Consider the following 56,403-nt stretch of genomic DNA (forward strand, 5'->3'; position numbering starts at 1 on the left):
CCCCCGGTGCGGGGCGTTCCTCCTCGGGTGGCAGCGGGAAGTCGCGTTCGCCGCTCAGCGCCTCGCCCCGGGGGCCGCGGACCTGGTAATAGACCTGGTCGGAATCGTCGGCACGCAGCATCTCGCGCGCGGGCTGTGGCAGGTAGAACACGAGGCGCTGTTCCTGCACCGTGACCTGCTGCGCCAGGGCCTGCACGTTGTACTCGAGCGCGCGATCGAACGGCTTGCCGGCGATGCTTTGCGCGACCAGCCAGGTGAGCGCCAGGCTCACGGGCCACAGCAGCAGCAGCGGCGTGAGCATCCAGTCGAGGATCTCGCCGAACAGCGAGCGCTGCTCACGCTGGAAGATCTTCATGGGAGTGGTTCGGCCTCGAGCGTTGCGTCAAGCGATGAACGATCCTTGCGGCATGCTGCGCGACGTGGGACGCTCAACCCGGAATCTTCTCGAGGCAGTAGCCGAGCCCGCGCACGGTGGCGATCCGGATCGGTCCCTTCTCGATCTTCTTGCGCAGCCGGTGGATATACACCTCGATGGCGTTGTTGCTCACCTCCTCGCCCCATTCGCACAGGCGTTCCACCAGCTGGTCCTTGCTGACCAGGCGGCCGGCACGCTGCAACAGCACCTCCAGCAGGCCCAGTTCGCGAGCGGAGAGTTCGACCATCCGGCCGTCGATCGTCGCCACGCGCCCGGCCTGGTCGTAGACCAGCGGGCCGTGCTTGATGGTGCTGGTGGTGCCGCCCATGCCGCGCCGCGTGAGTGCCCGCACGCGGGCTTCCAGTTCCTGCAGCGAGAACGGCTTGGCCATGTAGTCGTCGGCGCCGTGGTCGAGGCCCTTGACGCGTTCGTCGACGCTGTCGGCGGCGGTGAGGATCAGCACCGGCATGCTGGAGCCGCGGCTGCGCAGCTTGCGCAGCACCTCGAGGCCATGCAGCCGGGGCAGGCCCAGGTCCAGGATCAGGAGGTCGAACTCGTTGTTCGTCAGCAGCGCAGCGTCGGCCTCGGTCCCGCTGCTCACGTGGTCGACGGCGGCACCCGAAGCGCGCAGGCTGCGCAGAAGGCCGTCGGCGAGCACCTGGTCGTCTTCGGCGATGAGGATTCGCATGCCTGTCTCCTGTTTTCGAGCGCGCCCGCGGCTGCACCTGCTTAAATTTTAGGCTTGGGTGCCTGCCGCCCCTTGCGCGTGCTCAAGCCGCAGGCCCGGCGTACGCCTCCAGGCCCAGAGCGACCACGGTTGCAACGTCCTTGCCGACCTCGGCGCGGAACTCGTCCTCCGCCTGCTGCACGGCATCGCGGAATGCTCGCAGCCAGGCCAGGCCGGTGTCGGTGAACGTGACCAGGCGCGCGCGCGCATCCAGTGGGTCCGGCTTGCGCACGACCAGCCCCCAGGCCTCGCACTGCGTGACGAGGTCGCCCATCGCCTGCTTGGTCATCCCCGCCCGCTGCGCCAGGTCGGTGAGGCGCGAGCCGTCGAGCGCGAGATGCCGGGTGACGTGCACATGCGCGGCGCCAACCTGCGCGCGGGCCGCTAGGTTCGACAGCGCCAGGGGCACGTCGACGTTGTGCGCCATCAGCGACAGCACGCGTTCGTCGAACCGCCGGGACGCGTGGCCCAGAAGGCGCCCGAGGTGGGTCTGGCGCCAAGCCTCATCCGGTTGCGGGAGCATTCCCGGATGGTAAGGCAAACTGACCAAAAACCACGTTTACGCGCCCGCATCTGTCGCGTTAGAGTACTGGCCATGCATCCAGCCTGTGAATCGAGACAGGGGATGCGGCAGCAACCAACCTATTGATTCACAAGGAGATTTCCATGGATGCGCAAGTCAAGGGCAGCAAGATCGCGGCGGCGGACAGCGAGAAGTCCAAGGCCCTCCAGGCCGCTCTCGCCCAGATCGAGAAGCAGTTCGGCAAGGGCACCATCATGCGGCTCGGCGAGGGCGAGAAGATCGAGGACATCCAGGTCGTCTCCACCGGCTCGCTGGGCCTGGACATCGCCCTGGGTGTCGGCGGCCTGCCCCGCGGCCGGGTGGTCGAGATCTATGGCCCCGAGTCCTCGGGCAAGACCACGCTCACGCTGCAGGTCATCGCCGAGATGCAGCGCCTGGCGGGAACCTGCGCCTTCGTCGACGCCGAGCATGCGCTGGACACGCAGTACGCGCAGAAGCTGGGCGTCAACCTGCAGGACCTGCTGATCAGCCAGCCCGACACCGGCGAGCAGGCGCTCGAGATCGTCGACTCGCTGGTGCGTTCCGGCGCCGTCGACCTAATCGTGGTCGACTCGGTCGCGGCGCTGGTGCCCAAGGCGGAAATCGAAGGCGAGATGGGCGACTCGCTGCCCGGCCTGCAGGCGCGCCTGATGTCGCAGGCCCTGCGCAAGCTCACCGCCACGATCAAGAAGACCAACTGCATGGTCATCTTCATCAACCAGATCCGCATGAAGATCGGCGTGATGTTCGGCAGCCCCGAGACCACCACCGGCGGCAATGCGCTGAAGTTCTACGCCTCGGTCCGCCTCGACATCCGCCGCACCGGCACGATCAAGAAGGGCGAGGAAGCGATCGGCAACGAGACCAAGGTCAAGGTCGTGAAGAACAAGGTCTCGCCCCCCTTCAAGACGGCGGAGTTCGACATCCTGTTCGGCGAGGGCATCTCGCGCGAGGGCGAGGTCATCGACATGGGCGTCACCGCGCGCATCCTCGAGAAGTCGGGCGCCTGGTATGCGTACAACGGCGAGAAGATCGGCCAGGGCCGCGACAACGCGCGCGAGTTCCTGCGCGAGAACCCGGAGCTGGCGCGCGAGATCGAGAACAAGATCCGCGACTCGCTGGGCATCGCGCTGCTGCCGGTCGAAGCCGGCGAGGACGAATAAGCATTTCATCGCGGGATGCCGCAGGTTCAGCTGTCACTCAAGGGAAGGGCCTTGCGCCTGCTCGGCGGACGGGAGCATTCCCGCGCCGAGCTGGAGCGCAAGCTGGGCAAGTACGAAGAGGAGCCGGAGCAACTCGCGCGCGTGCTCGACGACCTGCAAGCCAAGGGCTTCATCAGCGAGCAGCGCGTGGTCGACTCCGTGCTGCACCGGCGCGCGCAGCGCCTGGGCGCCGGCCGCATCCGCCAGGAACTGCAGGCCAAGGGCATCGATGGCGAACTGGTCACCCAGGCGCTGCAGCAACTGCGCGGAACCGAGCTCGCCCGGGCGCGCGAGGTGTGGAAGCGCAAATTCGAGGCGCCGCCGCACGATGCTGCCGAACGCGGCCGGCAGTCACGGTTCCTGGCGGCGCGGGGCTTCGGCGGTGAGGTGATCCAGCGGGTGCTGGGTGGGGCGGGTGAGGACGACTGAGCGCGTTGCGCGCGGCCTCACAGTCCGAGCATCAGCTTCAGGTTCTGCACCGCCGCGCCGCTGGCGCCCTTGCCCAGGTTGTCCAGCCGGGCGATCAGCACCGCGTGCGCGTAGTCCATGTTGCGGTAGACCCGCAGTTCCATCCGGTTGGTGTCGTTCAGCGCGGTGGGTTCCAGCTTGCCGTCCTCGGTCGGCTCCTCCACGGTCACCCACTGGCTGCCACGATAGTGGCGCGCCAGCACGTCGTGCAGGTCCTGCGGACTCGGCTTGCCCGGCAGCGTGTCCAGGTGCAGCGGCAATTGCACCAGCATGCCCTGGCGGAAGTCGCCCACCGACGGCACGAAGATCGGACGCCGGGTCATCCCCGTGTACTTCATGATCTCCGGCAGGTGCTTGTGCTTGAGGCCTAGCGCGTACAGCTCGTAGGCCGGGGCGGTCCCGGCCTCGTATGCTTCGATCATGGTGCGACCACCGCCAGAATAGCCGCTCACGGATGGCAGCGTCACGGGGTAGTCCGGCGGCAGGATGCCTGCATCCACCAGCGGCCGCAGCAATGCAATCGCGCCCGTGGCATAGCAGCCTGGATTGCTGACGCGATCGGCCCTGCGGATCGCGTCGGCCTGCCCTTCGACCAGTTCAGGAAATCCGAACACCCAGCCTTCGGCCACACGATGCGCCGTGGATGCGTCGATGATGCGCGGGGCACGGCCCCGCTCACGCCGGATCTCGTCGACCATCGCCGCTGATTCGCGGGCGGCCTCGTCGTGCAGGCAGAAGATCACCAGGTCGACGCCCGCCATCAACTCGCGCTTCGCGGCCGGATCCTTGCGGCGTTCGGGCGCGATGCTGACCAGCTCGACCTGCGGCATGGTCTGCAGCCGTTCGCGAATTTGCAGGCCGGTCGTGCCGGCCTCGCCATCGATGAAGACCTTGGGCATGGCGCTCCTGTGGAAACAACGGCCGCGCTGGGTGCATGCAGCCGGTTTTGTGCGATGCACCATGATACAGTTCGCGGCTGCATCTCGCAGGCTCCGCCACCGCCGCGCTTCCGCCTGCACTCCCCACGTACCTCCGAGAGAGTTCCCATGAAGATTCACGAGTACCAAGGCAAGGAGATCTTGCGCAGCTTCGGCGTGCCGGTGCCGCGCGGCATCCCGGCGTTCACCGTGCAGGAAGCGGTCGAGGCCGCGCAGAAGCTGGGCGGCCCCGTGTGGGTGGTCAAGGCGCAGATCCACGCCGGTGGCCGCGGCAAGGGCGGCGGCGTGAAGGTGGCCAAGTCGATCGATGACGTGAAGAAGCTCGCCGGCCAGATCCTGGGCATGCAGCTGAAGACCCACCAGACCGTACCGAAGGCCAGAAGGTGCGGCGCCTGTACATCGAGGACGGCGCGGACATCCAGAAGGAGTACTACCTGTCGGTGGTGACCGACCGCGCCACGCAGAAGGTGGCGTTCATTGCCTCCAGCGAGGGCGGCATGGACATCGAGGAAGTGGCGCACAGCCATCCGGACAAGATCGTCAAGGTGTTTGTCGACCCGCTCACCGGCCTGACCGATGCGCAGGGCCAGGAACTGGCCAAGGGCGTCGGGATGCCCGCGGACTCGCAGGCGCAGTTCGTGGACGTGTGCCGCAAGCTGTACAAGTGCTACATGGACACCGATGCGTCGCTGGTGGAGATCAATCCGCTCAATCGCGACAGCAAGGGCAACGTCATCGCGCTGGACGCCAAGTTCAACTTCGACTCCAACGCGCTGTTCCGCCATCCGGACATCGTGGCGCTGCGCGACCTCGATGAAGAGGACCCGGCCGAGATCGAGGCATCGAAGTTCGACCTGGCCTACATCTCGCTGGACGGCAACATCGGCTGCCTGGTGAACGGCGCGGGCCTGGCGATGGCCACCATGGACACCATCAAGCTGTTCGGCGCCGAGCCGGCCAACTTCCTGGACGTGGGTGGCGGCGCCACCCCGGAGAAGGTGACCGAGGCGTTCAAGATCATGCTGAAGAACCCCAAGGTCAAGGCGATCCTGGTGAACATCTTCGGCGGCATCATGCGCTGCGACACCATTGCCACGGGCGTGATCACGGCGTGCAAGGCGGTGAACCTGAAGGTGCCGCTGGTGGTGCGCATGAAGGGCACCAACGAGGAGTTGGGCAAGAAGATGCTGGCCGACTCGGGCCTGCCGATCATCAGCGCGGACACGATGGCCGAAGCGGCCCAGAAGGTCGTGGCCGCCGTCAAGAAGGCCTGAAGCCGGGGAATCACTGACATGTCGATCTACATCAACAAGGACACCCGGGTCATCACCCAGGGCATCACGGGCAAGACCGGCCAGTTCCACACCGAGAAGTGCCAGGAGTACGCCAACGGCAAGAACTGCTTCGTGGCCGGCGTGAACCCGAAGAAGGCGGGCGAGTCGATCTTCAACATCCCGATCTACGCTTCGGTGAAGGAAGCGGCCAAGCAGACCGGTGCGACTGTCTCCGTGATCTACGTGCCGCCAGCCGGTGCCGCGGCCGCGATCTGGGAAGCGGTGGAGGCCGACCTGGACCTGGCCATCTGCATCACCGAAGGCATCCCGGTGCGCGACATGCTGGAAGTGCGCAACAGGATGAAGCAGAAGGAAGCCAAGGGCGGCAAGAAGACGCTGCTGCTGGGGCCCAACTGCCCGGGCCTGATCACGCCCGACGAAATCAAGATCGGCATCATGCCGGGCCACATCCACCGCAAGGGCCGCATCGGCGTGGTCTCGCGCTCGGGCACGCTCACGTATGAAGCGGTGGCGCAGCTCACCGAGATCGGCCTGGGGCAGTCCACGGCCGTGGGCATCGGCGGCGACCCGATCAACGGCCTGAAGCACATCGACGTGATGAAGGCCTTCAACGACGATCCGGACACCGACGCCGTGATCATGATCGGGGAGATCGGCGGCCCGGACGAAGCCGATGCGGCGCGCTGGTGCAAGGCCAACATGAAGAAGCCGGTGGTGGGCTTCATCGCCGGCGTGACGGCGCCTCCCGGCAAGCGCATGGGCCATGCCGGCGCGCTGATCTCCGGCGGCGCCGACACCGCCGATGCCAAGCTGGCGGTGATGGAGGAGTGCGGCTTCAAGGTCACGCGCAATCCGTCCGAGATGGGCAAGCTGCTCAAGTCGCTGGTCTGATCGCGGCGCACCAAAGCGCCAGCCAAAGAGGCCGACGGTCTGTCCGTCGGCCTTTTCGTTTCAGAAGCGCCCCACTCATGTTGCGGTGGACCTGCAACAAAACGTACTGCCGCCGCGTCAAACTTCCTTGTTCGTGCAGGGACCGTCTGGTAACGTCGCGCTCGGAGTCCTGCACCCTCACGGTGTCGCGGGGTGGGGTTGTCCTCGAGGACAGCGCGGGCGGCCTACGGGCGAGGGGCGAAGTGAGTAGATCTTCATCGTCGAAGCGGCGTCAGTCCTGGCGCGCAGACTGGTTCGTCGCCTCCAGCGACGATGCTGCGAGCACCCAAGGGAGCATTGCAGCCACCAGCTATGATCCGGCCGCGAAGGCGGTGCGAGCCGGCGGCCCATTCGTCAGGACTGCGGACTCTGGCCACCCCGTCGGGTCGGCCCACCCCGAGGGCGGGGGAGGACAGTCAGGCTCCGAGGCATGAGACGCGGCCAGCCATGAATTACGAGTTCTGCATCCGCACCGATCCGGGTCTGGCCCGCGAAAACAACGAAGACTCGGTGACCTTCGACGAGCCGACACGTCTGGCCATCCTGGCCGACGGCATGGGCGGCTACAACGCCGGCGAGATCGCCAGCGGGATGGCAACCACCTTCATCCGCTCCGAGCTCGGGCGCTGGCTGTCGCAGGCCGGTCGCCAGGCCAATGCACGCGAGGTCCGCCGCGCGATGGAAATCTGCGTCGACAACGCCAATCGCTCGATCTTCAATGCGGCCAATTCGAATCCGCAGTACTCGGGCATGGGCACGACGCTGGTCGTCGGTGTGTTCCAGGACGGCCGTCTGCTGCTCGGCCACATCGGCGACTCCCGGTGCTACCGCCTGCGTGGCGGCGAGTTCGCCCAGATCACCAAGGATCACTCGCTGCTTCAGGAACAGATGGATGCCGGCCTGATCACGCCCGAGCAGGCGGCCGTGTCCACCAACAAGAACCTCGTCACCCGCGCGCTCGGCGTGGAAGACGCCGTACTGCTGGAGGTGAACGAGCACCGGGTCGAACCCGGCGACATCTATCTCATGTGCTCGGACGGGCTCTCGGACATGGTCGAAGACGCGGGCATCGCCCGCATCCTGCTGGCCGACGGATCACTGGAAGACAAGGTGGATCGGCTGGTCGACGCAGCCAATGGCAATGGAGGGCGGGACAACATCTCGGTGCTGCTGGCCCAGGCGGACGCAGAAGCGAAAAAAAGGGCCTCATTTCCCGTTTGCTGGGAAAATGAAGGGCCATCTTTCGGTTGTGAGAAGAGAAATCAATAGGAGCGGGCCATGCCGAAAATGATCGTGTCGATCGACGGGGTCGTCATCAAGGAAGTGCAGTTGACGAAGGACCGCACGACACTGGGCCGCCGTCCCTACAACGACATCGTGATCGACAACCTCGCCGTGAGCGGCGAGCACGCAGTTCTGCAGATGACGGGCAACGAGGTCCACCTCGAGGACTTGAACAGCACCAACGGGACGTACATCAACGGCAAGGCGGTCAAGAAGCAGCTGTTGCAGAACAACGACACCGTCGAGATCGGCAAGTACAAGATCAAGTTCATGAACGAGGCGCCCGGCGCCAACTACGAGAAGACCTTGATCATGAAGGCGGGCTCGATCCCGCCGGTGAGCCCGGCGTCGGCCGCCCCGGCTCACCTGTCCGCCAGCGGCGGTGCATCCGGCGACCTCAGTGGCGTCAACGGTGCGATCAAGGTCCTGTCGGGTGCCGCGGCCGGCCGCGAGGTTCCGCTGGTGAAGGTGGTCACCACGATCGGCAAGCCTGGCGTCGCGGTGGCCGCCATCACCAAGCGCCCGCATGGTTTCGTGGTCGCGCACGTCGAGGGCTCGAACAAGCCCACGCTCAATGGCGCCGCCATCGGCCCCGAGCCGGTCAACCTGAAAAATGGTGACCTGCTCGAACTCGCCGGCACCCAGATGCAGTTCGTGCAGGGCTGACGGGCTTCCCGTCCCCGCAATGCAGGTCTGAAGAGATTCGGGCGGCATGGCCTTGCTCGCGAAACACTGGATTCGCATTGCGGTCACCATGCTGCCGGTGACAGTGGCTCTGCTGCATGCCGGCGACATCGTGCGCATCGGGCCGCTGGAGCGCCTGGACAACCTGCTGTACGACGCGCGACTGCGCGCGACGATGCCTCGGACACTGGACTCCCGCATCGTCATCGTCGACATCGACGAAAAGAGCCTGGCCGACATCGGGCGCTGGCCGTGGAGCCGCAACCTGCTGGCCGAACTCGCCGATGAACTGTTCGACCGGCAAAAGGCCGCCCTCCTTGGTTTCGACGTCGTGTTTGCCGAGCGGGACGAGAGTTCCGGCCTCAAGCGACTGCGGCAACTGGCGCAAGGCGAGCTGAAGGACCAGCCGGCATTCGCCCGGAAGCTCCAGAAGCTGCAGGCCAGCCTGGACTACGACGCCCTCTTCGCCCGTGCGCTGGACAAGCGCCCCGTGGTCTTGGGTTACTACTTCACGAGCGACGACCGCGAGGGGCGGACCGCGGGACTGCTGCCAGCGCCCGTGATGGACAGGGACAAGCTGCAGGGGCGGCCGATCCGGTCCTACAGCTGGAATGGGTACGGCGCCAACATCGACCAGCTGTCCAGGGCGGCACCGTTCTCCGGATTCATCAACCCCATTTCGGACCAGGATGGTGTGGTCCGCGCGATCCCCCTGCTGGCCGACTACAAGGACCGCTACTACGAACCGCTGGCCCTTGCCATGTTCCGCCTCCTCGCCGGGTCGCCGACAGTCGAGCCGGGGTTCCCCCGGGAGAGTTGGATTGGCCGCGGCTACGAGGGACTGGAAAGCGTCCAGCTCAAGGTGGGACAGAGGCGGCTTGCATTGCCCGTCGACCATCGACTCGCGGCGTTGATTCCCTACCGCGGCTACGGCGGCCCGAAGGGCGGCTCTTTCCGATACGTCTCGGCATCGGACATCGTCAGAAAGCGGCTCGCTCCCGGAAGCCTGGAGGACAAGATCGTGCTGGTGGGCACGACAGCGCCGGGTCTGCAGGATCTGCACGTCACGCCGGTCGGCGACGCTTACCCAGGCGTCGAGGCGCATGCCAACCTGATCGCCGGCATGCTGGATAGCAACCTGCCGGTGCGCCCCGACTATGCGGTGGGCGTCGACGTGGCGTTGCTGCTGGTGGTGGGGCTCGTGCTCGTCTTCGTGTTGCCCGTCGCCTCGGCCGGCAGCGCCGTGGCCACGAGCGTCCTGGTCATGGGCGCACTCGTGGGCCTGAACTTCTGGCTGTACATCGGGCTGGGGCTGGTGATGCCGCTGGCCGCCGGTGTCGCGATGACGCTCACCGCCTTCGCGCTGAACATGAGCTATGGCTACTTCATCGAGAGCCGTTCAAAGCGCGAGCTGGCCAATCTGTTCGGCACCTATGTGCCGCCGGAGCTGGTGGACGAAATGGTGAAGGACCCCGATGCCTACACCATGAAGGCCAGCAACAAGGAGTTGACGGTGATGTTCTGCGACATGCGCGGCTTCACCAAACTGTCCGAGCGGATGGAGCCGGTGCAGTTGCAGGAACTGCTGAACGCGGTGTTCAACCGTCTTACGGACGTCATCCGCGCCAACCGCGGCACCATCGACAAATACATGGGCGACTGCGTCATGGCTTTCTGGGGCGCGCCCGTCGAGACAGCGCACCACGCACAGCTGGCAGTCAAGACCTCGCTGGAGATGGCCCAGGCGGTGCACGCGATCAACCAGGAGCACCGTGCCAAGGCGCTTCCAGAGATCGGCGTCGGCATCGGCCTGAACACCGGGACGATGTGCGTCGGCGACATGGGTTCCGACGTGCGCCGCAGCTACACCGTCATCGGAGATTCGGTGAACCTGGGCTCCCGGCTCGAGGGACTGTCCAAGGTCTACGGCGTGGAGATCGTGGTCAGCGAGAGAACCAAGGGGGCTGCGTTGCAATCCGCCTGGCAGGAACTCGATCGCGTGCGCGTCAAGGGCAAGGAGCAGGCGGTCGGCATCTTCACTCCGCTTTGGCCGGCCGACCAACTGCCCACTGCGCTGCAGGACGAGCTGCGCGTCTGGGGCACGTTCCTGGAGGCGTATCGCGCGCAGGACTGGGACGAATGCGACGTCCTGCTCCGGAATTTGCGGCGGATGAACGCCAAGAAATACCTTTACGAGCTGTATTCCGAGCGTGTAGCCTCGATGAGGCTGCTGCCCTTCGATCCCTCGTGGGACGGCGCCACCACCTTCGAAACCAAGTGAGCCAGGCGCGCCCCATCCTCGCAACCATCGGCCGGACCGCATTGCCGCCAGCGGTCAACTGCGCCTGCCGCACACGGAGCTGAGATGAAGGTGCGCGTGCTTGGATGCTCGGGCGCGATCGCCAGGGATTGCCGCACCACGTCGTTCCTGGTCGATGGCGACTTGCTGGTCGACGCAGGCACCGGCGTTGGCGATCTCACGTTGCCCGAGATGACCGGCATCAGCGACGTACTGCTGACGCACTCGCATCTGGACCACGTGGCGGCGCTGCCCCTGATGATCGACGCCATCGCGTCGCAGCTCACCCGGCCCGTGTGCATCCATGCGCTCGCGGGCACGATCGCGGCGCTGAAGGCACATGTCTTCAACAACGTGATCTGGCCGGACTTCAGTCGCATCCCGAGCCCCGACCAGCCCTTCATCGCCTTCCATGAAGTCCATGTGGGCCAGCGCCTCGAGATTGGCGGGAAGTTGATCGAGGTCCTGCCAGCGGTGCACACCGTCCCGGCGGTCGGCTATGCCGTGTCGCGACCCGGCGGCCGAGCCTGGGTGTTCACGGGTGACACGGAGCGCAACCCGGCGTTCTGGGAGCGCGTGAACGCCATGGACGTCGCCGCGCTGGTGATCGAGACGGCGTTCAGCAACCGTGAGAAGGACCTCGCGCGGCGCAGCCTGCACCTGTCGCCCAGCGCCCTCGCCGAGGAGCTCGATTGCATCGAGCGCAGCACCTCGTTCCCGATCTACATCACCCATACCAAGCCGGTCCAGACCGAGTTGATCATGGCCGAGATCCAGCGCTTCGACCAGACGCTGCCATTCGGCCCCGACGTGTCGCACGACATCCGGTGGCTGCGCGCAGGCCAGGAGTTCGAGCTGTGAGTCGCGACGGCCCGGCGCCGTCGACAAGGAGCATCCAATGAGCGCCGTCCTTCGCAAGAGCAGGGATTCCCAAGCCTTCTACGACTCGCAGCAGTTGCCGCCCGACCAGCGAGGCGTCTCGTTCGAGGCCCTGTTCTTCCGCCAGCTGCAGCTGGTCACCACTCGCATCCACGAGACGGAGAACATCGACCAGATCATGCTGGAGGCGAGCCAGGACATCTGCAAGCTGCTCAACGCGGACCGGCTGACGCTCTATGCGGTGAGCGAGGATCACACCGCCATCGTCTCCAAGGTCAAGACCGGGCTGAACACGTCGCGCGATCTCAAGCTGCCGATCAGCGCGCAGAGCATCGCCGGCTACGTGGCGTTCAGCAAGGAGATGGTCAACATCGCGGACGTCTATGACGACGACGCCCTCAAGCGCATCCACCCGACGCTGAGCTTCCTGAAGGAAGTCGACAAGCGCTCCGGGTATCGCACCAAGCAGATGATGGTGCTTCCGATTCTCGACGGCGACGCCCTCCATGGCGTGCTGCAGGTGATCAACAGCAAGAGCGACCAGCCGTTCGGCGAGCTGGAGATCGAAGGCGCCAGCCAGCTGTGCAAGACGCTCGCCACGGCCATTCGCCAGCGCGTGCAGAAGGAGCAGGACAACCAGCGGCGCCGCGCGACCAAGTACGACGGACTCGTGACCGACGGCGTGCTCTCCGGGATCGAACTGCAGCAGTGCATCGTCAAGGCCCGCGAACAGGCCAGATCGGTCGAACAGCTGCTGATCTCCGACTTCCAGATTCGCCCTTCGCAGATCGGGCCGTCTCTCGCCAGGTTCTTCGCCGTGCCGTACGAAGGCTTCAATGCCGGGCGCATCCGTTCCGAGCAGTTGCAGGGGCCGCTCAAGCGCGAGTTCGTGCTCGAACAGGGGTGGCTTCCGCTGGAGGTCTCGCCCGAGGGGCTGGTGGTCATGTGCATGGACCCGGAGGCGGTACGCGGATCGCGCATCGTGCCGCAGGTGTTCCCGCGCATGTCCAAGTTCGCGTATCGCGTCACCACGCAGGCCGAATTCGAGGAGACGGTCTCACAGCTTTACGGGGCCACGGACACCGGTCAGTCCATCGACGAACTGCTGGCCGACCTGAACGCTCCGCTCGACGACGAGTCGGCGGACGACGGCAGCCTCGAGTCCGCCGCCGCGGACAACGAGCTGGTGAAGTTCGTCAACAAGGTCATCGTCGATGCCTACGCGCAGCGCTGCTCCGACATCCACATCGAACCGCTGCCGGGCAAGCAGAAGACCGGCATCCGGTTTCGCATCGATGGCACGCTGGTGCCGTACATCGAGGTGCCGGCGCACTTCCGGCAGGCGCTGGTCACGCGCCTGAAGATCATGTGCGACCTCGACATCTCCGAGCGCCGCAAGCCGCAGGACGGCAAGATCAAGTTCAAGAAGTACGGCCCGCTGGACATCGAGCTGCGCGTGGCCACCATTCCATCCGCCGGTGGCGTCGAGGATGTCGTGATGCGGATCCTGGCCGCGGGCGAGCCGATCCCGCTGGAGAAGCTGGGCCTCACGGCCCACAACAAGGAGCGGCTGGAGAGCACCATCAGCAAGCCGTACGGCCTGTTCTATGTCTGTGGCCCCACGGGTTCGGGCAAGACGACGACGCTGCATTCCATCCTCAAGCACCTGAACACGCCCGATACCAAGATCTGGACGGCGGAGGATCCGGTCGAGATCACGCAAAAGGGCCTGCGCCAGGTCCAGGTGAACAAGAAGGCCGGCATCGACTTCGCGCTCGTCATGCGGGCGTTCCTGCGCGCCGACCCGGACATCATCATGGTCGGCGAATCGCGCGACAAGGAAACGGTCTCGATGGGTGTCGAGGCCTCGCTGACGGGACACCTGGTGTTCTCGACGCTGCACACCAACTCCGCCCCGGAGTCCATCACCCGGCTGCTGGACATGGGGATGGATCCGTTCAACTTCGCGGACGCCCTGCTCGGCATCCTGGCGCAGCGCCTGGCCAAGCGGCTGTGCGGCTGCAGGGAAGCGTACGTGCCGTCGAACGAGGAGTTGCGCAGCTTCATCAGCGAGTACTCGCAGGACCTGCGCAATACCGAGCCCTGGAAAGCGGATCCCGGCGGCGAGGCGCAGAAGCTCTATGAGAGCTGGGTCGACACGTACGGCCAGGACGGCCATCTGCACTTCCATCGCGCCGTGGGCTGCGACAAGTGCAACAAGACCGGCTACAAGGGCCGCGTCGGCCTGCACGAACTCCTGATCGGCGACGACGACGCCAAGAAGTTGATCCAGGAGCGCGCCCGGGTGGCGGAGCTGTTCACCGTCGCCGTCGCCAACGGCATGCGCACGCTGAAGATGGATGGCATGGAAAAGATCCTGATGGGACTGACCGACCTGAAGCAGGTGCGGTCGGTGTGTATCAAGTAGCCATTCCGGGCCGTAACTCGTCAGTTCGGAACAAAGATGAGCTACAAAAATGTCAGGGCCGGAGATCTGGCGCCAGTCGCGCCTTGGAAACGGCCGCTTGTCCAGCGGTTTGCGGGCTTGGAGGCTGGCACAGCAGTTGCAGAACCAAGGTGCTTCTCAACCAGGAGGTCCCAATGAAGCGTCAACTGCAAAAGGGTTTCACCCTCATCGAACTGATGATCGTCGTGGCGATCATCGGCATTCTGGCCGCCGTCGCCCTGCCGGCATACCAGGACTACACGGTCCGCGCCAAGATGTCTGAAGTGATCCTGGCCGGCTCGTCGGCCCGCACGGCGGTCGCTGAGGCCTACAGCCAGCTGAACACCATGCAAAAGTCGGCCGCCTCCATGGGCGTGCAGGACCAGAACTCCAAGTACGTTGCCAGCGTGACCTACTCGGGAACCAGCGCTACGGTCGGCGATATCGTCGTGACGACCGTTTCCACGTCCGCGCTGCCCACGCCTGTCCAGGGCAAGACCATCATCCTGCGCGGTACCGCGAACACGACGACCGGCCAGGTGATCTGGTCGTGCGGCGGCGGCACCGTCGAAGCCAAGTATCGTCCCAGCTCCTGCAAGGATTTCTGATCCTCTGAGCTGACCGGAAGCCCCTTGGTGTGCCAAGGGGCTTTTTGCTTGCTGGGCTCTTCTGTGCGAAACCGATTCATCGCTGCAGTGGCTGCGCTCTTGCTGGGCGCGGTCGTCCTCGCCGTCTATTGGCCTGGATTGCACGGCGGGTTCTTCTTCGATGACGGGCCCAGCATTCTCAAGGCCGAGGGTGTTCGCCTCGACACCCTGTCGATCGCGTCGGTCCAGCAGGCCTGGACCAGCGGAGGTGCGGGTCCGTCCGGCCGGCCGGTCGCCCAACTGAGCTTCGCGCTCAACCACTATCTCGCTGGCGGCTTCGATCCGTTCGCCTTCAAGGCCACCAACCTGGCCATCCACTTCGCGTGCGGCGTGCTGGTGTTCTGCCTGGCCCTGCGGCTGCTCGCCTCGGCCCGGCCCGCCACGGAACCGCGCCACCGCCAAGTCGCGGCCGCCGCCGTAGCCGCACTGTGGCTGCTGCATCCGATCCAACTTCTTCCGGTGCTGCACGTCGTCCAACGGATGACGAGCCTGTCTGCGCTGTTCCTGCTGGCTGCCCTGTTGCTTCACCTGCGTGGAAGGGAGCAAGGCGGACGCTCCGGCATCGCGATGCTCGCGCTAGCATGGATCGTCTTCTGGCCCTTGTCCTTCCTCAGCAAGGAAGCCGGCGCGCTCTTTCCCCTGTTCGCGCTCGCGTGGGAATTGACGGTGCGCAGGAGTGCGCGCGGCAGCCTGGATCGCTTTGCGCGTACTTTCGCAACGGTCGCGGCACTGGCTCTCCTGGGCACCGTCGCCTACGCCATCTCGCCGCGTGCACAGTGGTTGTGGTCCGGCTACGACTTTCGCCCGTTCACGCTTGTCCAGCGCTTGTTCACCGAAGCCCGGGTGTTGTGGTTCTACCTCGGCCTGATCATTGCGCCACGGCTGGAGGCCCTGGGCCTCTACCACGACGACATTGCCATCTCGACCAGTGCCGTCGCGCCTTGGTCGACGCTGCCTTCGCTGCTGGGACTCGTCGTGCTTGCCGGGCTGGTGTGGTGCCTGCGCAGGCGCGCTCCGCTCGTTGCCTTCGGAACCGCCTGGTTCCTGATCGGGCATGCCCTGGAGTCGACGGTTCTGCCACTCGAACTCGCCCATGAGCACCGGAACTACCTGCCGATCTTCGGCGTCCTGATCGTCGCGGGCTGGGCGTTGACCTTCGCCCTGGAAGGCAAGGGAGAGCGCAAGACGATCGGCGTCGCGCTGGTCGGCACTGCGCTGGCCTACTTCCCTTTCGTCACCGGCCTGCGTGCGCACCAGTTCGGCGAAGACGTCCGGCGTACGCAGATCGAATCCCAGCAGCATCGCAAATCCGCGCGGGCGCAGCACGAAGCCGCAGTGGTGCTGAGCACCTTGCCGGAATCGACTGCAGCGAGTTCGCCGACGTACTCTTTCGCTCGGTCTCATTACGAGCTGGCTGGTGAACTGGATCCAGATTTCAAGTGGGGCTTGCTCGGCCTGATCGACCTGAACTGCAACGCGAAGATCCCGGTGGCGGAAGCGGAGGTCCGGGAGCTCGGGCGCCGTTTGCAGCAAACGCACTTCGCCCCCGGCGATCGCAGCGTGCTGTACGCCGTGAAGGACATGGAGATCGCCGGCGGCCTGTGCCTGGACAGGCCGCAAGTCGATGGCTTGTTCGCGTCCGCGCTTGCCAACCCGGGTGTTTCGCCCGGGGTGCGGTCGATGTTGTACTCCTGGCATGCTGACTATCTCTGGCTGCACGAGCGCGACCTACGCGCAGCCCGGCATCGCCCTCCAGCAATCGCTGGCGTTGAACCCCTCCAATCCCAGCAATCGGCTCAAATGGGCGCAGCTGGTGCTGCTATCCGGGGAGCGTCAACAGGCGTCGACTTTGCTGTTCGAACTTCGAAATGAGCGCCTCGCGGCATCGGAGCGCGAGACGCTCAATGACCTGCTGGCCCCGCTTCAAATGGGTGGACATTGACACGCCCGACTTTTATGTCCCAGCCAATCAAGACTTCCGTTGTGATGCCTGCGCGGAACGAGGCCGCAAATCTGCGCGAGCTGTTGCCGCGCCTTGTCGCCCTCATGCCAGATGCGGAAATCATTGTTGTCGACGACGGGTCGACCGATGACACCGCTGCGGTATGCGCCGAGTCGCGCGTGAGGTGCTTGCGTCACCATTACTCCAAGGGCAACGGAGCCGCGATCAAAGCTGGGGCCCGCGCAGCACGCGGCGATGTGATCGTTTTCATGGATGCCGACGGTCAACACAAGCCCGAAGACATCCCCAGCCTTCTCGAGAAATTCAATGAAGGCTACGACATGGTCGTGGGCGCCAGGCAATCGGGTTCGCAGGCGGGATTCCATCGCGCGGCGGCCAACGACGTCTTCAGCCGCTTTGCCAGCTGGATGGTGATGCAGCCGATCGGCGATCTCACATCCGGATTCAGGGTGGTTCGTGCCTCCAGGTTTCGCCAGTTCCTGTACTTGCTGCCGAACGGCTTTTCCTACCCGACGACGATCACGATGAGCTTCTTTCGCGCTGGCTACAGCGTGGCTTACGTCCCGATCCACTCGCCGCGCAGAAGTAACGGCAGCAGCCATATCCATCCGCTGCGCGATGGGCTGCGCTTCCTGCTCATCATCATCAAGATCGGCACCCTGTTCTCGCCCCAGAGGCTCTTTCTCCCGATCAGCGCAAGCTTCTTCCTGACGGGCGTGGCCTACTACCTGTACACGTACATCACGTCCGGGCGCTTCACCAACATGAGCGCGCTGCTTTTCATCTCGGCCATCTTCACCTTCCTGATCGGCATCGTGTCAGAGCAGGTTTCCGCGCTCCACTACAAGAACATCGACACGATCGACCACCAGGGCGAGTAGCACCTCCGGCTTCCACGACCCTTCCAGGTAGAACGGCCTTGAACGTCCTGATGAGCAGCACGTCGTACCCGCGGGGTCCACAGGACTGGCGGGGTCGATTCATCGCGAACCTGGTGACTGGGCTGGGGCAGCGAGACGACGTCACGCTCTCGCTGTGGGCGCCCCCAGGAGAGTTGCCCGCGGGTGTGGCCGCTGCCTCGACGCCTTCCGACGCGTTATGGCTGGACCGCATGTCAGAAGAAGGCGGCATCGCTCACCTGCTGCGCACCCGCAAGGTCATGGCCGCAGGCAAGATCCTGGCGCTGGTCCTGCGGCTGGGTCGCGCGTATCGGACGCAGCGGGCGGATGTAGCTCACGTCAACTGGCTTCAAAACGCCCTGCCGCTCTGGGGAACCCGGACACCTGCGTTGATCACCGTCCTCGGCACCGACTTCGGCCTGCTGCGACTGCCTGGCATGAAGATGCTGTTGCGCGCCATCCTGCGGCAACGCCCCGCCATCCTGGCGCCGAATGCCGAGTGGATGCGCCCCGCCCTGGAGCAGCGTTCGGCGATCTGGCTGAAGTCCGTCCGATCGCCTTCGGGGTCGACGATCCCTGGTTCGACATCGTGCGCCAGCCTTGCATGGAGCCCGCGCGGCACTGGCTGGCGGTCACTCGCCTGACCAGGAACAAGATCGGGGATCTGTTTGCCTGGGGCGATGGCCTGTTCGGTCCAGAGCGGCAGTTGCACCTGTTTGGGCCCATGCAAGAGGAGCTCCAACTGCCACCATGGGTGCACTATCACGGGCCGACCCACCCGGCTGATCTCCGCGAGCGATGGTTCCCAACGGCCTGTGGCCTGATCACGCTGAGCCGCCATGACGAGGGACGCCCGCAAGTCATGCTGGAAGCGATGGCGGCGGGGTTGCCGGTGCTGGCTTCTGATCTACCGGCCCATCGCGACATCGTGCAGCATCGCTTGACAGGCTGGCTTGCAGCGAGCCGCGACGAGCTTCGCGAGGGGCTCGAGTGGCTTGACGACCCCGTGCGCAACCAGGACGTGGGACGGGCCGCTCGCGAGCAGATCAAGACCTCGATCGGCACCTGGGACCATTGCGCGGGCCGCTATGCCGCCGCGTACCGAAGTCTCGTGGAGCAGAGAGCGTGAGCCGGGACGGCGTTCTGTTGCTCGGTGGTGCCGGCTTCATCGGCAGCGCCCTCGCCAGCCGGCTGGCGAGGGACGACGTCCCGGTGCACGTCGTTGGCCGGCACGAGGTTGACCGGCTGGTGACGGTATTGCCCCTTTGCCACACGGTGATCCACCTGGCATCGGCCACCACGCCAGGATCCTCTGCCACGCGGCCGAACCTCGAACTGGACAACCTCGCGTTGACCTTGCGCCTGTTGGAGTCGCTGAAGGAATTTCCGGACATCCACCTGATCTACTTCTCATCCGGTGGCACCGTGTACGGCAACCCCGATCGCCTGCCGGTGACGGAAGACAGCCCGATCGCGCCACTCTCCAACCATGGCGCAGGCAAGGCAGCGCAGGAGGCCTTCTGCCGGGCCCTTCGCGACCAGGGGCATGCCGTCACCATCCTGCGCCCCTCGAACGCCTATGGGCCGGGCCAGGCCCTCCGGCATGGCTTCGGCCTGGTTCGGGCGATGCTCGAACACGCGCGTCACGGCACGACCTTGGAGATCTGGGGCGACGGTGAAAACGTCCGCGATTTCATCTACATCGATGACATCGTCGAGGCGACCACGCGCCTGATCGGGCAACCGAAAGACTCGGAAACCTACAACCTGGGCGCCGCGACCGGCTACAGCATCAACGAGGTCCGGCGCCTCGTCGAGACCGCATCGGGCATGCAGGTGCGAACGACGCCCCGGCCGGCAAGGAAGATCGATGTTCGCGGTGTGGTGCTCGACACTTCGCGCATCAGGGCGCGACTGGACTGGCAGCCCGCCGTCGACCTGCCCGAGGGCTTGGAGCGAACCTGGAAATGGCTGCACCGGACATGAAGCCGACCCGGCCGCTGGTGTCAGTGTGCGTCGCCAATTACAACGGCATGGCGATCATCGATGCCTGCCTGCAGTCGATCCTCTCCCAAGAGGGCGGACTCCCGGTGGAGATCCTGGTCCATGACGATTGCTCCACCGATGGTTCGGCAGCGCACATTCGCGCAAACTACCCTGGCGTGCGGCTGATGGAGAGCTCCGCAAACGTGGGTTTCTGCATCGCCAACAACCGGATGGCCGCCGAGGCAGCGGGCGACTACCTGCTGCTTCTCAACAACGACGCGGAGCTGTTTCCGGACGCGCTGCAAAGCCTGCTGTCCGTCGCCGAGCGGCTCCGCCGGCCCGCCATCCTGAGCCTTCCGCAATACGACGCCGCCACTGGCGAGCTCCTGGACACGGGCAGCCTGCTCGATCCGTTCCTCAACCCCGTGCCGAACCTCGATCCACAGCGCGAAGAGGTCGGCATGGTCATGGGGGCTTGCCTGTGGATCCCGCGCGCGCTGTGGACGGGCCTGGGCGGATTTCCCGAGTGGTTCGGCAGCATCGGGGAAGACCTGAATCTGTGCTGCCACGCGCGCCTGCTCGGGCACCCGGTCATCGCGGTGCATCGCAGCGGCTATAGGCACCGGGTCGGGTACAGCTTCGGGGGCGGCAAGGTGCAACGAGGTCGGCTGGTGACGTCCATCAGGCGAAGGGCACTCTCGGAGCGCAACAAATCCTATGTGATGGTCTTGACCTACCCCACGGCCTACCTCGCGCTTCTCTTTCCGATTCACCTCGCCGCGCTCCTGCTGGAAGGGCTCGTGCTGACCTTGGTCAAGCGCGACGTTCTCGTGTGGAACGAGATCTACCTGGACCTGCCTCAGGATGCTCTGGAAGGAACGCCACTCCCTGCGCCAACGGCGCCGGGAAGTCCAGCGCATGCGAAGCGGCCGGGCCCGGGACTTCTTCGCGGTGTTCGACTGGATGCCCTACAAGCTGCGCATGCTGTGGAAACACGGCATTCCGGCGTTCCGGTAGCACGCCAGCACACGCGCGATCTCAGAAGGCGCGCACCTTCTCCAGCAGCTGATCCTGGCTGCGCGCGATCAGATCGACGTACCGCTCGTTCCCGATCCCCCACAAGGTCGAATGATCGTCCTCCGAGTGGCCGGCAATGAAAGGAAGGGCAGTCACCACTCGAAGGTTCTTCCTGCTTTCCAGGTACCGGTCGATGGTGTTGGTCCTGGGATCCTCGTTCGACTCGTCCCATGCAATCAGAAGATCGTAGGCAGACCGGTTATAGATATTCAGGACCATGCCGGTCATCCTGTCGATGTGGGCGAACGTCGTCCCTTCGAAGACGTCGACCCGACTGACGGTGACGTCCGGATGAACGCTGGAGATGAGGCCGACGAAGATATCCCATTCGCCGTTCAGCGAGTCCAGATAGCGTTCCACAACCGAAAGTGCGGACATGCCGTCCGGGGCGAGGACCACATCGTCCTCGCAGATCAAGAGCCGCGGCAGGCCTGCGTCCTTGGCCCGCTGCAGCAGATATTTGTAGCTCATGGCGCAACCGATCCAGCCTTGGGCGTTGCGTAGCCCGTCGAAGATCTCGTAGCCCGGCAGTCCCTGCGATAGAAAGGAAGCCCGGCGCGCCGCCGTCTCCGGAAGGCTCAGGCAAATCTTCCCAGTGCTGAATCGAGGCGGCAGGGCGGCACCATTCGCGAACGCCTGCAGCTCGGTCAATCCGAACGCCAAGAGGAAGCGATTCAGGTAGAAGGACGACGCCGTGCCGGACAGGCCGACCTCCTGGCTGGGTGTGTCCTCCTGGTCCACAGGATGAGACTCGCTTGCATCCAGAATGCCCTGGATGGCTTCGATCATCGCCGCCGTGTCTCCGACGTCAACGAATCGGACCCGAGATTCGAGTTCGGCATACTCCCCGCGATCGGAGCTGGTCTCGGACACCACCGGAAGACCCAGAGAGAGGCATTCGCAGATCCGGGTCGTCTCGAGCAGCGCGTTCTCGTAGTAGTGGATGTTGACCACGACGCGTGCGGCCATCATCTTCTCGTAGAGCTTCTGACCGAACAGGTTGCTGACGACCATGACGTCAAACCGCTCGCGCAGCCGTCCAAGGATCATGCGACGACGCTCGTTGTTCACGTCTCCGTAGAACAGCACGTCGCACGTCTTGGGTGTGGCGCGATCGAGGTGGATGCCTGCCGCCGCCAGGAACTCCAGGTAGCCCGGCACGGGGGCGATCGGGAGATAGAAGATGTTGCCGTACGGGATCCCTGCTCGCGTCAGGAATTCGATGTTCGTCCTGGAGTAATCCAGAACCGCGAGTGCGGCGCGCAGACGACCCAGGTAGCTCTCGGTGAACCAGCGAGGACTGATGGACTGCTCCATCTGGAACGCAATCATGTTCGCCGGCAGCTTGGAGAACATCTGCGCGCAGATGACGATGTAGACGTCGCTTCCATAGCCCATCGGCGGAGCGGCCGTGATCAGGGATGTCCGGAAGCCTGCCCGCGCCAATCCATGGCTCAACATGTGCGCCACGAACAGCGTGTGTGGCGTTGCGAGAATCACGATTTCCTTCTGGACAGCCAGTCTCGCCAAGACTTTCTTGCGGATCCAGGAGCGCGACTTGAGCTCGCCTGACCTTGAGTGTCTGGCGGATCTCTGCTGCGAGACCGGAAGCACCTGCAGTCTTCAGCAGCATCCAGGACAGCCGCGCGACCTTGCGAGTTGCAGTCAGGATGCCGCCGTTCTCTTTGACGTAGCGCCGGATGGCGCTCATGGTCTTCATATCGATGTAGCTGGCGGGGCGGCGAACTTCCGAAGAGACATGGGTCGCACCGAATCAGCGGGGCAGATGTGGTCTCGCCAGGCGAGGATGGGGCGCTCGAAGAACCTCTCGATCAATGCGGCAACTGCAAAGCTGAGGACCAGAAAACCGAGCCAGCGGGCAACCGCACCGACGACATCTCCTTCGCTGGCACGGCCGAAGCACCAGTTGATCGAATGGAACACGGGCATGTGAGCCAGATAGATTGCGTACGACCAACGCGCAATATTCCCCGCCGGAGCCTTGAACCACTGAGGCGCGTTGTTCCACTTCAGGCCGGACACGATGAACAGTGCGAACCCTACAGAGACAACGGGGAAAAGCCATACACGAGCGAAGTTGCTCCTGTCGATTTCATTTCCGGCAAAGAGGAAGAAGCAGACGGCAGGCAGCAGCAGTGCCGCAGCCGCCACGAGAAGCGGCGCCCCCGCGAAACGCTCGCGCAATCGGTGCTCATGGCAAAGCCAGCCAGTGAGGACGCCCAGCATCAGGGCATCGAGCCTGAACGCAACGATCTTTCGGACGCCCTCATCCCAAGCGGGGTCAGCCGAGGTGACCACCAGGAATCTGAGCGAGATAGGGGCCAGCACCAGCAGGAAGGTCGCCGTGAGCAGCGTGGCTCCTTTCGAGGGTATGAGCCTGCCGAGGAGAGTCAGGACCAATGGAAGGAGCAGGTAGAAGACCTCCTCGACTGCCAGGCTCCACGCTTCGCCGAAAAAGGGTGGGTGATGCCAAGCCAGGTTCTGTACAAAGACCGTGAAGGGAAGCAAGTCCGTCAACCGGCCGGGAGCCACGGCATAGACGACCAGCAAGGCATTGATGGCGAGAAACAGATAGTAGTTCGGCAACGTCCTCAGCCAGCGCCTGATCAAGAAAGGTCTTGCCCAATTGCTTCCGGCTCGGTGCCGACTTGAACTCCCGCCACGCAATGGAGCCAACCAGGAATCCGGAGAGAACAAAGAAAAGTTCCACGCCCAGGAAACCGCCGACACGCAGCAGCGAAACGTGCCGAAAGGCCGGAGCGAGAAAGTGGCGCCCATGTGAGAGCAGAACCATCACGATCGCCAGGCTCCGGCAGACGTCAAGCCACAGGATCCGGCTTGGCATCGTCAGCCCCCTATCGCGCGAAGTCATGTGGACGGCCTTGTCACTTGGGGCGAGCGTGCCGCGTGGCGACAGCCGTGTAGAAGGAGCGGACGGCACGCGCCAGCCTCCATGAGAGGGAGGAGCTCAGCAACTCAACCTGCGCCTTGAGGTAGGTTGTCTGGGCTTCCACTTCGCGCAATCGAGTCTCGAGTTCCTTGATCTTCAGTTGCATGAAATGCTCCAGATGGATTTCTCTGATGGACGTCTCCGGCGGGGCCGCGATCCTCCATCGAACGTACTCGGCCGAAAATGCAATGTCCCAGGGAACAAGGTAGTTCAGCAGGAGGAACGCGAACTCGGCTTGCTTCGGCCGGAAGGTGTCTGCGTCGATGCAAAACCCGAACGGACTGTCCCCGAAGACGGCGACTTCCCGACCGAGCAGCATCGCTTCCACGGCGACACTGGAGTTGATGGTGTGAATGCGCCTGCACCGCAAGATGAAGTCGATGGCGCTTCTCGAGCTATCGACGGCGACGCTCGGGACGAGGTCTCGAAGACGGAACAGCGAGCCCGGATGGGTCCTCACGAGCACAGGCGGCTCGGCCTCCTTGTTCGCCGCGGTGATCAGCGCCTGGTTGATCAGCGCAGCTGACGAGAAGCCATTCGAGTAGCAGACGATGTTGCTGTCGTCTTCGATCTGCAGAGCGATCCCCAAGTCAGTGTCCGGGTCCTCGTTGTCGGGGGGCTCTCGCAGCGTCGTGAAGAGCGACCTGAGTGCGTCAGCGCAGTGCCAATCCCTTTCTTGCGTGGACACCTCCGCTGCCTCGAATCGAGCCTGTGCCTCCGTCTGTCCGTTGACGCCACTGAAGTCGAAATAGACGGTCGGAAGGAAGTTCGGCGGCCGCAAGGGACCCAACTCCATGTGGATCAAGGGCAGCCCTCGCTGCTTGCAGACCGCGCTGAGTGTCGCGCAGTTGACGCACGTAATGACCGCTTCCGGAGGGCCGGTGCGCGACTGCATGTGATCCAACGAGGCCGAGAGGGCGCATGCCAGTTGTTCATCGGGCTCGAGGCAGTAGTACTGGTAAGCCCTGAGCGGATTGGATCGAAATCGATCCTCGATGGACCGCCATACGCCTGGTGGAACATCATGTCTTGGGAGTTGCGACAGCAGCTGCAAACCCGGCACGTCATACTCAAGCCGCTGCGCCGACGTCGACGTGGCTTCGTGGCGCCCATGGGCAAGGTGCAGAGCCGGGTCTGCAAAGTACTCGTCCCCACAGACGTACCATGCATCGCGTCCAAATGCCGACACGAACTTGTAGAACCACCACAAATGCGGCGAGTGGTTCCCTCGAAAGTTAAGTGCCGGCAGGAAAACGCAGAGCATTTACGCCACCACTGTCACCGTGACGGGCGCGAACACGTGGCCTAGCTGGGTGCGGTCGGAGACGACCGTGATCTGCTCGATCGGCCAACGTTGGTCGAGTTCGACCCGGCTTCCGGATTCGAATGCGGCCAGACCGACGTGCACCAGGTACTGACCGCTCGCCATCGGGAAATCGAAAGTGAACTCGACCAGATTCAGGCCGGCGTGGAGAGCCAGCGGGCATTCCGCCAGGAGATTGTTGTCGCCCCACAAGTCGGCGCTGCCTGGCAGTCGAATGGAAACCCCGAGAGCGACATCCTTGAACGTGCGTGACGCCTCCAAGTGAAAACGTGCCACGGTCTTCCTGCCGGGAAGAAGGCAGGCGCCCTCTGACCCTTCCTGCACGAAGACAACCTTGCAGATGATTGCTTCGAATGTTCCAAACCTGCTCTCGTGAAGGTCATGGCTGGTCTCCGCGAGGGCCTTGGTCTTTAGCTGCTCGCGCGATCTGACCCCTGCCGCAGCTTCTTGGCCTTCTGCTCCTTGCGAAGGGAACGTTGGAGCTTGGAGCGTGTTACGTGCCTTGGCCTCATAGGCAGCCACCACCTTCTGGACGTCACGGTCGTACATGACCGCCGAGCCGCCATCGAGCAGCAAGGCGCAGTCGGCGTTGTTCAGGATCTGTGCCGTCGAATGCGAGACCAGGAGGAACGTCGTCCCCTGCTTCTTCATCTCCTGGATCCGACCAAAGCAGCGCGACTGGAAAGCAACGTCGCCGACGGCCAAGGCTTCGTCGATCAGGACGACATCCGCGTCCACAGAAGTTGCCACGGCGAAAGCGAGTCGGACGAACATCCCGCTCGAGTACGTCCGTACCGGCCTGTCGATGAAATCCCCGATGTCAGCAAACGCCACGATGTCGTCGAAGCGAGATGCAATGTCCTGCTTCGTGAGGCCCATCAGGGCGCCTTGGAAGTAGATGTTTTCGCTGCCTGTGAATTCCAGATTGAAACCTGCGCCAAGCTCCAACAGAGCCGACACACGACCGCGAACGGTGACCGTGCCCGAGGTCGGCGTCAGAATGCCGGCGATCGTTTGTAGCAGTGTGCTTTTGCCCGAGCCGTTCCGCCCGATGATGCCCACCGTGGCGCCTCGCTCGATCTCGAAGGAAACGTTCCTTAGCGCGGTGAACTCCTTATGGAAACGGACGCACCCGAAGGTCAAGGCTTGCTTGATGCGATCGGCCGGGTGATTGAAGATGCGGTATGTCTTCGTCACGTGGCTGACCGACACCGCTACGTCAGAGGGCATCTGCAAACTCCTCGCGGCTGTGCTGGAAGAACGCGTAGCCCACGATCGAAGCGACCAACCCGAAGGCCAGAGCCAATCCCCATCGCCCGACGTCGATCGGCTGGCCGGCGACACAGGCGCGCGCAGCTTCAATGACCGTTCCCATCGGGTTGAACAGATACACGGGCCGCAAAGCCGCTGGGACAGCGCTCACTGGATAGAACACCGGGGATAGGAACAGAAGCATCTGGACCAGCATCGGGACGATTTGTGTCATGTCCTTGATGAACACGCCCCAAGCGGCGATGAACCACGAAAGCCCCGACGCGAGCAGGAAGATTGGCAACAGCAGCAGGGGTAGAAGCAATACCTGCCAATGGAGGCCTCCTGCCCACGCCAGGGCCGCAACCAGGATGAGGAAATTGAATGCACCATGCACAAGGCTTGCCCCCAACGGGACCAGCGGAAGGATGTGCAGGGGGAAGATGATCTTCTTGACGTAGCTCGGGTTGCCACGCACGGATGCGGGTGCCCGGGAGACCGTTTCCGCGAAGACGTTGAACGTGATCAGGCCGACATAGAGCAGCACCCAGAAAGGCAGCGGGCCATGCTGCTGTGGCCAACGAGCCTGGAAGACCTGGCCAAAAACGAAGGCGAAGATCATCAGCATGAGCAGTGGACTCAGGAAGATCCACAGAACTCCGAACATGGCGCCCCGATATCGCAGCAACACGTCCCGCTTGATCAGCTGGCCAAGCAGATAGCGATGGCGCCAAGTGTCGGAGAAGGTGCGAAGGGAGTTCATGCGATGTGGCTCGTGCGAGGAGCGGCATTCATTTGCGATGCCGCCCTGTGGAGCACGACTGACCGGTAGGCACAGCGCCTAGGGCGCGCCTTCCATCGTGGGCAGGGTGCCGCTGCTCAGAGTCGCCAAACAGCCACGCCCGCGGCACTCAGCTCCGCCCGGTCGAACCGGGCCCTCACGTCGATGAAGCACCCGCCACGCTTCAATTTCTCCACGTACTGCGAATGAGGCCGCGACAGGAAATCCTGGTGCGCCACCGCGACGATCAACGCATCTGCCAGCGGCAGCGACTCCCAGTCGAGCAGCGCGAGTCCGTACTCCTGCCGGGCCTCGTCTGGGTCGGCCATCGGGTCATGAACGAACACCTCGACGCCGTACGCCCGCAACTCGTTGACCAGGTCGTAAGCCCTTGAATTGCGCAGGTCCGGCACGTTCTCCTTGAACGTGATCCCCAGCACGTTGACCTTGGCACCCTTGATCTGGCTGCCGGCGTGGATCAATTGCTTGACAGTCTGCTCCGCGATGAACTTGCCCATGCCGTCGTTGATGCGGCGGCCGGCCAGGATCACCTGGGGGTGGTACCCCGCCATCTCGGCCTTGTACGTCAGGTAATAGGGATCGACGCCGATGCAGTGGCCGCCCACCAGGTCCGGACGGAACGGCAGGAAATTCCATTTGGTCCCGGCCGCTTCCAGCACCTCCAGCGTATCCAGGTCGAGCAGCTTGAAGATCAACGCAAGCTCGTTCATCAACGCGATGTTCAGATCGCGCTGGGTGTTCTCGATGACCTTTGCGGCTTCGGCGACCTTGATCGACGAGACCCGGTGCACGCCGGCGGCAACGACCTTCTCGTACAACTCCGCCACTTGCTTCAACGTGGCGGGGCTGTCACCCGCCACCACCTTGACGGTGTTCGACAGCACGTGCTGCTTGTCGCCTGGGTTGATCCGTTCCGGGGAGTAGCCGACATGGAAATCGCGTCGCCACTTCTTGCCGGATACGCGTTCGATGATCGGGATGCAGACTTCTTCGGTGGCGCCGGGGTAGACGGTGGATTCGTAGATGACTGTCGCGCCGGCCTTCAGGTGTGCCCCGACCACTTCACTGGCGTGGATGAGGGGCGAGAAATCAGGCTTGCGCGCCGTGTCGATGGGCGTCGGCACGGCCACGATAATGAAGTCGGCGTTCGCAAGTTCGCCGGGGTTCGTGGCGAAGGTCAGCCATTCGGCGGCACGGATCTCCTGGCCGCTGACGGTGCCGCTGGGGTCAATGTGCCTGCGGTAGCTCTCGATCTTCCGTGAGGACAGGTCGTAGCCAATGGTCGGCATCAGCTTGCCGAATGCAACCGCGAGCGGAAGTCCGACGTACCCGAGTCCTACGATTGCAATTGTTTGCATGCGTGATTCCTACCCGCGCGCTTTCACCTGGTCCTGGAGCCAGGGCTTGGCTTCCTTCGCATGCGCAGACCTCGACCAACGCGGCCAACTGTAGCAGCCTCATCCGTTACGGCAAAATGGATCCCATGCAAACCAGCGCCTCTGGCGTTCCCTGTCCATGCCAATCCATGGTGTTGTTGGTGTGTGACCACGGGGTGCTGACCGGCCAGGCCTCCGGGCTGCTTCCGCTGGATTTGTTCTGATGCCCGCCTTGCACTGGACGCCGCCGCGACCAACCGGCCGGAAACAGCATCGTGCGTAATCCTCCAGCCGCCATGCCAGGTTCCTCGAACGCCATGGCAGGTCCAGCGCCACTCGCTGCCGCCGAGGGGCCCACGTTCTGGCGCACCAGCCTCGCTCTGGTCGTCATGCTCCCCTGGTTGTTCCCGTTCACCAGCGGGCCTTCGGCGGCGGTCTTGCCATGGCTCGTGAGCGCGGCGTGCGGCTGCTTCATGGCCGCCGCCGTCCGCTGGACACCGTCACCCCGGTTCTTCGTCGTTGCCGCGGGGGCGGCGGCGGTCTCGGCGTGGGCTTGGCTGTCACACCCGGAGGCGCACGTCGACCCGTTGTATCTGGCGGCGGGCATGGTGCTGATCGTGCTCGCGGCTGCCGTGGCGCAAGATGGCCTTCTGCGCGAGAGCCTCGTGAGCGGCCTGCTGGGCGCGGCGCTCGTGAGTGCGGTGCTCGGGCTGTTGCAGTATTTCGGTGCATCACCAGGCCTGGCGCCCTGGGTTGACATCGCCCCGGCGGGCGAGGCGTACGCGAATCTGCGGCAGACCAACCAGTACGCCACCTTGTGCTGGATCGGAATGGCGGTCCTGCTGTGCACGTTGTCGCGCATCCGTTGGTCGGCCGCGCTCGCTGCTGCGGTGCTCCTGGCAGGGGCCAGTGCCGCCTCCGTGTCCCGGACCGGGCTGCTGCAGGGGATCACGCTCGTGGTCCTGATGGCACTCTGGCCGGCGCCCGACCGCCGCCGCCGCCTGGTGCTCTGTGCCACGGCCGCAGTCGCCTATGTCGCTGCGAGCATGCTGTTGCCGGCCTTGTTCGATGCGGTGACGGGGACGCTTCCTTCGCGCACGCTCTGGGCGCGCATCAGCGAAGGCGGGAACTGTCACAGCCGCCGTGTGTTGTGGCTGAACGTGCTTCAGCTGATCGCCGAGCGGCCTTGGGTGGGTTGGGGCTGGGGAGGCCTGGACGAAGCGCACTTCATGGCGGACTATCCCGGCGCCAGGTTCTGCGAGATCCTGGACAACGCGCACAACCTTCCCCTGCATCTGGCTGTCGAGCTGGGCGTGCCGGTCGCAGTCCTTGTCACGCTAGCTGGACTCGCCTGGATCTGGAGTGCCCGGCCCTGGCGCGAAAGCGCTGCGCAGCGACAGCTGGGCTGGGCCATTCTTGCAGTCATCGGTGTCCACAGCATGCTCGAGTACCCGTTGTGGTACGGGCCGTTCCAGATCGCGGCTGGGGCTGCGTTAGGTTGGCTGTTGCCGTCGTCCCCGACGATCACACGCAACTCGGGCCGATCCGTACTGGGACGCGGGTTGGCGGCCCTCTTGCTGCTTGCGGTTGGTGCAGCGGCCTGGGATTACTGGCGCGTGAGCCAGGTCTACCTGCCGCCCGAGCAGCGGCGCGCCGAATGGCGGCGCGACCCGCTGGGGGAGGCGAAGCGCTCGTGGCTGTTCGGGGCACAAGCGCGCTTCGCGGAACTGACGCTCACGCCCGTCACGCGCGCGAATGCGCCGCAGATGGCACGACTGGCGCGCGAGATGCTGCGCTACTCACCGGAGCCCCGCACTGTGGAGCGCTTGGTCGAAGCCGAGACGCTGCTTGGACACGAGGGGGAGGCGGTGGCCATGTTGGCCCGCTACAAGGCGGCCTTCCCCGACGAGTATCAGCGCTGGCGCACACGAACCGGTGCCGGCGACGGCTTCTCCCGGTGGTCTCCTCAGGATTGAACGAAGCTCCTCGACCTGCCGCCGTCCTTCTTCCGGCAGCTTCCCGCCATGTGGCTCGCTAAGGATCCAGTCAGCGCTTGGCGACGCGCTTGGCAAACCTGAACAGCATTGGCGGGCACAAGTCTCGAAGAGCAAGCCGGGTCAGGATCGGAGGACACAGATCGCGGATCAACTCCTTGCGTTCAGTGGACCAGTCGAAGCGGTCCTTGGAGCCTGGCCGGGTGCGGAACTTCGTTGTCCGGTCTTGTTTGCGCTCGTCCCACGTCGCCGTGTAGTAATACAGGGCAATCGATCGGCGAGACACCTGACGCGGGTGGTTCACCGGGTTCGGATTGCCGTGGTAGCTGTCGGCGTTGGTGTTGAAGACGACGCAGCGGCCATACATCGGATCGAATTTCTTGACGGCGTGCGTCATGCCCTTGTCCCAGATTTCCAGCTGCCCGCCGAAGCCGGGTTCCCAATCTTTGTTGAGATAGATCAGTACATTGACCCGTCGCTCGACCCTCAGCACCGGGTGCAGATTGAAGTCTGCGTGAATGTCGAGGTGGCCGCCGTTCTTCACCTCGTGGATGCCGCCGCCCAGGAAGTACGGGTCGGGCAAGAGTCCCTTGATCCCCGTCATGCTTTCCAGGAAACCCAGGAAAGGGCGGGCATTGAAGGTGCGGAAAAGATCGCGGAGACGTGGAGGCAGTTCCTCCGGATTGAAAGCGACCTTCAGCCGCTCCTGCGGTCGGACATACACCGCATCCGGGCCCCGATTCACCTGCGCGATGTCTTCCAGAACGTTGCTCAGGACATCGTCGGCCAGAAAGTTGTCGATGCAGATATGCGGGTATGGATCCGCACCCTGGTACTGCTGGGAGTAGCGGCCGCCGATCTCTCGGGCTGTATCAACGTTTCCGGAAATCGGAAATACGGAGTCATTGAAGTTTTCAGTGCCCATCACGGATGAGCTTAGCATGACGAGTTGGTCGGCTGGGCCACTTCAGCGCAAGCGTCGGGCGACTCGGCGCTCTGCACGCTGGTCCAGAGCCTCTCGACTCAAGGACTCGCACTCACATCGGCAACGAAGCTTCCCGACTTGCCACCGTGCTTCTCGAGCACCTGGACGTCGGTGATGGTCATCCCCCGGTCCACCGCCTTGCACATGTCATAGATGGTGAGCAGGGCCACGTTGACGGCTGTCAGCGCCTCCATTTCGACGCCGGTGGGACCGACGGTTTCCACGGTGGCACTGCATTCCACATTCGGCGCCGCTGAATCCGCGGGCGACAAGGAGAACTCGAGAGCGACGCGGGTGAGCGCGAGCGGGTGGCACAGCGGGATCAGTTCGCTTGTCTTCTTGGCCGCCTGGATTCCGGCAATGCGAGCCACGCCCAGCACATCACCCTTCTTGGCGCTTCCGCTCTGGATGAGGGCCAGCGTCGCCGGTAGCATCTGGATCCGTCCGCGAGCCACTGCGATCCGGTGGGTCGCGGGTTTGGCGGCCACGTCCACCATGTGGGCTTGGCCGAGCTGGTCGAAGTGAGTGAGTCCCGTCATGCAAACGCCAACATCCGTTGCCAGTCATCATACGGGGCGCGTCGCAAGCCACCGGCCTGCCGCGCGCGCCTGCATGGCCGGGATCATGCAATCCGTTCCCACCCCGGAACTCTGGCGGTCGCATGCGACCGAACAACAGCAGGGCTCCCACTCCAGGATTCGCGCTTGAACCATTGCCACATTGGACGCTGTCGTGCCGCGCTCATCGCGCTGCTGATCGCCGGCCTCGGGCCCGTGCCCGCCCGCGCCCAACTCCCCACGCTCGGTGACGGCAGCGAGTTGAGCAGCGCGGCCGAGAAGCGGCTGGGCGACCGCATCGCGCGGGAGATGTTCCGCGATCCGGACTACATCGACGATCCGGTGCTGGCCGAGTACGTGCGGGGCATCTGGCAGCCGCTGCTCGATGCGGCCCGGGCTCGCGGCGAACTGACGGTCGAGCTGGACCAGCGCTTTGCGTGGCAAGTGCTGCTGGGCAAGGACCGCATCGTCAATGCGTTCGCCCTCCCTGGCGGGTGGCTGGGGCTGCAGCTGGGCCTGATCAACGTCACCACGTCGCGCGACGAGATCGCCTCGGTGCTGGCCCACGAGCTGAGCCACGTCACCCAGCGCCACATCTCACGCCTGCAGAGCGAGGAGAAGAAATCCACGCCGCTGCTGATCGGGGCCATGCTGCTTGGCGTGCTGGCGATGAGCCGGAACCCGCAGGCCGGCAACGCCATGCTCACCGGCGGCCAGGCGGTTGCCATGCAGGGCCAGCTGAATTTTTCCCGCGACATGGAACGGGAGGCCGACCGCATCGGGTTCGGCGTGCTCACGCAGGCCGGGTTCCAGCCGCAAGGCTTCGTCACGATGTTCGAGAAGCTGCAGCAGGCCTCGCGCATCAACGACAACGGCTCCTTTCCGTACCTGCGGACCCACCCGCTGACGTCGGAGCGCATGGCCGACATGCAGGCGCGCCAGCAGCTCCTTCCCAAAGGGGCCCCCACGCCGGCCTCCGTCGCGCTCGAACATGCCCTCATGGCGGCCCGGTCCAAGGCCGTGTCGGCCGGGCCGATCGACGACATCCGCGCGCTGGTGCGCGAGGCCGACATGCCGCCGCCCGGCGGGACGCACCAGCGTCGCGCCGCGGTCTGGTATGCCGGCAGCCTGGCGGCGTCGAGGGTGCGCGACCACGCCCGCGCCGAGGCCTACGCGCAGAAGCTGGCCGCCGAGGTGCAAGGAGATGCCGTCGGCGAACGACTGGCGCGCCTGCTCGGTGCCGAGGTGGCGGTGGCCGCGGGACAGCCGGCGCGGGCCCTGTCGCTGGTCGGCGAGGCTGGGGCCGGCAGTTCACGGCCCGAGGTGCTGCTGTGGGCGCAGGCCCGCACCGCGACCGGAGGCGGTGCCGAGGTCGCTCAACGGCTGCAGACCTGGGTGGCCACGCAGCCGCGCGACGCCACCGCCTGGCAGCTGCTCGCCAATGCATACGCATCGCAGGGGCAGTCGTTGCGAGCCATCCGTGCGGAGGCCGAGGCGCAGGTGGCGCAGCTGGACTATTCGGCGGCGCTGGACCGGTTCAAGGCGGCCCAGGAACTGGCGCGCCGGGGCGGCGCGGGAGCCGATTACATCGAGGCTTCGATCATCGACACGCGCACGCGCCAGGTGGAGTCAATGCTTCGGGAGCAGTCGCTCGAGCGCTGACTCGATCACCACGCCGATCGCCGAGTAGATCAGCGAGCCCAGCAAGGCTGCGCCGAAGCCGCGCACGTCGAAGCCGTCCAGCACCGACGCGGCGGCCCAGAACATCAGCGCGTTGATGATGAAGAGGAACAGGCCGAGCGTGAGCACCGTCACCGGGAGGGTGAGCACCACGAGCGCCGGGCGCACCACCGTGTTGAACAGCCCGATCACGAAAGCCGCCACGAGCGCGGACGTGAAGCTCTTCACCACCACGCCGTCGTAGACATAGGCGACGAACAGCAGCGCGACGGCGCTGAGGAGCCATTTGGCGATCAGCTTCATGGCGGGCAAGGATAGCACCGGCCCAGCGGCGGCCCGCCGGCCGCCGGGCTATGATCCCTGCCCCTGCGACCCACCATGGCCGGCATCCACATCACCGACATCGAGGCCGCGATCAACTACTGGCGCGAGCGCGAGCCTTCACCCGACGGCGTGACGCTAGCCCCCGAACTGCGGGCGTTGGCCGAGGTCTACGCGCTGATGGTCTACTACCACGAGGAGGAAGCCGACGAGAACGGCTTTCCCGCCAAGGCCTATGCAGCGTGGCGTGCGTGGTACGAGACGACCCCCGACACGCCCTGCATCGCCATCTGCTCGACCAGCCAGGGCGACGACCAGTGCAAGGGCTGCGGCCGCACTTTCGAGGAAGTGCAGCACTGGCCCGAGATGACGCCGGCGGCCAAGCGCCGCACCTGGCGCCGCATCACCCTCGAAGGAGGCGCGTGGCGCTTCAACCGGTACGCGGAGCGCGCCGCCGAGGGACCGCAGGACGCGGGTGCGTGATGCTGCGGCTCGCCGGTGCGCCGAACATCGCCATTGCCTCGCTCTGGGTCGACACCTTGCGGCAGGCCGGTTTCGATGCCTGCCTGCAGCGCTACTTTCTGGGCTCCGCGGCGGGCGAGCTGCCGCCGGACCAATGCCTGCCCGAGGTCTGGCTGACCGATCCCTCGCAGGAGGCTGCCGCCCGGGAGCTGCTGCACGCTTTGCAGCACATGCCGCAGCGGCGCTGGGCGTGTGCGTGTGGTGAGGTGGTCGAGGGCGGCTTCGCCAGCTGCTGGCAGTGCGGCCGGCCGATGCCGGGCTGAGTCAGCCCGGCGTCACTTCCAGCGCACCGGCTCCACGTCGACGGAGCCAGCGGCGCTCGACAGCATCAGCACGCCTTCCTGCACCGTGGCCTGGAGCTGCATCGAGCGCTCGGCCAGGCCGGCCAGCGATTGCGCGGCAGCCGTGGGAATGCGCCAGACGGAGAGCTTGTCCAGCCGCGCCAGCTTGTTCTCGATGCCGCGCCACCAGACTTCGGCCGCATGGTGGAAGCAGTAGACCAGCACCCGGTCGGCTTGCGAGCAGGCACGTGCAAGCGGCTTGTCTTCCGGTTGGCCGACCTCGATCCACAGGCGGGTGCGACCGGTGAAGTCGCGCAGCCACACGTCTGGGTCATCGGGGTTCGAGAGCCCCGCGCCGAACGACAGCGTGCCGTCGCCGCCGCAGTCGGTCTGGAGCGCATGGGCGTTGAGCGCGAGCGCGGCCAGCCGCACCATCATGCGTTCGTCGGTCTCGCTGGGATGCCGCGCCAGCGTCAGCGCGTGGTCGGCGTAGTAGCCGTGGTCGATATCGGCGACCGCCAGCTGCGCCTTGTAGATGGTGGACTTCAGGGCCATCAGGCCCGGCGCGCCAGGTCGGCGGCCATCCCGACATAGCTGGCGGGCGTCATTGCCAGCAGCCGGTCGCGTTCTTCCTGCGGAATCTCCAGCGAGCGGATCAGCGCGTGCAGGTCCTCGGCGCGCACGGTCCTGCCGCGCGTGACCTCCTTCAGGCGCTCGTACGCACCGTGCACCCCATGGCGCCGCATCACGGTCTGGATCGGCTCTGCCAGCACTTCCCACGCGCCATCGAGGTCCGCGGCGAGCGCTTCGCGATTGAGTTCCAGCTTGGCGAGCCCGATGCCCAGCGAGTGGTAGGCGAGCGTCGCGTAGCCAAGCGCCACGCCCATGTTGCGCAACACCGTGGAGTCGGTGAGGTCGCGCTGCCAACGCGAGATCGGCAGCTTCTCGGACAGGTGACGCAGCACGGCGTTCGCGAGCCCCAGGTTTCCTTCGGCGTTCTCGAAGTCGATCGGGTTGACCTTGTGCGGCATCGTCGAGGAGCCGATCTCGCCTTCACGCAGTTTCTGCTTGAAGTAGCCGAGGCTGACGTAGCCCCAGACGTCGCGCGCCCAGTCGATCAGGATCGTGTTGGCGCGCGCGATGGCATCGAACAGTTCGGCCATGTAGTCGTGGGGCTCGATCTGGATGCTGTACGGCTGGAACACCAGTCCGAGGCCGAGCGGCTCAGGCGTTTCCACGATCTTGCGACTGAACGCCTCCCAATCGAAGTCCGGGCAGGCCGCCATGTGCGCGTTGTAGTTGCCCACCGCGCCGTTCATCTTGCCCAGCAGCTTGACCGCCGCGATGCGCTCCCGCGCGCCGGCCAGCCGCACGACGACGTTGGCGATCTCCTTGCCGACCGTAGTGGGACTGGCAGTCTGGCCATGCGTGCGGCTGAGCATCGGTACGTCGGCGTACGCATGGGCCATCTCGCGCATCCGCGAGACGACGGCATCCAGCGCAGGTAGCAGCACCTGCTCGCGCGCGCCCTTCAACTGCAGCGCGTGGCTGGTGTTGTTGATGTCCTCGCTGGTGCAGGCGAAGTGCACGAACTCGCTGGCGGCGCGCAGCTCGGGACGTGCTTCGAACTTGGACTTGATCCAGTACTCGACGGCCTTCACGTCGTGGTTGGTGGTCTTCTCGATCTCCTTGATCGCGAGGGCGTCGGCCTCGGAGAAGTTCTTGACCAGGCCGAGGAGATAGGTGCGCGCACCCGGGGTCAGGGGCTTGAACTGCGCGAAGCCGGCGTCGGACAGCGCGATGAACCAGCACACCTCGACCTGCACGCGGCGATGCATGTAACCCTGCTCGCTCATGAGCGGGCGAAGGGGCGCGAGGCGGGCGGCATAGCGCCCGTCCAGCGGCGAGAGCGCGGAAATGGTGGACAGCGGCATGGGGAGGGCGTCATTGTAGGCGGCGCGCCTGCGGCGGTCGCCTGCCTTCCATGTAGTAGAGGTACGACAAGGAGCAAGGCGCTTTTCCCTAAAATCCCCGCGTGCCCCACAACGCCAAAAGTCCCATGAAACTGATCGGAGCCACCACCAGCCCTTACGTGCGCAAGGTGCGCATCGTGATGGCCGAGAAGAAGCTGGACTATCAGTTCGTGCAGGAGGACGTGTGGTCGGCCGACACGACCATCTCCGAGTCGAATCCGCTGGGCAAGGTCCCGTGCCTGGTGATGGAAGGCGGCGAAGCGCTGTTCGATTCACGCGTGATCGTCGAATACCTCGACACGCTCTCGCCCGTTGGCAAGCTCATTCCCGTGGTCGGTCGGGAGCGGGCCGAGGTCAAGACCTGGGAGGCATTGGCCGACGGCGTGCTCGATGCCCTGATCCTCGCGCGGCTCGAGGCGAATTGGGCCGGCCGTCCGAAGGAGCAGCGCTGCCAGGCCTGGATCGACCGGCAGATCGGCAAGACGCATTCGAGCCTGCGGGCCATGAGCCATGGCCTGGCCGACAAGCCGTTCTGCGCCGGCATCCATATGAGCCTGGCCGACATCGCGGTGGGTTGCGCCCTCGGCTACCTCGATTTCCGCTTCCCGGAGATCGACTGGCGCGCGGACTATCCCAATCTCGCCAGGCTGTCGGAACGCCTGATGCAGCGCGCCAGCTTCCAGGACACGCGGCCCTCCTGAACGCGCCTTCGCGCCGCGCCAACCTCACGACATCAGCGCACCGCAATTTGCGGGGCGCGGGCTTGGGCGGGTGAACCAGGCGGCCCCTTGGGCCGGGAAGAAAAATGCTGCGAAGCGCCCCGGAACGAAGGAGGGAGGGAGGGAGGAGGAGAAGAGTCGCCCCGGGATTTCATCCGCGCGCGATGGCGTGGAAGGCTTCGCAGCAATAACTTTGTTCTGCCGGAGTCGAACTCCGTGCCGCTATGGACACGGCTGTGGGTCTGCTGGTTCCCGTGCGCGGCGGCCTTGCTCGGTAAAGTTTTGTGAGCGCCGGGCGCGCCGGGCTCAAGGCTGGGCCAGCAACTGCTCGATGCGCGCCACGAACGCCTTGTCCTGGGGCGTCGTCGTGCTTGCATAGTGCGCAACGGCCCGGCCGTCACGGTCGATGAGGTACTTGTGGAAGTTCCACCGCGGCGGGCTGCCGGTCTCGCGTGCCAGTTGCCGGAACAGCGCATTGGCCTCGCTGCCGCGCACGCTGCTCTTGGCGAACATCGGGAACTTGACCCCGAAGGTGTTCTCGCAGAAGTCCGCGATGTCCTTGTTGCTGCCGCTTTCCTGCGCGAAGTCATTCGAGGGAAAGCCCAGCACGACCAGCCCGCGTTCGCGATAGCGGCTGTACAGGTCTTCCAGGCCCTGGTACTGCGGGGTGAACCCGCAGTAGCTGGCCGTGTTCACCACCAGCAGCACCTTGCCGGCGTACTGGCACAGCGACTGGGGCTTCTCGTCCTGCAAGCGGGGATACGTCTGGTCCAACAACGCCGGGCACGCAGCGGCACGGGCGGACGCGGGACCGGCCGCAAGTGCCGGCACGGGCGCAGCCACCAGCGCGATGGCCGCGGCGGCGCACGTGAACAGTGATCGAAACAAGGCGGTTCTCCTGGAGAGCGGCGGGGGCTGGCTCGGCGGCAGATGCCCCTCGCGTTGCCCAGCATCATGGCCCGTCACGCCTGGATGCACCCCCGCCGCTTAAAATGGAGGCAATTCCTCCTCATTCTCATGCTCTATCCCGAACTGTTCAAACAACTCGAATCCGTGCGGTGGGACATGGACAAGGACATCCCGTGGGATCGCTTCGATGCCACGATGCTGTCCGACGAACAGGCCCAGACCATCAAGATGAATGCCATCACCGAGTGGTCCGCCCTGCCCGCCACCGAGATGTTCCTGCGCGACAACCGCAACGACAGCGACTTCTCGGCGTTCATGTCGATCTGGTTCTTCGAGGAGCAGAAGCATTCGCTGGTGCTGATCGAGTACCTCAAGCGCTTCCGCCCCGACCTGGTGCCCACCGAGCAGGAACTGCATGACGTGCGGTTTGAATTCGAGCCGGCGCCCCCGCTCGAAACGCTGATGCTGCATTTCTGCGGCGAGATCCGCCTGAACCACTGGTACCGCCGAGCGGCCGAATGGCACACGGAGCCGGTGATCAAGCACATCTACCAGACGCTCAGCCAGGATGAAGCCCGCCACGGCGGCGCCTACCTGCGCTACATGAAGCGCGCCATCAACAACTGCGGCAACGAGGCCAGGGCCGCCTTCGCCAAGGTTGGCGTGCTGATGGCCAGCGCGCGCCGCACGGCGCAGGCGCTGCATCCCACGAACCTGCACGTCAACAAGTCGCTGTTCCCGCGCGACACCATCCAGAGCCGCCTTCCCAATCCCGAATGGCTGGAGCACTGGCTCGACACGCAGATCAAGTTCGATGCGGTCTGGGAGACCAAGGTGGTCGAGCGCATCCTGCACAACCTGAGCCTGCTGATGAATCGCAGCTTCAAGAGCGTGCAGGAGCTCAATCGGTACCGCAAGGAAATCACCGCGGCGCTCTCGCAGGGCACCGTGGCGGAACCCAACCCGGCGTGACCGCAACTGGCGGGCTGCCGCCCCCCGCGTTCCTGTCGAAGGTCGTCCCGCGCACGCAGGCGGCCGCGGCGATGGCCAGGCTTGCCGGTCCCGTCGTCTTCACCAACGGCGTGTTCGACGTCCTGCACCGGGGACACGTCACCTACCTGGCCCAGGCCCGCTCGCTGGGCGGCAGCCTGGTGGTGGCCATCAACACCGACGCTTCCGCGCGCCGCCTCGGCAAGGGTCCGGAGCGGCCGCTCAACGCCGAGCAGGACCGCGCGGCCATGCTCGCCGCGTTGGCGAGCGTCGATCTGGTCACCTGGTTCGACGAGGACACGCCGGTCGCCCTGCTCGAGGAGCTGCGGCCTGCCGTTTACGTGAAGGGCGGCGACTACGACATGGCGACGCTGGAGGAAACGCGCCGCATCCAGCGCTGGGGCGGGCGCGCCCTGGCGATCCCGTTCGTCGACGGCTACTCCACGACCGCACTGGTTCGCCGCATCCGCGGCTGATGACCGGGTCCTTGCCCTAGTTGCCGAACACGGCGCGCCAGAGCGCGACGATCGCGTCGCGCTCTGGCGTCAGCTGGGTTGGTGGCACTTGCGTCGGTTGTTCGTCCAGCCGTGCGCGGTGCTGCACGCGCCGCAATTCGCGGTAGGCGGCTGCCGCCTGCTGCCCCACCCCGGCCGGCAGGAGACCGGCGGCCTCCGCGCGCTGCAGCAGTGCGATGTTGCCGAGATTGGGGATCAACTCGCGATGGCGTGCCGAGTGCGCGAGCACGAGGAACTGCACCGCGAATTCGCCATCGACCATGCCCCCCTCGCTGTGCTTCACGTCGAAGCGGTCCGCTTTGACGGGATGTGCCGCCCGCACCCGCTGCCGCATCGCCACGATCTCCTGCTTCAGCGCCCGCAGCTCGCGCGGTGCGGTGATCACCGCCTCGCGCACGCCGTCGAACCGCGCCGCCAGGGCCGGCTCGCCCATCACGAAGCGCGCCCGCGTCATGGCCTGGTGTTCCCAGGTCCATGCGGTGTTGCTGCCGCGCCCGAGCTGGTACTTCTCGTACGCGCCGAAGGTGGTGACCAGCAGGCCCGAGTTGCCGTTGGGACGCAACGCCGTATCGATCTCGTACAGCGTGCCTTCGCCGGTGTTGGTTGTCAGCCAGTTGATCAGCTTGCGCACGAACGCGCCATAGATCTCCGGCGCACTTTCGTCGTCATCCTCGAACACGAACACGATGTCCAGGTCGCTGCCGTAGCCGAGCTCCTTGCCGCCCAGCTTGCCGTAGCCAATGATCGCGAAGCTTGGCTGGTCGCGGTGCCGGGTCTTCAGCCGGTCCCAGCACCAGTCGGCGGTGACGCGCAGCACCGCATCGGCCAGCGCGCTCAGGTCGTCGGCGACCTGCTCCACCGTGAGCCGGCCCTCGACGTCGCGCGCCAGGGTGCGGAACACCTCGGCATGGTGGGCGCGGCGCAGCAGGTTCAGCAATGCCTCGCCGTCATCCTCGCCGGTCTTGCGCAGCGACCGGCGACGCTCCTGCAGGTCCTGCTCGAACGCCTGGGCATCGAAGCGCTCGGCCAGCATCGACTCGCTGGCCAGTTCGTCGATCACCCCCGGATGGCGCAGCAGGTAGCGCGCCGGCCATCGCGCGGCGCCCAGCAGGCGCAGCAGCCGCTCGTGCACGCCCGGGCGCTCGACCAGCAACGCCAGGTAGCTCTCGCGCCGCAGCAGCGGCTCGAGCCAGTCGGCCATCCGCAGCGCCGCCTCTTCGCCCACGCGCCCTTCCTGCACCCACTGCCCGGTGCGCGCGACAACGCGGGCGAGGCGCTGGCGTGCATCCTCGCGCAAGGCCTGCACCCGCGGGTGGCCGCACCAGCGGGCGATGCGTTCGCGCAGCTGCGGAGGCAACTGCTCGCACAAGGTGTCGAGATCCGGTGGCGCCGCGCGGCCGCCCCTGGGCCCGGCGCAGGTGCGGCAGTCGCCGTCGGGTGCGCCCAGCAAGGTGTCGAATTCCTGGGCGACGAATTCGCGGTGGCGGTCCAGCTCGTGCAGGAATGCGCAGCAACCGGTGAATCCCATCGTGTGCGCGATCCAGCCCAGGTCCCCGTCGCCCTGCTCGTCGCATCCCATGGGCAGCACGTGCGTCTGCTGGTCGTCCAGGTACTGGATGCGGTGTTCCACCCGGCGCAGGAAGGTGTAGGCCTCGGCCAGCGCGTCGGCGGTGGCCTGCGGCATCAGTCCCGCCGCTGCCAGGCGCGGCAAGGCCGCGAGCGTGGGCCGGGTGCGCAACTCGGGAAACTGGCCGCCGCGCACCACCTGCAGCAACTGCACGATGAACTCGATTTCGCGGATGCCGCCGCGCGACAGCTTGACGTCGTTGGCGCGCTCGGGCCGGCCGGCGCTGCGCCGCGCCGCATGCTCGCGGATCTGCCGGTGCAGCACGCGCAGCGAATCGAACACGCTGTAGTCGAGATAGCGCCGGAACACGAACGGCAGCACCACGCTGCGCAGCGCCTGGGCCGAGCCATCGGCGATGGAGCTCGCAGGCGCGACGACCCGGCTCTTGAGCCAGGCGAAGCGCTCCCACTCGCGCCCCTGCACCAGGAAATACTCCTCCAGCGCGTCGACTGACACCGCCGGCGGCCCCGAGTTGCCGTTGGGCCGCAGCGCCAGGTCGACCCGAAAGACGAAGCCATGCTCGGTCGTGTCGCCCACCAGGGCCCAGATGCGCTTGACCGTCTTGGCGAAGTACTCGTGCAGGCTGATGCGGCCGCGGCCACCTTCCACGCCGGCGGTTTCGCCGTCCTGGTCGTAGACGTAGATCAGGTCGATGTCGCTGGAGACGTTCAGCTCGCGTGCGCCGAGCTTGCCCATCCCCACCACCCACAGCCGTGCCGGCTGGCCGTCGGCGCCGAGCGCCGTGCCGTGCACGGCATCGAGCTCGGCCCGCGCCTCGGTGCAGGCGAGGTCGAGCGCGAATTCGGCCAGGTGCGTCATGACGATCGTCACCTCGGCCAGCGGCGCGTGCCGGTCGCAGTCGAGATGCACCAGGCGTTCGAGCACCAGCTGGCGCAGGATGCGCAGGCTCTCGCCGGTGCCGTGCCCGCGGCTGCGCAGTGCCTCGAAGGTGGTGCGAAGGGCCGCCGGGTCCGGCAGTCCGGGCGGCAGCAGGGACAATTCCTGCGCGTAGCGGCGGCGCACGCGCTGGGCGAAGCGGGATTGGGAGGAACCGTCGTGGGCCGTGGACATCTCACTCATTGGCCCAGCCACTTCCGATGCCGGCAGGCCCCGGGCCGCGGTCGCGACCGCTTGGTCGTCGGGACGGATAATTCCTGCCAAGTCGTCGTCTTCCATGAACGGTTCGCCGCCCCAGCCTTCGCGCCTCCTGAAGGCCTCAGCCGCCTGCGCGAAGTGGGCCATGGGGCTGCTCGCGGCTTGCTGCTTGCTGCTTGCGGCGGCCTGGGGGGCACTGCACGGCTGGATTGTGCCGCGAATCGGCGACTACCGCCCCGCCATCGAAAGGCAGGCCTCGCGGGCGTTGGGGGTGCCGGTGCGCATCGGCGTGGTCACTGCGCGCAGCCAGGGGCTGGTGCCTTCGATCGAACTGCAGTCGGTGGAATTGCTCGACACCCAGGGCCATGCGGCGCTGCGGCTGCGGCGCGTGCTGGTCGCGGTGTCCCTCGGCTCGTTGTGGAACCGCGGCTTCGACCAGCTGTTCATCGAGGCGCCGGAGCTGGACGTGCGCCGGGCCGCCGACGGTCGCATCTTCGTCGCGGGCCTGCAACTGTCCGGCGGCGACCGGACGCAGGAAGGCGGCGCAGACTGGTTCTTCCGGCAAGGTGAATTCGTCATTCGCGGAGGCACCTTGCGCTGGACGGACGAGATGCGCAATGCGCCCGAACTCGGCCTCACCGACGTCGACCTGGTGGTGCGCAACGGCGTGCGCAGCCATGCACTTCGGCTCGACGCCACGCCGCCGCAGCGCTGGGGCGACCGCTTCAGCATCATGGGCACGTTCCGCCAGTCGCTGCTGTCCGTGCATGCGGGCCGTTGGCAGGACTGGGACGGCCAGCTGTATGCGGACTTCCACCGCGTGGACCTGAAGGAGCTGCGGCGCCACGTCCGGCTCGACGTCGACATCGAGAGCGGCCATGGTGCCGTGCGGGCCTGGGCCGACGTGGCGAAGGGACAGGTGGTTGGCGGCACGGCCGACATCTCGGTGGCCGACGTGGTCACACGCCTCGCGCCCGACCTTGCTCCACTCGGTCTGGCCACGCTGTCCGGCCGCCTCGGCGGCAAGCGTCGCCCCGACGGGTTCGACTTCGAGACACGCGACCTGCAGTTCATCACCGACCAGGGCCAGCGCTGGCCCGGCGGCAAACTGTCGGTCAGCTGGCGTGATGGCGACGGCAGGCGGCCCGCGGCGGGTGAGCTGCAGGCCGATCGGCTCGACCTGTCTGCGCTGCGTCAGCTGGCCGGACGCCTGCCCCTGGGCGCCCCCACTCACCGCGCGCTGGCGGCCTATGCGCCCGAGGGCCTCGTCGAGAACGTGCAGGCACGCTGGCAGGGCGACCTGCGGGCACCGCAGAAGTACCAGGCCAAGGGCCGCGTCAGCGGGCTGCGCGTCGCCGCCGGCCCGGCGGAGCGGCGCCCCGATGGGCATGTCGTGCCTGGCACGCCGGGTATCCGCAATGCCGCGCTGGAATTCGACCTCACGGAGGCCGGCGGCAGCGCGAGGTTCACGATGCAATCGGGCGCGCTGGAATTCCCGGGCGTGTTCGACGAAGCGGTGCTCCCGTTCGACCGCCTCGGCGGCGACGTCGAGTGGCAGCTCGCCGGGGAGCGCCTCAGCGTGAAGGCCAACAACGTCAAGTTCAGCAATGCCGATGCGCAAGGCGAGGCACAGGGCAGCTGGCGCACCGGCGACGATGCGGCGCATCGCTATCCGGGCGTGCTGGACCTTTCCGCCACGCTGTCGCGGGCCAACGGCGCACGTGTCTGGCGCTACCTGCCGCTCGGGCTGCCGCAGACCGTGCGGGATTACGTGCGCGACGGCGTGCAGCAAGCCGAGGTGACGCAGGCGCGCGCCCGGGTCAAGGGCGACCTGCGCGAGTTCCCGTTCGCGCATTCGCGCATGGGCGAGTTCAGGATCACCGCGCAGGTGCGCGATGCGACGTACGCGTTCGCGCCACGCCCGCCCTCGCGTCCAGGCGCGCAGCCCTGGCCGGTGCTCACCCAGTTGTCCACCCAGCTCGTGTTCGATCGCAGCAGCCTGCGCATCGAGGACGCGCAGGGCCGGATGAACAACGGGCCCAACCTGCGCGTGCGTGCCGATGCCAGCATCGCCGACTTCGCGAACACCACTGTCGACGTCACCGGCGAGGTCCGGGGGCCGTTGGCCGAGGCGCTGGCTGTGGTGCAGCGCTCGCCCATCAACGCCCTCACGCAGCAGGCACTGGATCGCGCGACGGCCACCGGCAACATGCAGTTGCAGCTGAAGCTTGGTCTGCCCATCGCGCAGATCGATCGCAGCACGGTGCAGGGCACCGTCACGCTGGCGGGCAACGACGTGCAGCTCACGCCGGACACGCCCATGCTGGCGCGCGCGCGCGGCGCAGTCGCCTTCAACGAACACGGGTTCACCCTGCAAGGGACGCAGGCGCATGCCCTCGGCGGCGACGTCAAGCTGGAAGGCGGCACCCGCACGGGGGGCTTCGACACGGCGGTCGTCGTGAGAGCGCAAGGCACGGCCAGCGCCGAGGGCCTGCGGCAGGCCCGCGAACTCGGGTTCCTCGCGCGGCTGGCGCGCCACGCGACGGGCAGCGCGGCCTATGCCATGACGCTCACGATGCGCAAGGGCATGCCGGAAGTGCAGGTGACCAGCAACCTGCAGGGCCTCGGGGTGAACCTGCCCGCGCCGCTGGCCAAGGCGGCCGATGCGTCCCTGCCGCTGCGGTACGAGAACACGCTGCTGCGCGACAGCGCGACCACCACTGGCCGAGGCCGACCAGCTCACCGTCGACCTGGGACGCATCGCGTCCGTGAACTACGTGCGCGACGTCGCCGGCTCCGAGCCGCGCGTGCTGCGCGGCGCCATCGCGCTCGGGCTGGCGCCGGGCGAGACGGCGGCCCTGCCGGAGCAGGGCGTCACCGCAAACATCGCGCTGGGCACCGCCGACGTGGACGCCTGGCGGCAGGTGATCGAAGGCCTGGCGGCACCGGCTTCGCCCACCGCCGCGCCACCGGTGGCCGGCGCTGCAGGTCCTGCTCCCGCTTCGTCGGGCGCTGCTGCGAGCTACCTGCCGACGGTGCTCGCCGTGCGGGCACGCGCCCTGACGGTGCAGGGCCGCACGCTGCACAACCTGGTGATCGGCGGCTCGCGCGAAGACCGCATCTGGCGCGGCAACGTCGATGCCGACGAGATGAGCGGCTACGTCGAATACCGCGAGCCTGCGGGCAACGGGGCGGGGCGCGTCCATGCCAGGCTGGCGCGCCTGGTCATTGCAGCGGCGGCGGCCAATGCGGTGGAGACGCTGCTGGACGAGCAGCCGGCCAGCATCCCGGCTCTCGACGTCGTGGTCGACGACTTCGACCTGCGCGGCCGCAAGCTCGGACGGCTCGAGATCGATGCGGTGAACCGTGGCGCGCGCGCCGTGCAGCGCGAAGGCGGCGTGCGCGAATGGCGGTTGAACAAGCTCAGCCTGAGCATGCCGGAAGGCAGCTTCACGGCGGTGGGCAACTGGGCCGCCATGGATGGTCAGGACCTCGCGCCACGCGGTACCGAACGACGCCAGACGGTGATGAATTTCCGGCTCGACGTCAGCGATGCGGGCGGGCTGCTCTCGCGCCTCGGCATGAAGGACGTGGTGCGTGCCGGGCAGGGCCGCATGGACGGCCAGGTGGCCTGGCAGGGCTCGCCGCTGGCGCTGGACTATCCGTCGATGACCGGCTCGTTCCACGTCGACATCGAGCGCGGCCAGTTCCTGAAGGCCGACCCGGGCCTGGCCAAGCTGCTGGGCGTGCTGAGCCTGCAGGCATTGCCGCGCCGGCTGTCGCTGGATTTCCGCGATGTCTTCAGCCAGGGATTCGCGTTCGACTTCGTGCGCGGCGACATCACGATCCAGCAGGGCATCGCCGCCACCAACAACCTGCAGATGAAGGGCGTGAATGCCGCGGTCGCGATGGAAGGCAAGGCCGACATCGCGCACGAGACCCAGGACCTGCACGTCGTGGTGGTGCCGGAGATCAATGCGGGCACGGCCTCGCTGGTGGCTGCCGCCATCAACCCGGCGATCGGCCTGGGCACGTTCCTCGCGCAGATGTTTTTGCGCCAGCCGCTGGCCCGGGCCGCGACGCAGCAGTTCCAGATCGACGGCACCTGGGCCGACCCGCGCATCACCAAGATCGCCCGTCCGCCCGCCGAGAACCACGGCAGCGAATCGCGTGCCGTCGGCAGCAACGAGTGAAGGAGCGCGCATGAAGATCGCCGCCATCCAGATGGTTTCGGGCACCCGTCTCGACGACAACCTCGCGGCGGCCGCCCGCCTGCTGGCCGAGGCTGCCCGGCAGGAGTGCGAACTCGCGGTCCTGCCCGAGTTCTTCTGCCTCATGGGCCGCGCCGATACCGACAAGCTCGCCATCCGCGAGCCGGCCGCGGGCGGCCGCATCCAGACCTTCCTCGTCGAACAGGCTCGCGCGCTCGGCATCTGGGTCGTGGGAGGCACGCTGCCGCTTGCCGCCGGCGATGCCGAGCACGTGCGCAACACGAGCCTGGCGTTCTCACCGCGCGGCGAGTGCGTCGCGCGCTACGACAAGATCCACCTGTTTCGCTTCGACCACGGCGACGAGCGTCGCGACGAGGCGCGCGTGATCGAGCCAGGCCTCACGCCGGTGGCCTTCGACCTCCCGGACCGGGCGGGCCGGCGCTGGCGCATCGGCATGTCGGTCTGCTACGACCTGCGCTTTCCCGAGCTGTACCGCGACCTGCATGCCGACGTCCTGCTGGTGCCCAGTGCCTTCACCCACGTGACCGGCGAGGCGCACTGGGAGGTGTTGCTGCGCGCACGTGCCATCGAGAACCTGGCCTATGTCGTCGCGCCCGCCCAAGGGGGGCTGCACGAGAACGGCCGGCGGACCTGGGGACACAGCATGGTCATCGACCCCTGGGGCACGGTGCTCGCCGAACGCAGCGTGGAAGGGGAAGGCCTCGCCGTTGCGATGCTCGATGCCGGGCGGCTGGCCCAGGTGCGCCAGCAGCTGCCGGCGCTGGAGCATCGCGTCCTATGAGCGGCGCACCGCCGCGCGATCCGGAGCCGCTTCGCGCGGCGCGCCCGTCCGCCATGCAGCGCTGGCTGCTGTGGGGCTCGCTCAGCGCCATCGTCGCCAGCCTGCTGGTCACGCTGATCTGGCTGGCGGGGCGCTACGAGGCGAGCCAGGTGCAGTCCAAGCTCGAGCGCGACGCGGCCGAGGCCATGTCGGACATCCGCGCCGCGCTCACGCGCAACGTGCAGTCGCTGCAGGCCTTGCAGGCCACCCCGACGCGCGCCGCCTGGACCCAGGAAGCGCAGCTCCTGCTGCACGATCGCCGCGAGATCCTGCGCATCGAGTGGCGCGATGCCCAGCTCGGCACGCGGTTCGGAGTGGACACGCCCTACCGGCCGCCGGTGTTCGAGCGCTTCGGCCGTGCGACCGCCCAGCCGGAGGTGGCGCTTGCCTGCGCCAACGCCCGACGCAGCAGCGCTGCCGGTTATGCCTCCAGCTACTTCGTGCCGCAGACCGATGGCCTCGGGATGGAGGTGATGGACCTGTGCCTGCCGCAGATGAACGGCGGGCAGCTCAAGGGCTACGTGATCGCCACCTATGCGCTGGGCGAGATGCTGTCCAACATGGTCGGGCCGCAGCTCACGCGAAGCCAGGAAGTCTCGTTCACCGAAGCCGACGGCACCCGCCTCGCGCTGTACGGCAACACGCGACGCGGTTCGCGCGTGTTCACCGCGCAGCAACTGCTGGACCTGCCGGGCAACACGCTCGTGCTGCGCATGGACAGCTGGCGCGGTGCGCCCGAGTTGTTCCCGAACGTGCTCACCGCGCTCGTGACGGCGATGTCGATCGCGCTGCTCGCGGTGCTGTTCCTGCTGGGCAAGGACACGCGTCGGCGTCTCGAGGTCGAACGTGATTTGGCCGACGCGCTGGCATTCCGCAAGGCGATGGAGGACTCGCTCGTCACCGGCCTGCGGGCGCGCGACCTGCGGGGGCGCACCACCTACGTCAACCCGGCCTTCTGTGCGATGGTGGGCTTCTCGGCCGAGGAGCTGCTGGGGCAGGGATCGCCGCAACCGTACTGGCCGCCCGAGATGGTCGGCACCTACCAGAAGCGCCAGGAGATCCGCCTCGCGGGCCGCCACGTACCGCCGCGCGAGGGCACCGAATCGGTCTTCATGCGCAAGGACGGCTCGCGCTTCCCGGTGCTGATCATCGAGGCGCCGCTGATCAACGCCCATGGCGTCCAGACCGGCTGGATGAGTGCCTTCCTTGACATCAGCGAGCAGCGGCGGATCGAGGAGCTTTCGCGCGCCAGCCAGGAACGGCTGCAGGCCACGGCGCGGCTGGCCACGGTGGGCGAGATGGCTTCGCTCCTCAGCCACGAGCTGAACCAGCCGCTGGCCGCGATCTCCAGCTATGCGACCGGCTCGCTCAACATGCTGGAGGTGCCCCCGACGCGGGCGCCCGTGGACCCGGCCGATCTGCAGCTGGCGCTGCGCCGCATCGCGGAGCAGGCCGAGCGCGCCGGCCGCGTGATCAAGAGCGTGCACGACTTCGTGCGCCGTCGCGACAAGGATCGCGAGCCCACGTTGCCCAAGGACCTGATCGAGGCCGTGATGCCGCTGGTGGGGCTGCAGGCGCGCAAGCTCGGCGTCCAGGTGGAGACCCGCGTGCCCGAGGCGCTGCCGCCCGTGCTGTGCGATCGCACGATGGTCGAGCAGGTGCTGCTGAACCTGGCCCGCAATGCGATGCAGGCGATGGACCAGGCCCGCGTGGCGCGGCCCTCGCTGGTGATCCAGGTGCGTCGCGTGGGCAGCGGCGACAGGGAGGGCGCGAAGAGCTGGCTCGAGTTCTCCGTGGCCGACCAGGGGCCCGGCATCCCGCCCGAGGTGGGCGAGCAGCTGTTCACGCCGTTCTTCACGACCAAGGCCGAAGGCATGGGCCTGGGGCTCTCGCTGTGCCGCACGGTCGTCGAACAGCACGGCGGGTTCCTGGCCTTCGAGCCCAACCGTCCGCAAGGTACGATCTTCCGCTTCACCTTGCCGGCACAGGCACCCACCGGATCCGTCCCCCTGCCCGTGCCCCAGCCTGCCGCCACGCTGCCCTGATGCAACCCGCCCCCGACGCCATCGTGTTCATCGTCGACGACGACGAGAGCGTGCGCGACGCGCTCGCATGGCTGCTGCGCTCGCGCCATCTTGCGAGCGAACGCTTCGCCGACGCCGAGGACTTCGCCGCCCTCCTCGATACCGGCTTCGAACCGGTGCAGCCCTGCTGCCTGCTGCTGGACGTGCGCATGCCGGGCATGAGCGGGCTGGCGCTGTTCGAGCGCATCGCCGGCATGCGGCTGGCGCCCGCGATGCCCGTGATCTTCCTCACCGGCCACGCCGACGTGCCGACCGCAGTGGACATGGTCAAGCGCGGCGCCTTCGACTTCTGCGAGAAGCCGTTCTCAGACAACGCCCTGGTCGACCGGGTCGAGCAGGCGCTGCAGAAGTCGGCACAGGTCCAGGCTACGTGGCGCGAGCGCAGCCAGGTGGCCTCGCGGCTGGCGGAACTCACCGACCGCGAGAGCGATGTGATGCGCCTGGTGGCACGGGGCCTGCCGAACAAGCTGATCGCCGACCAGCTGGCGATCAGCGTGCGCACGGTGGAAGTGCACCGCGCCCGCGTGTTCGACAAGATGGACGTGAAGTCGGCGGTGGAGCTCGCCAACGTGCTGCGCGAGGTCGAGCCGCGCGGCTAGCAGTCCTCAACGTGCAGGCGGCTCGTCGTCCTTGGGCGGTTCACCGCCCGGCCGCCCTGAGAACATGGTCCACCAGACGATCGCGACGAAGATCAGCAGCGCCAGCAGCGCTTCCAGGAACAGCAGCAACATGAGATTCGGCTGGGTGGTGACGGCGATTGTAGGAATCCTGGCGGGTTGCGCCGCGCCACTGCCGCCGGACATGCCGCCGCCGGATTCGCCATCCTCGCCTTCGTCCGTCCCTCCTGCCCCGCTCGCGCGCGACGATGCGCCACTGCCGCCCGTGCTGCTGCAAGGCCGCAGCCGCTGGGTGCCGGTGCGGTGGGACGAGTTGCCCGGCTTTGACAGCGACGCGCTGCACGAGGCCTGGAACGCATGGCTGCGCAGCTGCGAGCGGCCGCCGGCTGCCTTCGCGCGCCTGTGTCCCCAGGTGCGGCAGCTCTCGATCGCCAGCGACGACGAGCAGCGGGCCTGGATGCGGCAGCGGCTGCAGCCCTATCGCATCGAGTCCCTGCAAGGTCCGGCCGACGGACTGCTCACGGGCTACTACGAGCCGATGGTCGAGGCGTCTCGCCGGCCGGATGCCGGACGCACGATCCCGCTGTACGGCCCACCTTCAGGCCTCTCGCCCCGCAGGCCGTGGTACACGCGGCAGGAGATCGACACGCTGCCGCAGGCGCGTGCGCAACTGCAGGGGCGCGAGATCGCCTGGGTGGCCGACCCGCTCGATGCGCTGGTGCTGCAGATCCAGGGGTCGGGCCGCCTGCGGGTCACCGAGGCCGACGGTTCGGTGCGCATGGTGCGCGTGGCCTACGCCGGCAGCAACGAGCAGCCGTATCGCAGCGTCGGTGGCTGGTTGCTGCAGCAGGGAGCCTTGCGCGATGCCTCGTGGCCCGGCATCAAGGCCTGGGCGCGCGACAACCCGCAGCGGGTGCAGGAGATGCTCTGGAGCAATCCGCGCGTGGTGTTCTTCCGCGAGGAGGCGCTGGGCGAGTTCGATGCGGCCTTCGGTCCCCGCGGTGCGCAGGGCGTGGCGCTCACGCCCGGTCGCTCGATCGCGGTCGACAAGGAGAGCATCCCGTACGGCACGCCCGTGTGGCTTGCCTCCAGCGGGCCGATGGCGAGCCTGCAGCGCCTGGTGCTGGCGCAGGACACCGGCAGTGCGATCGTCGGCGCGGTGCGTGCCGACTATTTCGTCGGCTGGGGCGCGGAGGCGGGCGATCTCGCCGGCCGCCTGAAGCAGCCGCTGCGGCTGTGGGCGCTGTGGCCACGATGAGGGCGCGGAGCCTTGTGCAGGCCGCGGCGGCAACCTTGCTGCTGATGACGGTCGGATGCGCGTCCCTCGATCCGCCCTCCGTTGCGCCCGCGGTGCAGACCGGATCCGCGCAGGCCCGGCAGGAGCGACAGGGTGAGCCCCCTCGGATCCACCGGCCTCGCAGGGCATCGCCTATGCCTGCGACAACGGGACGACGATCCACGTCCTGATCCGCGAGGACACGCTGACGCTGGCCGGTCTTGCGCAAGGCGAGGAGACGTTGCTGCGCGATGCAGGCGGCGTCACCCCCGAGCAGACGGTCTGGTCGAACGACCGCCTGCGCGCCGAGTTCGGATTGCCGCCCGGCGACGCGGGAGCAGTGTTGCACCTCCTGCAGCCGCAAGCCTCGACGGTGCGCTGCCAGCGCCAGCAGTAGCGAGAGTTCAGGGCTGCGGCTCCAGGTGCCGCAGCGGCAGCGCGCTGCTGTCCTTCACCTCGCCCAGCGAGAAGCTGGTGTGCAGGTCCTTCACGTTGGGCAGGTTGATCAGCACCTTGCGCGCGAATTGCGAGAAGGTGTCGAGATTGCTCGACACCACCTGCAGCTCGAAGGTGCCGGCGCCGCTGATGTAGTGGCACGAGACGACCTCGGGGATCTTGCGGATCGCCTCCTCCATCTCGCGCGTGCGCTCGCCGGTGTTGCGATCGGCGTCCAGCCGCACGAACGCGAGCACGCCCAGGCCGATCTTGTGGCGGTCGATCTCGGCGTGGTAGCCCTTGATGTAGCCGGCTTCCTCCAGCGCGCGCACGCGGCGCCAGCACGGCGCGGCCGACAAGCCCACGCGCTGCGCGAGCTCGGCGTTGGTGAGGCGTCCGTCGGCTTGCAGTTCTTCCAGGATGCGCAGGTCGAACTTGTCCAGGCTTTCCATGATGAGTTCTTCGGAGAAAGATTCTTTCTCATCCTAGCCTGTGGACGGCATCAAAAGCAAAGACTTACCGCGGCCGCGACCCTACACTGCGGCATCCGCTGGAGACACGATGAACGCCCCCCTGCCAGAACACATTCGCAAGGCGCTGGAGACCGTCACCCTCGACGACAAGTATTCGCTGGACTACGGCCGCGCCTTCATGAGCGGCGTGCAGGCGCTGGTGAAGCTGCCGATGCTGCAGCGCCAGCGCGACGCGCTGGTGGGCAAGAACACGGCCGGCTTCGTGAGCGGCTACCGCGGCTCGCCGCTCGGCGGCTACGACCAGGCGCTGTGGAAGGCGAGCAAGTACCTGAAGGCGCAGAACATCGTGTTCCAGCCGGGGGTGAACGAGGAACTGGCCGCCACCGCGCTGTGGGGCACGCAGCAGCTGGGCTTCGTGCCCAAGGCCGAGCAGAAGTTCGACGGCGTGTTCGGCATCTGGTACGGCAAGGGCCCGGGCGTGGACCGCTGCTCCGACGTCTTCAAGCACGCCAACATGGCGGGCACCACGCCGTGGGGCGGGGTGATCGCGGTGGCTGGCGACGACCACGTGGCCAAGAGTTCCACCGCGGCGCACCAGAGCGACCACATCTTCAAGGCCTGCGGGCTGCCGGTGTTTTTCCCCACGAACGTGCAGGAAATCCTGGACCTGGGCGTGCACGCGTTTGCCATGAGCCGCTATGCCGGCGTGTGGACCGGCATGAAGACGATCCAGGAAATCGTGGAGTCCAGCGCCACGGCGATGATCGATCCCGAGCGCGTGCAGATCCAGCTGCCGCAGGACTTCACGATGCCGCCCGGCGGCGTGCACATCCGCTGGCCCGACGCGGCCCTCGAGCAGGAGTCGCGCCTGTTCGACTTCAAGTGGTACGCCGCACTGGCGTACATCCGCGCCAACCGCCTGAACCACAACGTGATCGAAGGCCCGAACGACCGCTTCGGCATCATTGCCAGCGGCAAGGCGTACAACGACACGCGCCAGGCGCTGGCCGATCTCGGACTGGACGAGGACAGCTGTCGGCGCCTCGGCATCCGCGTGCACAAGGTGGCCGTGGTGTGGCCGCTGGAAGCGCAGATCACGCGCGCCTTCGCCACAGGCCTGCGCGAGATCCTGGTGGTCGAGGAGAAGCGCCAGGTCATCGAGTACCAGCTGAAGGAGGAGCTCTATAACTGGCGCTCAGACGTGCGCCCCACCGTGGTCGGCAAGTTCGACGAGGCCGAGGGCGACTACAGCGGCGGCGAATGGTCGATGCCCAATCCGTCTGCCAACACCCTGCTGCGCGCGAATGCGGACCTGTCGCCGGCGCTGATCGCGCGCGCGATCGCGCGTCGCCTGAAGAAGCTGGGCCTGGATGCGGACACCACGGCGCGGCTCGACGCGCAACTGGCGATCCTGGAGGCCAAGGAGCGTGCGATGCAGGTGCTGGAGGTCAAGGCTGACCGCCTGCCCTGGTTCTGCTCGGGCTGCCCGCACAACACGTCGACCGTGGTGCCGGAAGGCTCGCGTGCCATGGCCGGCATCGGCTGCCACTTCATGGCGACCTGGATGGATCGCTCCACCATCGGCTTCACGCAGATGGGCGGCGAGGGCGTGCCGTGGGTCGGGCAGCAGCCGTTCACCAAGGAGAAGCACGTGTTCGCCAACCTGGGCGACGGCACGTACTTCCACAGCGGGCTGCTGGCGATCCGCCAATCGATCGCCGCGGGCGTCAACATCACGTACAAGGTTCTCTACAACGACGCCGTCGCGATGACCGGCGGCCAGCAGGTCGGCGAACGGCCCGAGGGCCACTCGGTGCTGCAGATCGCGCACAGCCTGGTTGCCGAAGGTGTCGGCAAGCTGGTGGTGGTGACCGACGAACCGGAGAAGTACACCGTGGCCAAGCTGCCGCCCGGCGTGGGCGTGGAGCACCGCGACGAGCTCGATCGCATCCAGCGCGAGTTCCGCGAGATCCCGGGCACCACGGCCATCCTCTACGACCAGACCTGCGCCACCGAGAAGCGGCGCCGCCGCAAGCGTGGCACCATGGTCGATCCGGCAGTGCGCGTCGTCATCAACGACCTGGTCTGCGAAGGTTGCGGCGATTGCAGCGTCAAGAGCAACTGCCTCTCGGTGGAGCCGCTTGAGACCGAGTTCGGCCGCAAGCGCACCATCAACCAGAGCACCTGCAACAAGGACACCAGCTGCCTGAAGGGCTTCTGCCCCAGCTTCGTCACCGTCGAAGGCGGCAAGCTGAAAGGCAAGGCGAAGGCCAAGGCGGCGTCGCCGTACGAACTCGGCGAGCTGCCGCAGCCGGCGCTGCCTGCGCTGCAGGGTGCCTACGGCATCGTGGTGGCCGGCGTCGGTGGCACGGGCGTCATCACCATCGGCCAGTTGCTCGGGATGGCCGCGCATCTCGAAGGCAAGGGCATCGTCACGCAGGATGCGGCCGGCCTGGCCCAGAAGGGTGGCGCCACCTGGAGCCACGTCCTGATCGGCAACTCGCCCGACGAGATCCATACCACGCGGGTCGGCATGGCCGCGGCCGACCTGGTGATCGGCTGCGACCCGATCGTGGCCGCGGGCAAGGAGACCGTGCTGCGCATGCGCCAGGGCCGCACCCGTGTCGCCCTGAATGCGCACAGCACGCCGACCGCGGCGTTCGTGAAGAACGGCAACTGGGCGAATCCGGCCGATGCCTGCCTGGCTGAAATCGCTGGTGCAGTCGGTTCGGGGCAACTGGGCAGCTTCAATGCCGATGCCACCGCAACGAAGTTGATGGGCGACAGCATCTACACCAACCCGATGCTCCTCGGCTATGCGTGGCAGAAGGGCTGGGTGCCGCTGGAGCTCGCGTCGCTGCTGCGTGCCATCGAGCTCAATGCCGTGGCCGTGGACAGCAACAAGGCGGCCTTCGAATGGGGCCGGCAGGCCGCCCATGACGCCGCGCGTGTCGAGCAACTGCTGTCGCCAGCGCAGGTGATCGCGTTCAAGCCGCGCGAGACCCTGGAGTCCCTGGTGGCCCGGCGCGTCGAGTTCCTCACCGCCTACCAGAACGCTGCGTATGCACGCGACTACCTGGCGTTCGTGGATCGGGTGCGTGCGGCCGAAGCGCCGCTGGGCAAGTCGGGCTTGGCGGAGACGGTCGCGCGGAACCTGTTCAAGCTGATGGCCTACAAGGACGAGTACGAGGTGGCGCGCCTGCACACCGAGACCGGGTTCCAGGAGCGCATCGCCGCCATGTTCGAGGGCGACTACAAGGTGAACTACCACCTGGCGCCGCCGTTGCTGGCCAAGCGCAATGCCAAGGGCGAGCTGGTCAAGCGCAAGTACGGCCAGGCGATGACGCTCGGCTTCCGCGTGCTGGCCAGGCTGCGTCGATTGCGCGGCACGCCGTTCGACGTCTTTGGCCACACGGAGGAACGCCGGACCGAGCGCGCGCTCATTGGCGAGTACCGCGCCAGCATCGAGCAGGTGCTGGCCAGGCTCGACGGCGCCAGCCATGCGCTGGCCCTGGAGATCGCGGCGATCCCGGAGCAGATCAAGGGATTCGGCCACGTGAAGGAGCGCAATCTCGTTGCCGCTCGCGAGCGGTGGCAGGCGCTGATGGAGCGCTGGCGCGCCAACCCGGTCCCGGCGCGGCACGCGGCCTGAGTTCCCGGGAAAGCGCGGGGGGATGCGGCGTCGGGGCGCCACCCCCTGCCGACTACAATCCGATGCTTGTGCGCTGCCTGCGCAGCCCCTGTGCTGTCCGGGCGGTAGCGACTTGCAGAACGATCGCATTTCCTGGAGCCACAGTGTTCATTCCGTCCGCCTTCGCCCAGACCGCCACCGGCGGCGGCGACATGCAATCCTCCCTCATGAGCATGCTGCCC

At 66.4% G+C, this 56,403-nt stretch carries 49 protein-coding genes and 4 pseudogenes (2 of these 53 running past the window's edge); 32 read left to right on the plus strand and 21 right to left on the minus strand.

The window, feature by feature from the left end:
• From ACPWT1_RS04640 to ACPWT1_RS04650, 3 genes are all read right to left on the minus strand, one after another.
• A protein-coding gene (locus tag ACPWT1_RS04640; protein ID WP_427914238.1) for a sensor histidine kinase crosses the window boundary here: on the minus strand, positions 1–355 show its 5' end (the start). It extends 1,121 nt beyond the left edge of the window; only the first 355 of its 1,476 coding nucleotides appear in the window; it begins with the start codon at positions 353–355; the stop codon falls past the left edge of the window.
• A gap of 73 nt (positions 356–428) precedes the next feature.
• Positions 429–1,103 (minus strand): response regulator, encoded by a 675-nt coding sequence (locus ACPWT1_RS04645; protein WP_427914239.1) that lies wholly within the window; start codon positions 1,101–1,103, stop codon positions 429–431.
• An 82-nt stretch (positions 1,104–1,185) separates the two neighbouring features.
• Entirely contained in the window at positions 1,186–1,665 is a 480-nt protein-coding gene (locus ACPWT1_RS04650; protein WP_427914240.1) for a MarR family winged helix-turn-helix transcriptional regulator, read from the minus strand.
• A gap of 143 nt (positions 1,666–1,808) precedes the next feature.
• Between ACPWT1_RS04650 and recA the strand changes: the two genes are divergently transcribed.
• Together recA and recX are read left to right on the plus strand one after the other, a co-directional pair.
• The gene (gene recA, locus ACPWT1_RS04655) at positions 1,809–2,867 is read left to right on the plus strand and encodes a recombinase RecA (protein ID WP_427914241.1); all 1,059 of its coding nucleotides are present in this window, start codon (positions 1,809–1,811) and stop codon (positions 2,865–2,867) included.
• A gap of 15 nt (positions 2,868–2,882) precedes the next feature.
• Positions 2,883–3,335: a recombination regulator RecX gene (gene recX / locus ACPWT1_RS04660; protein WP_427914242.1), complete on the plus strand. Its 453-nt coding sequence runs from the start codon at positions 2,883–2,885 to the stop codon at positions 3,333–3,335.
• A gap of 17 nt (positions 3,336–3,352) precedes the next feature.
• On the opposite strand, the gene argC is transcribed toward recX, so the two are convergent.
• Complete coding sequence (gene argC / locus ACPWT1_RS04665) at positions 3,353–4,273, minus strand: N-acetyl-gamma-glutamyl-phosphate reductase (protein WP_427914243.1); 921 nt, start codon at positions 4,271–4,273, stop codon at positions 3,353–3,355.
• Positions 4,274–4,420: 147 nt separating this feature from the next.
• On the opposite strand from argC, the pseudogene sucC reads away from it, so the two are divergent.
• The 14 genes and pseudogenes from sucC (at position 4,421) to ACPWT1_RS04735 (ending at position 20,781) form a co-directional block, all read left to right on the plus strand.
• Positions 4,421–5,586, plus strand: a pseudogene (gene sucC, locus ACPWT1_RS04670) (ADP-forming succinate--CoA ligase subunit beta).
• Positions 5,587–5,604: 18 nt separating this feature from the next.
• The gene (sucD, locus tag ACPWT1_RS04675; protein ID WP_427914244.1) at positions 5,605–6,498 is read left to right on the plus strand and encodes a succinate--CoA ligase subunit alpha; all 894 of its coding nucleotides are present in this window, start codon (positions 5,605–5,607) and stop codon (positions 6,496–6,498) included.
• A 486-nt stretch (positions 6,499–6,984) separates the two neighbouring features.
• Positions 6,985–7,769, plus strand: a pseudogene (locus ACPWT1_RS04680) (Stp1/IreP family PP2C-type Ser/Thr phosphatase).
• 46 nt (positions 7,770–7,815) lie between these two features.
• On the plus strand, positions 7,816–8,487 hold the full coding sequence (locus ACPWT1_RS04685) for an FHA domain-containing protein (protein WP_427914245.1): 672 nt from the start codon (positions 7,816–7,818) through the stop codon (positions 8,485–8,487).
• A 46-nt stretch (positions 8,488–8,533) separates the two neighbouring features.
• Positions 8,534–10,786, plus strand: coding sequence for a CHASE2 domain-containing protein (locus tag ACPWT1_RS04690; RefSeq protein ID WP_427914246.1), 2,253 nt, complete (start codon positions 8,534–8,536; stop codon positions 10,784–10,786).
• An 84-nt stretch (positions 10,787–10,870) separates the two neighbouring features.
• Entirely contained in the window at positions 10,871–11,665 is a 795-nt protein-coding gene (locus ACPWT1_RS04695) for an MBL fold metallo-hydrolase (RefSeq protein ID WP_427914247.1), read from the plus strand.
• A gap of 37 nt (positions 11,666–11,702) precedes the next feature.
• Positions 11,703–14,111: a GspE/PulE family protein gene (locus tag ACPWT1_RS04700; protein ID WP_427914248.1), complete on the plus strand. Its 2,409-nt coding sequence runs from the start codon at positions 11,703–11,705 to the stop codon at positions 14,109–14,111.
• Positions 14,112–14,284: 173 nt separating this feature from the next.
• A complete protein-coding gene (locus tag ACPWT1_RS04705; RefSeq protein WP_427914249.1) occupies positions 14,285–14,737 on the plus strand; it encodes a pilin in 453 nt (150 codons plus the stop codon).
• Positions 14,738–14,824: 87 nt separating this feature from the next.
• Positions 14,825–16,648, plus strand: a complete 1,824-nt coding sequence (locus ACPWT1_RS04710) for a tetratricopeptide repeat protein (protein ID WP_427914250.1) — start codon at positions 14,825–14,827, stop codon at positions 16,646–16,648.
• Positions 16,649–16,762: 114 nt separating this feature from the next.
• Positions 16,763–17,620: a glycosyltransferase family 2 protein gene (locus ACPWT1_RS04715; RefSeq protein WP_427914251.1), complete on the plus strand. Its 858-nt coding sequence runs from the start codon at positions 16,763–16,765 to the stop codon at positions 17,618–17,620.
• 38 nt (positions 17,621–17,658) lie between these two features.
• Positions 17,659–18,282, plus strand: a complete 624-nt coding sequence (locus tag ACPWT1_RS04720) for a hypothetical protein (protein ID WP_427914252.1) — start codon at positions 17,659–17,661, stop codon at positions 18,280–18,282.
• Between the two features lie 80 nt (positions 18,283–18,362).
• Positions 18,363–18,767, plus strand: coding sequence for a glycosyltransferase (locus tag ACPWT1_RS04725; RefSeq protein WP_427915508.1), 405 nt, complete (start codon positions 18,363–18,365; stop codon positions 18,765–18,767).
• Positions 18,764–19,624 carry an NAD-dependent epimerase/dehydratase family protein gene (locus tag ACPWT1_RS04730; RefSeq protein ID WP_427914253.1) on the plus strand — a complete coding sequence of 287 codons (861 nt, stop codon included), beginning with the start codon at positions 18,764–18,766 and terminating at the stop codon, positions 19,622–19,624. Before ACPWT1_RS04725 ends, ACPWT1_RS04730 begins: the two co-directional genes overlap by 4 nt.
• Positions 19,606–20,781, plus strand: a complete 1,176-nt coding sequence (locus ACPWT1_RS04735; protein ID WP_427914254.1) for a glycosyltransferase family 2 protein — start codon at positions 19,606–19,608, stop codon at positions 20,779–20,781. Before ACPWT1_RS04730 ends, ACPWT1_RS04735 begins: the two co-directional genes overlap by 19 nt.
• Here ACPWT1_RS04735 and ACPWT1_RS04740 read toward each other — a convergent pair.
• The 8 genes and pseudogenes from ACPWT1_RS04740 to ACPWT1_RS04775 form a co-directional block, all read right to left on the minus strand.
• On the minus strand, positions 20,663–22,201 hold the full coding sequence (locus ACPWT1_RS04740) for a hypothetical protein (protein ID WP_427914255.1): 1,539 nt from the start codon (positions 22,199–22,201) through the stop codon (positions 20,663–20,665). The genes ACPWT1_RS04735 and ACPWT1_RS04740 overlap by 119 nt on opposite strands.
• 216 nt (positions 22,202–22,417) lie before the next feature.
• The gene (locus ACPWT1_RS04745) at positions 22,418–23,452 is read right to left on the minus strand and encodes an acyltransferase family protein (protein ID WP_427915509.1); all 1,035 of its coding nucleotides are present in this window, start codon (positions 23,450–23,452) and stop codon (positions 22,418–22,420) included.
• A pseudogene (locus ACPWT1_RS04750) lies at positions 23,388–23,594 on the minus strand (hypothetical protein); the annotation flags it as partial. The gene ACPWT1_RS04745 and the pseudogene ACPWT1_RS04750, both read right to left, overlap by 65 nt.
• Positions 23,595–23,607: 13 nt before the next feature.
• Positions 23,608–24,936, minus strand: a complete 1,329-nt coding sequence (locus tag ACPWT1_RS04755; RefSeq protein ID WP_427914256.1) for a GT99 family glycosyltransferase N-terminal domain-containing protein — start codon at positions 24,934–24,936, stop codon at positions 23,608–23,610.
• Complete coding sequence (locus ACPWT1_RS04760) at positions 24,937–26,226, minus strand: ABC transporter ATP-binding protein (RefSeq protein WP_427914257.1); 1,290 nt, start codon at positions 26,224–26,226, stop codon at positions 24,937–24,939.
• The gene (locus ACPWT1_RS04765) at positions 26,216–27,010 is read right to left on the minus strand and encodes an ABC transporter permease (RefSeq protein ID WP_427914258.1); all 795 of its coding nucleotides are present in this window, start codon (positions 27,008–27,010) and stop codon (positions 26,216–26,218) included. The genes ACPWT1_RS04760 and ACPWT1_RS04765 overlap by 11 nt, the downstream gene beginning before the upstream one ends.
• 116 nt (positions 27,011–27,126) lie before the next feature.
• On the minus strand, positions 27,127–28,407 hold the full coding sequence (locus ACPWT1_RS04770; protein WP_427914259.1) for a nucleotide sugar dehydrogenase: 1,281 nt from the start codon (positions 28,405–28,407) through the stop codon (positions 27,127–27,129).
• Positions 28,408–28,513: 106 nt separating this feature from the next.
• On the minus strand, positions 28,514–28,900 hold the full coding sequence (locus tag ACPWT1_RS04775) for a hypothetical protein (RefSeq protein WP_427914260.1): 387 nt from the start codon (positions 28,898–28,900) through the stop codon (positions 28,514–28,516).
• Between ACPWT1_RS04775 and ACPWT1_RS04780 the strand changes: the two genes are divergently transcribed.
• Positions 28,899–30,401, plus strand: a complete 1,503-nt coding sequence (locus ACPWT1_RS04780; protein WP_427914261.1) for a PglL family O-oligosaccharyltransferase — start codon at positions 28,899–28,901, stop codon at positions 30,399–30,401. The genes ACPWT1_RS04775 and ACPWT1_RS04780 overlap by 2 nt on opposite strands.
• A 70-nt stretch (positions 30,402–30,471) precedes the next feature.
• Here ACPWT1_RS04780 and ACPWT1_RS04785 read toward each other — a convergent pair whose 3' ends face one another.
• Positions 30,472–31,344 carry a 2OG-Fe(II) oxygenase gene (locus ACPWT1_RS04785; RefSeq protein ID WP_427914262.1) on the minus strand — a complete coding sequence of 291 codons (873 nt, stop codon included), beginning with the start codon at positions 31,342–31,344 and terminating at the stop codon, positions 30,472–30,474.
• Positions 31,345–31,442: 98 nt separating this feature from the next.
• The gene (moaC, locus tag ACPWT1_RS04790) at positions 31,443–31,943 is read right to left on the minus strand and encodes a cyclic pyranopterin monophosphate synthase MoaC (protein ID WP_427914263.1); all 501 of its coding nucleotides are present in this window, start codon (positions 31,941–31,943) and stop codon (positions 31,443–31,445) included.
• 165 nt (positions 31,944–32,108) lie between these two features.
• Between moaC and ACPWT1_RS04795 the strand changes: the two genes are divergently transcribed.
• Positions 32,109–33,623 carry a M48 family metalloprotease gene (locus ACPWT1_RS04795; protein ID WP_427914264.1) on the plus strand — a complete coding sequence of 505 codons (1,515 nt, stop codon included), beginning with the start codon at positions 32,109–32,111 and terminating at the stop codon, positions 33,621–33,623.
• Here the strand turns inward: ACPWT1_RS04795 and ACPWT1_RS04800 are convergent.
• Positions 33,591–33,944, minus strand: coding sequence for a phage holin family protein (locus ACPWT1_RS04800; RefSeq protein WP_427914265.1), 354 nt, complete (start codon positions 33,942–33,944; stop codon positions 33,591–33,593). The two genes, ACPWT1_RS04795 and ACPWT1_RS04800, sit on opposite strands and share 33 nt — an antisense overlap.
• Positions 33,945–34,019: 75 nt before the next feature.
• On the opposite strand from ACPWT1_RS04800, the gene ACPWT1_RS04805 reads away from it, so the two are divergent.
• Together ACPWT1_RS04805 and ACPWT1_RS04810 are read left to right on the plus strand one after the other, a co-directional pair.
• Positions 34,020–34,445 (plus strand): DUF3717 domain-containing protein, encoded by a 426-nt coding sequence (locus ACPWT1_RS04805; protein ID WP_427914266.1) that lies wholly within the window; start codon positions 34,020–34,022, stop codon positions 34,443–34,445.
• Positions 34,445–34,747 (plus strand): DUF2007 domain-containing protein, encoded by a 303-nt coding sequence (locus tag ACPWT1_RS04810; protein ID WP_427914267.1) that lies wholly within the window; start codon positions 34,445–34,447, stop codon positions 34,745–34,747. The genes ACPWT1_RS04805 and ACPWT1_RS04810 overlap by 1 nt, the downstream gene beginning before the upstream one ends.
• Before the next feature lie 12 nt (positions 34,748–34,759).
• Here the strand turns inward: ACPWT1_RS04810 and ACPWT1_RS04815 are convergent, their stop codons facing one another.
• A complete protein-coding gene (locus ACPWT1_RS04815; RefSeq protein ID WP_427914268.1) occupies positions 34,760–35,320 on the minus strand; it encodes a YaeQ family protein in 561 nt (186 codons plus the stop codon).
• Positions 35,320–36,699: an adenylosuccinate lyase gene (gene purB, locus ACPWT1_RS04820; protein WP_427914269.1), complete on the minus strand. Its 1,380-nt coding sequence runs from the start codon at positions 36,697–36,699 to the stop codon at positions 35,320–35,322. Before purB ends, ACPWT1_RS04815 begins: the two co-directional genes overlap by 1 nt.
• A gap of 125 nt (positions 36,700–36,824) precedes the next feature.
• Here purB and ACPWT1_RS04825 point away from each other — a divergent pair, with 125 nt between their 5' ends.
• Entirely contained in the window at positions 36,825–37,439 is a 615-nt protein-coding gene (locus ACPWT1_RS04825) for a glutathione S-transferase N-terminal domain-containing protein (protein ID WP_427914270.1), read from the plus strand.
• A gap of 324 nt (positions 37,440–37,763) precedes the next feature.
• Here ACPWT1_RS04825 and ACPWT1_RS04830 read toward each other — a convergent pair whose 3' ends face one another.
• Positions 37,764–38,345 (minus strand): glutathione peroxidase, encoded by a 582-nt coding sequence (locus ACPWT1_RS04830; RefSeq protein ID WP_427914271.1) that lies wholly within the window; start codon positions 38,343–38,345, stop codon positions 37,764–37,766.
• Between the two features lie 129 nt (positions 38,346–38,474).
• Between ACPWT1_RS04830 and ACPWT1_RS04835 the strand changes: the two genes are divergently transcribed.
• Both ACPWT1_RS04835 and rfaE2 read left to right on the plus strand, forming a co-directional pair.
• Complete coding sequence (locus ACPWT1_RS04835; protein WP_427914272.1) at positions 38,475–39,338, plus strand: diiron oxygenase; 864 nt, start codon at positions 38,475–38,477, stop codon at positions 39,336–39,338.
• 71 nt (positions 39,339–39,409) lie between these two features.
• Entirely contained in the window at positions 39,410–39,832 is a 423-nt protein-coding gene (gene rfaE2 / locus ACPWT1_RS04840; RefSeq protein WP_427915510.1) for a D-glycero-beta-D-manno-heptose 1-phosphate adenylyltransferase, read from the plus strand.
• A 16-nt stretch (positions 39,833–39,848) separates the two neighbouring features.
• On the opposite strand, the gene glnE is transcribed toward rfaE2, so the two are convergent.
• A complete protein-coding gene (gene glnE / locus ACPWT1_RS04845) occupies positions 39,849–42,569 on the minus strand; it encodes a bifunctional [glutamate--ammonia ligase]-adenylyl-L-tyrosine phosphorylase/[glutamate--ammonia-ligase] adenylyltransferase (RefSeq protein WP_427914273.1) in 2,721 nt (906 codons plus the stop codon).
• A gap of 1,495 nt (positions 42,570–44,064) precedes the next feature.
• Between glnE and ACPWT1_RS04850 the strand changes: the two are divergent.
• The 5 genes and pseudogenes from ACPWT1_RS04850 to ACPWT1_RS04870 all read left to right on the plus strand — a co-directional run.
• Positions 44,065–45,111, plus strand: a pseudogene (locus ACPWT1_RS04850) (YhdP family protein); the annotation flags it as partial.
• 250 nt (positions 45,112–45,361) lie between these two features.
• Positions 45,362–46,786 carry a YhdP family protein gene (locus tag ACPWT1_RS04855; protein WP_427914274.1) on the plus strand — a complete coding sequence of 475 codons (1,425 nt, stop codon included), beginning with the start codon at positions 45,362–45,364 and terminating at the stop codon, positions 46,784–46,786.
• Positions 46,787–46,796: 10 nt separating this feature from the next.
• Positions 46,797–47,606 carry a carbon-nitrogen hydrolase family protein gene (locus ACPWT1_RS04860; RefSeq protein WP_427914275.1) on the plus strand — a complete coding sequence of 270 codons (810 nt, stop codon included), beginning with the start codon at positions 46,797–46,799 and terminating at the stop codon, positions 47,604–47,606.
• Entirely contained in the window at positions 47,603–49,690 is a 2,088-nt protein-coding gene (locus tag ACPWT1_RS04865) for a sensor histidine kinase (protein ID WP_427914276.1), read from the plus strand. The genes ACPWT1_RS04860 and ACPWT1_RS04865 overlap by 4 nt, the downstream gene beginning before the upstream one ends.
• A complete protein-coding gene (locus ACPWT1_RS04870) occupies positions 49,690–50,328 on the plus strand; it encodes a response regulator transcription factor (RefSeq protein ID WP_427914277.1) in 639 nt (212 codons plus the stop codon). The genes ACPWT1_RS04865 and ACPWT1_RS04870 overlap by 1 nt, the downstream gene beginning before the upstream one ends.
• 6 nt (positions 50,329–50,334) lie before the next feature.
• Here the strand turns inward: ACPWT1_RS04870 and ACPWT1_RS04875 are convergent, their stop codons facing one another.
• A complete protein-coding gene (locus tag ACPWT1_RS04875) occupies positions 50,335–50,532 on the minus strand; it encodes a hypothetical protein (protein WP_427914278.1) in 198 nt (65 codons plus the stop codon).
• Between ACPWT1_RS04875 and mltA the strand changes: the two genes are divergently transcribed.
• Positions 50,477–51,604 carry a murein transglycosylase A gene (gene mltA, locus ACPWT1_RS04880; RefSeq protein WP_427914279.1) on the plus strand — a complete coding sequence of 376 codons (1,128 nt, stop codon included), beginning with the start codon at positions 50,477–50,479 and terminating at the stop codon, positions 51,602–51,604. The genes ACPWT1_RS04875 and mltA overlap by 56 nt on opposite strands.
• 259 nt (positions 51,605–51,863) lie before the next feature.
• Complete coding sequence (locus ACPWT1_RS04885) at positions 51,864–52,019, plus strand: hypothetical protein (RefSeq protein WP_427914280.1); 156 nt, start codon at positions 51,864–51,866, stop codon at positions 52,017–52,019.
• A 7-nt stretch (positions 52,020–52,026) separates the two neighbouring features.
• On the opposite strand, the gene ACPWT1_RS04890 is transcribed toward ACPWT1_RS04885, so the two are convergent.
• The gene (locus ACPWT1_RS04890; RefSeq protein WP_427914281.1) at positions 52,027–52,509 is read right to left on the minus strand and encodes an Lrp/AsnC family transcriptional regulator; all 483 of its coding nucleotides are present in this window, start codon (positions 52,507–52,509) and stop codon (positions 52,027–52,029) included.
• Positions 52,510–52,618: 109 nt separating this feature from the next.
• Here ACPWT1_RS04890 and ACPWT1_RS04895 point away from each other — a divergent pair, with 109 nt between their 5' ends.
• Positions 52,619–56,182: an indolepyruvate ferredoxin oxidoreductase family protein gene (locus ACPWT1_RS04895; protein WP_427914282.1), complete on the plus strand. Its 3,564-nt coding sequence runs from the start codon at positions 52,619–52,621 to the stop codon at positions 56,180–56,182.
• A 143-nt stretch (positions 56,183–56,325) separates the two neighbouring features.
• Positions 56,326–56,403 carry the start of a preprotein translocase subunit YajC gene (gene yajC / locus ACPWT1_RS04900; protein ID WP_427914283.1) on the plus strand. Its footprint extends 246 nt past the window's final position, so the window shows 78 of its 324 coding nt (coding positions 1–78); the start codon lies at positions 56,326–56,328; its stop codon lies beyond the right edge, outside the window.

This window comes from Ramlibacter sp. MMS24-I3-19 (genome assembly GCF_050320135.1).
In the GTDB taxonomy this organism is placed as follows: domain Bacteria; phylum Pseudomonadota; class Gammaproteobacteria; order Burkholderiales; family Burkholderiaceae_C; genus Ramlibacter.

Excerpts from the sequence above, each read along its gene's own strand:
- ACPWT1_RS04645 (WP_427914239.1), bottom strand. The coding sequence starts at position 1,103 with ATGCGAATCCTCATCGCCGAAGACGACCAGGTGCTCGCCGACGGCCTT.
- ACPWT1_RS04650 (WP_427914240.1), bottom strand. The coding sequence starts at position 1,665 with ATGCTCCCGCAACCGGATGAGGCTTGGCGCCAGACCCACCTCGGGCGC.
- recA (WP_427914241.1), top strand. The coding sequence starts at position 1,809 with ATGGATGCGCAAGTCAAGGGCAGCAAGATCGCGGCGGCGGACAGCGAG.
- recX (WP_427914242.1), top strand. The coding sequence starts at position 2,883 with ATGCCGCAGGTTCAGCTGTCACTCAAGGGAAGGGCCTTGCGCCTGCTC.
- argC (WP_427914243.1), bottom strand. The coding sequence starts at position 4,273 with ATGCCCAAGGTCTTCATCGATGGCGAGGCCGGCACGACCGGCCTGCAA.
- sucD (WP_427914244.1), top strand. The coding sequence starts at position 5,605 with ATGTCGATCTACATCAACAAGGACACCCGGGTCATCACCCAGGGCATC.
- ACPWT1_RS04685 (WP_427914245.1), top strand. The coding sequence starts at position 7,816 with ATGCCGAAAATGATCGTGTCGATCGACGGGGTCGTCATCAAGGAAGTG.
- ACPWT1_RS04690 (WP_427914246.1), top strand. The coding sequence starts at position 8,534 with ATGGCCTTGCTCGCGAAACACTGGATTCGCATTGCGGTCACCATGCTG.
- ACPWT1_RS04695 (WP_427914247.1), top strand. The coding sequence starts at position 10,871 with ATGAAGGTGCGCGTGCTTGGATGCTCGGGCGCGATCGCCAGGGATTGC.
- ACPWT1_RS04700 (WP_427914248.1), top strand. The coding sequence starts at position 11,703 with ATGAGCGCCGTCCTTCGCAAGAGCAGGGATTCCCAAGCCTTCTACGAC.
- ACPWT1_RS04705 (WP_427914249.1), top strand. The coding sequence starts at position 14,285 with ATGAAGCGTCAACTGCAAAAGGGTTTCACCCTCATCGAACTGATGATC.
- ACPWT1_RS04715 (WP_427914251.1), top strand. The coding sequence starts at position 16,763 with ATGCCTGCGCGGAACGAGGCCGCAAATCTGCGCGAGCTGTTGCCGCGC.
- ACPWT1_RS04725 (WP_427915508.1), top strand. The coding sequence starts at position 18,363 with ATGCAAGAGGAGCTCCAACTGCCACCATGGGTGCACTATCACGGGCCG.
- ACPWT1_RS04735 (WP_427914254.1), top strand. The coding sequence starts at position 19,606 with ATGGCTGCACCGGACATGAAGCCGACCCGGCCGCTGGTGTCAGTGTGC.
- ACPWT1_RS04755 (WP_427914256.1), bottom strand. The coding sequence starts at position 24,936 with ATGCTCTGCGTTTTCCTGCCGGCACTTAACTTTCGAGGGAACCACTCG.
- ACPWT1_RS04760 (WP_427914257.1), bottom strand. The coding sequence starts at position 26,226 with ATGCCCTCTGACGTAGCGGTGTCGGTCAGCCACGTGACGAAGACATAC.
- ACPWT1_RS04765 (WP_427914258.1), bottom strand. The coding sequence starts at position 27,010 with ATGAACTCCCTTCGCACCTTCTCCGACACTTGGCGCCATCGCTATCTG.
- ACPWT1_RS04770 (WP_427914259.1), bottom strand. The coding sequence starts at position 28,407 with ATGCAAACAATTGCAATCGTAGGACTCGGGTACGTCGGACTTCCGCTC.
- ACPWT1_RS04780 (WP_427914261.1), top strand. The coding sequence starts at position 28,899 with ATGGCCGCCGCCGTCCGCTGGACACCGTCACCCCGGTTCTTCGTCGTT.
- ACPWT1_RS04775 (WP_427914260.1), bottom strand. The coding sequence starts at position 28,900 with ATGAAGCAGCCGCACGCCGCGCTCACGAGCCATGGCAAGACCGCCGCC.
- ACPWT1_RS04785 (WP_427914262.1), bottom strand. The coding sequence starts at position 31,344 with ATGGGCACTGAAAACTTCAATGACTCCGTATTTCCGATTTCCGGAAAC.
- moaC (WP_427914263.1), bottom strand. The coding sequence starts at position 31,943 with ATGACGGGACTCACTCACTTCGACCAGCTCGGCCAAGCCCACATGGTG.
- ACPWT1_RS04800 (WP_427914265.1), bottom strand. The coding sequence starts at position 33,944 with ATGAAGCTGATCGCCAAATGGCTCCTCAGCGCCGTCGCGCTGCTGTTC.
- ACPWT1_RS04805 (WP_427914266.1), top strand. The coding sequence starts at position 34,020 with ATGGCCGGCATCCACATCACCGACATCGAGGCCGCGATCAACTACTGG.
- ACPWT1_RS04810 (WP_427914267.1), top strand. The coding sequence starts at position 34,445 with ATGCTGCGGCTCGCCGGTGCGCCGAACATCGCCATTGCCTCGCTCTGG.
- ACPWT1_RS04815 (WP_427914268.1), bottom strand. The coding sequence starts at position 35,320 with ATGGCCCTGAAGTCCACCATCTACAAGGCGCAGCTGGCGGTCGCCGAT.
- purB (WP_427914269.1), bottom strand. The coding sequence starts at position 36,699 with ATGCCGCTGTCCACCATTTCCGCGCTCTCGCCGCTGGACGGGCGCTAT.
- ACPWT1_RS04825 (WP_427914270.1), top strand. The coding sequence starts at position 36,825 with ATGAAACTGATCGGAGCCACCACCAGCCCTTACGTGCGCAAGGTGCGC.
- ACPWT1_RS04835 (WP_427914272.1), top strand. The coding sequence starts at position 38,475 with ATGCTCTATCCCGAACTGTTCAAACAACTCGAATCCGTGCGGTGGGAC.
- rfaE2 (WP_427915510.1), top strand. The coding sequence starts at position 39,410 with ATGGCCAGGCTTGCCGGTCCCGTCGTCTTCACCAACGGCGTGTTCGAC.
- glnE (WP_427914273.1), bottom strand. The coding sequence starts at position 42,569 with ATGTCCACGGCCCACGACGGTTCCTCCCAATCCCGCTTCGCCCAGCGC.
- ACPWT1_RS04860 (WP_427914275.1), top strand. The coding sequence starts at position 46,797 with ATGAAGATCGCCGCCATCCAGATGGTTTCGGGCACCCGTCTCGACGAC.
- ACPWT1_RS04865 (WP_427914276.1), top strand. The coding sequence starts at position 47,603 with ATGAGCGGCGCACCGCCGCGCGATCCGGAGCCGCTTCGCGCGGCGCGC.
- ACPWT1_RS04870 (WP_427914277.1), top strand. The coding sequence starts at position 49,690 with ATGCAACCCGCCCCCGACGCCATCGTGTTCATCGTCGACGACGACGAG.
- ACPWT1_RS04875 (WP_427914278.1), bottom strand. The coding sequence starts at position 50,532 with ATGTCCGGCGGCAGTGGCGCGGCGCAACCCGCCAGGATTCCTACAATC.
- ACPWT1_RS04890 (WP_427914281.1), bottom strand. The coding sequence starts at position 52,509 with ATGGAAAGCCTGGACAAGTTCGACCTGCGCATCCTGGAAGAACTGCAA.
- ACPWT1_RS04895 (WP_427914282.1), top strand. The coding sequence starts at position 52,619 with ATGAACGCCCCCCTGCCAGAACACATTCGCAAGGCGCTGGAGACCGTC.